Origin of the sequence: Gillisia sp. Hel_I_29 (assembly GCF_000744275.1) — a bacterium.
Taxonomy (GTDB): Bacteria; Bacteroidota; Bacteroidia; order Flavobacteriales; family Flavobacteriaceae; genus Gillisia.
Window position 1 is genome coordinate 2,479,878 of the sequence record NZ_JQLP01000005.1, and the last position, 57,671, is coordinate 2,537,548.

The window sequence follows — 57,671 nt, forward strand, 5'->3', positions numbered from 1 at the left end:
TATAATTATCATAATTTTCTGAATATGCTTTCTCGGCTGATTCGAGAGATTTAAATGACTTATATTCTGCGCCTTTAAATCCGTCTACGCTTTCTTTACATTCCGTCCAACTTTCTAAAATTCCTGTTTTTCTGCCTTCCCAGACAACATAATATTTCGCTTTAGCCATAAGTTTAATTCAATCTCAATGTTTTTTCTTTGCTTTTGCACATCGGTCTTGTTTCGTAAGTTAGCTTGTTTGATTCTTGGTCTGTAAATAACTTTTCACTCAATTGCCCACATTTTGTACTTAATCGGTTTTGCTCATAGTGGTTTTTACGTTCTGCGTATTTATTCGAGGTTTGTTATTTAGTACGGATTGAGCGTTGGCAAGACGTACTCCTTTTGCAATTTTTGGCTTTTTCGTTGTCTTGTCGAATTGTAAATGTTTATGACTGTAAGCATTGGCTTATCCTATTATCATTTTTTCTATTTTACTTTTTGCTTCTTTCCATACGGATCTGGCTTCCGATTTTAATTCCATTGCTTTCTCTCTCAATTCAATGATATGTTCAATTATTTTATTCTGAACCTTTAAAGGTGGTAGAGGAATATTCAACTTAACTAAATCACTTGGGTAAACGTGCGGTTGCCCAGCTCCTTGTTGTAAACCGTATATTTCGGTTTGTTTTAATTTTAAAATTTCGGATAAATAATCCAAAGAAACCATGCTCTCGTCTTTAGTTTTTATTACTACACAATCAGAGGCAAAAATTTTTTCATTGTGAAACCAGACATAACCTGAATAAGCACCAGAAGCGCTTACTGTAATAGTCTTCCCTTCATTATTATATTCATTATGAGAGTATGGACTAGTTTTACCTCCTGCAATAACGGGATAATCTCCTTCAATTACATTGGCAGAAGTAATACTTCGCCCTTTGTTTACAGTTGCTAATTCACGTAATTTTTTATTTGGAAAATTTCCACCTTCAATTTTTAATGCATTGTTGAAAAAAGAAAATGCATCAAATCTATCTCCAGAAACTTCACTCCAATTTACTTCAAAAACTCTATTTGAATATGAATTATCTCTTGTTGGTAAGATAATTCCTAATTCTGCAAGTAAATATTTATCAATATTTTCCAAAAGCATATTAGCTTCTTTTTCCTTTTCTTTTTTTAGTTTAAAAGCATTCGAATAAATAAAAGCAATTTCCTCTTGAACATTTATTGGTGGTATTACTATAGGTGTAGGTCCGAGTTGTTGATAGTTTATGTTTTTTTGAGCAGCCTGGGGTGCTAAGTCATTAAGGTAATTTTTTAAAAACTTAAAATATACATTTAAATAGTAAAGATTTAAAGCATTGCTGTCTTTTGGGGTTATGCCAATCAAACTATCAGGGAAACAAGCTGGAAAATCTAGTATTGCAGTATCGCCAATATTTGCCGCAATTGTAATAACCATTACTGGTTTGTCAAATAACCTACTTGTTTGTATACCTAACTCATTTAAGGTTTGTGTATATTTAATTGTGCCACCTTCATTACTCGCTCTTACAATATCGCCTGTTTGTATAAAAGGGTATTCTCCACCATAAAACTTGGGGTCATTTCTTGGTCTGTGACCAAAACGACCTCTTTGCATTTCTGCAACTTCTGAAAGTTTTTTTAGCTTAAAAGTGGTTTTATTAGCAATTATTAGTTCATTAACAGATTTAAAATAAATTGGGTCAATTCTATCCTTGATTTCTGATTTGTTAATCAAAAAAGCCTTTTTGTTGTCAATATTTGGGGAAAGACTATACATTTTCAGGTACTATTTTAAATTTATAAGTATCTACTAATACTGCTTTAATATGTTTATTAATTTCATCTTTTAGCGTTATATGAGCATCCTTTTCATATGAGAAATAAAAATCAAGTTTATAGTCAGATTTTGGCTCATCTGCTTTTGCTTCTTTTGCAATTATGACAGGGATTTTCAGAGCTCTAGCCCAACCCATTTCATATGTTACATTTGGGTTGTTATCGGTTATATTAGCAATAAAAATGTGGCAACCTTCTATTTTATCGAAAACATCATTTACAATATTTACTGTTTGTCCTTCATAAGTCATAATAGGATGTAACAATATATTAATACCATATTTCTTTCTGATATCGTTTATAACACCTTTATAAATATCATTGTGAGATTTTACAATTGCTTCAGAAAAATAGGGCATTGCTACAAAGACTTTTATTTCTTGTTCTTTTATCTTGTTGAAGATTCTAATTATACTTTCTGCTTTAGTTTCATTAGCTTCAAAAAGATGGTTATTAATAATCCAATGATAAAAAAGGGTAAATGTCGTTTTGTCCCCAAATGATTTATAATAAAGGAATGCAAGTAGTATTTCTTCATTTTTATTTTTAGCTAAATTTTCGTCTTCACGATAAATAGCATTTACTGATTGTAAAGATTCAAATACATTTTCAATTAAATCTATATTGCTTTGGGCTTTACCTTTTTTAAATAAGGTGTATAGTCTAAAAATACTTATGGAAATTGACCATTTATGATTTATAATTAAGGGCTTAATTGATTGAAAATCATTTGTATTAATTCTAAGCCCTAAATTTCTTGCATTTATACCAACACTTTTGTTTTCATTGGAAAATATTTTTTCTATTTCTTTACTATCGAAATATTTTTCTTCTCCTAATATGCTTTTTAGATTTTGTTCTAAGGTTAAAGGAATAGATTTTGAATTAATATTGTAAAATACAACACGTTCAAATTTTTTGTAGTCAGTATCCGAAACTTTTTCCATTTGTTTTGATACTGGATTGAATTTCTCCTCAAATGTTTCTTCGAAAAGAACTATGCAAAAAGGAATATTGGTTGTTGCAATCCGGTCAGAAATAATTTCTTCAGCTGCGGTTAGTCTATGATTACCATCTATTCTATGAAGTGGCTGTTCATTGTCTTTTATTAATTGTTCAAGTTCAGCATCATCAAAATCAATTTCAATTACTGTGATTTGATTGGTTTCATTAATATCAAAATTGTCCTGTTTGACAATACTGGAACGAACTTTTAGTTTATCAACATTTGAATTGAAATTTTTCCCTTTCTCAATAAGTTGAATAGGTGTTACATCTGTTTTTGAGCCTTTTGCAGTAAGGTCTTGTCGTAATTTAAGACTTAAAATTACTTCTGGAAAAAACAAATAGGTTTCTTCGGTCAAAAAGTTAGATACAACTCCTTTTTGCTTTTTTATTATTTCCCTTTGATACTCTGGGTTTGCTTTAGAAATTTTAGCTAATTCTTTAATACGAGCAAATCCTCTTATGCAAATCTGATTACTTAATGATCTATCTAAAATACCTCTTATAATCATATTGGATTGCTTTCTATGTGGTTAATAAAATTGGTTAGTTCTTCGCCAATCCATTCTAATTCGTTGGTTTGAGTTGATTTACCTGTAGCATCATAGCCAATATCTTCTGCAATAGCCATAAATATAGAATAGTCAGGTAGCTCAGTTCTTGATTTTTCTAAAAAGGCTTCTTGTAGTTCTTCTTTGAACAAATTTATTTTGTCTGAATATTTTGCGTTAATTCCAGTTAGCCATTCCTTATACTCGTCCGTCCGTTTAAATTCTGCTAAAGACATTGTAAATTGTAAACCATTCATTTCTTTTAATTCCTTCTTCTTTTCCGTTGCCCATTTAGCAATCGTCTCATAGAATTTGTGTTCAGATTTTATTTTTGACTGAATTTTTATTTTTATAGATTGGATTTTCTCAGTTGTAGAAATTGTATGTTTTTTCAAAAACAAAATCGAACTTTTCACACCAGCACCAGTTGCACTAAATGCAGTTTGTGGCATACTAACAACTGCAACTATTCTATACCATTCTTCAACAGCATCTCTAACATATTGCATACTACTGTTTGTTAGAATTCCATCAGGAACAACCATTGCCATATATCCATTAGGGGCTAAAAAATTATAACATTGTTCTATAAATAAGACTTCTGTACTTTGATTGTTTCTTGAAGTTACATGGTTACTTCCTTTATTATCTAGCCAATCTGGTTGTTTTTTACCTAAAAAATAATTTTTCAAATAACTTTTCTCGGATTTTTTTATGCTACTTCCAAAAGGTGGATTTGTAATTATAAAATCGAAATGATTGTATTTAAATCCTTTATTTTCTGTCAGTTTACTTATTTCAATTTCGTTTAATAATCCATCAGAAGTAATCACGTTAGTATGACCATCATCATGAATAATCATATTCATTTTTGCAGCTCTACTTATTTGTTCGTTTATTTCAATACCGTACAAATTATTTTCTGCAAAGTCGTGCCAATATTTAAAATGTCTTTTATTGTGATTAACATCTGACTTAAATCTTGGATATAATTCATCAGCTTGTTTTCTTACTTTGTTTAAAGCATAAAGTAAGAAGCCACCACTCCCACAGGAAGTGTCTAGAACATAAGAATCGTTTTTAATTGGTAAAACTTTTACTGAAAAATCTACGATTGGTCTTGGTGTAAAATATTGACCAAAATTTCCTCTAAAAAAGGAATCCATAAAGGTTTCAAAAGCTCGTCCTTTACTATCCAAATCTGTTTCTCCAAGATTAATATCTTGTAAGTAACCAACAATAGTTCTAATTTTTTCTGATGATAAGCGAATATTGTCTCTAAAAACTTCTTTATCTTTTTGTCTACCTTCTTCATATAGAGCAGATACTCTTTTAAATAGGGCTTCGTTTGTTTTTCTAGTAGAATCTCTCTCGTCTTTTCCTTCAACTTGAATAATTTGAAAATCATAAGGTTCTCCGGTTAGCCTGTCTTTCCTTTCGTCCCAAATTTTACAAAATATTAATTTATCTAACTCATCAAACGCCTCTGATGGATTTAAATGACCACCAGCCCAGAGTGCATCGTGGGCTTGTTTAAACCTTTTTGTTAATTCATCTTGTCCGATTGTAGAAAGGTCAAAAAACTTTTGCTTCCCTTTTACCTCTGGTACTAAATTAGCCTCAAAAACATATTTATAATTAGCTAATTTTTTTACACCAAACTGAGGTATATCTGATTCTGGTTCTCTTGTATGATTTTTTTTATTTACTTTAAAATATTCATTTCTATTACCTTTTGTTACCCATACATATTTTACATCATTGGGTAATGCATAGGCATAACTATAAGCCTGTTCGATTGCTTGACTAAATTCTTGTTCACTTATATCCTCTTTTTTACATTCAACAAGTATATGAGGTTCAGTTAATTTGTCATCGTTGTAAATAACAATATCAGCTTCCTTTGTTTCAACACCCATTTTTACTGAAACAAAATTCACTATTCTTTCAACAGGATAATTGTAATCTAGAATAAGCTGGCAGAAAGTTTCTGCTTGAACTTTTTCTTCTGTGTTATTAAAAAACCTTTTTTTCTTTTGGTGAACGTAGGTAATGAATTTGTTTTCTTCATCAAACTTGATGATGCCTTTTTCTATGCCTTTTTCTATCAAGTTCATATATTCTCTTTATTCGATATTATTAATTCTTTTATGTCAATCTTTAAGATTTCTGCAATCTTATATAGGTCTTCCAAACTAGGTTGTCGCTTGTTTCTAGAATATTCATTTATGGTTGTGTAGCTTTTTTCCATTTGTTCAGCCAACCAAGTTTGAGATATTCCTTTGTTTTTTAGAACTTCTTTAATTCGGTTCATTTTAAATCTTTTTTTTTATTCATTTGCAATTTATCAAAATATCGCTGAATTATAGTGATAATGTTCATTGTATTATCGTGAGTATGCGTTGGGAAGAAATAGCTCTTTTATTTTTTTAGCGTTGACAAAAGAACAAATATGCTGTTATAACTTTGGAATTTTTGATTTCAAATTTTGCTGATTTACACGGTTTAAAATATTATTCATAACAGTCTTGGAAATTGCTGGAAGCGTGGTGTAGGGACACGTTCTAGTCTGTTTTGTTATTTGTTTCTTGGTCTCTAAAATAGTGCTTTTCATAAGAATGCCCGCTATTTGGGCTTAACCGATGTTGGCATTAGTAATTTTTAATAAACTTTCATTCTAAACTTCCTGGTAAATCCAAAATGTATTATCATTTTTTGATTATGATTGAAAGGAAGATTATGGTCTTTATATTTAAAAAACCACCTGTTTGAATCACTTAATGTTCCAATTAGGCCAAATTCAAAGAGAATTTCTAATATATCTTCATGATTTTTGTTATTGTTTTTTAAATAATTTACAATTCTGGAATCATTTTCCAATTCCTTTTTTATTTCATCAAATGTTATTACACCTTTATTTAGTTTAATAAATGCTTGGGTTGATTCTTGCCAGATAGGTAAATGACTCTGAATTTCATCTCTAAATTCTCTATAAAACCATTCTGAATATTCTATTTCTGCTTTTCTTACAGTTTTAAAGTCTAATTTTCCACTTGGATTTTGTTTTGCGCAATACTTCATATACTTTATGATATCACGTGGTCTTTCGAATGTTCTATTATATATAAATTCCCACAGATTATTGATCCTATTGGGTATATTTTTATCATTATTAATAGTTATTTGTTCCCAAGCTCTTTTTGGATCTTCAACATTTATTGATGCATTTATTCGAGCATTTATTAAATCATAAATCGAATAACTAGCATGATATTCCTTAGTCCATTTTAGATTTATAATAAAGTCGTCCAATTTATTTAGATCGTTATCTTCAAGATTATTAAATATATCTGACCTTAAAGCTAATACGGGTCTTATATTTATAATATCTTTTAAGTCTAAAAATGTATTTTCAACCGCTCTAAATAGAGATAATAATAATAAATTCAAATTTTTATCATTCGCAGAATATCCTTCATCAAGTTCATCAAAAAGTAGATAAAAATTGCAACTTGAATTAACACCTTTAATAAGATTTAATAATATCTCAGATGCTTTCTGAAAATGAACTGTCGTTATGGCTTCCTTTGATTCAGCTGATTTGTTTTCAAAACCTAACCACTTCACTATAACTGAAACTTTATTTTCATTTGATTTCAAATTTCTTAGTGTTTCTGCAAAACCTAGATTGGATGGAAAGTTTATTTTTATAAAATTCTTAAGATCAATTACACTTTCAGTTTTTTCTATACTGCTGTCGCTAACTATCAACTTAGACAATTCCGTTAGAATTAAAAATGTCCAAATAGGAACAAATTGAGACTTGTTGCCTAAAGATCGATCTTTCAATTCTCTAATGGTTTGAATAGGAAAATTTCTTAGTGATAAATATTTTACAAACGAATTGTATTCTGAAGAAGCCTCGTTTGCTATTTGTTCAATAATAGCTGTTTTTCCAGTTCCTTTTCTACCAATAATATATCTATAATCTCCACTTTTTATACCCTCATATTCTGGTATTTTCACAAAATATTTTCTTAGTTGACTATCTCCTTTGGCCTCATCTGGGCCCCAATTTACTTTACTAAAACTTTCTTCAAATATTATCATAGTTATATTATTAATGCCAACGGTCTTGTTTCGTATGTTAGATTAGAGATTGTAATTTAGTTAAAAATAGGAATTAATAATCAAACTCAATAGAAGGGATAGCGAGGTCTTGGTAGATATGTTTTATACAATGATATCGTGTGTTAGAAATTCCACCCTTCTATTAATTTCTCTAAGAACTTGAACAGTACCTAGATCCTATAATAGAGATCGTATCAAAATCGAGCAAAAGTGATGGAGAATAGAGTTTAAAAAATCAACATTATTATGAAGGATGAAATTTCGAAACTCTCCTTAGGAGTAGATGTCTCAAAAGAGACTTTGGCTGTTTGTTTGTGACGTCTAACGGCTAGACTTACAAAGGAGTTTGAAGATCCATTTGAGGTTAGTAATGATTTATCAGGTTTTAAAAAGATGGTAAAGTGGTTACTTAAAAATGGCAGTTCTCCAGAGGATATAGTTGTCGTTATGGAATCGACAGGTATTTACATGAAGCTTTGGTATACCATCCCTATGGGGAAGGATTTCCTGTAAGTGTTATGCAATCAGGACGTGTAAAGCGCTATGCTCAAAGTTTGGATCAACGTTCCAAGACCGATGCCTTAGATAGCCGTATGCTTGCCATGCTTGGTTGTGAAAGAGAGTTGGCATCATGGAGCCCACCAGATCCAATATTACGTCAGTTAAAAGGGCTGAGTCGGGAACGATCTTTTTTACTAAAGGAAAAGCAGATGGAGCGAAATAGACTTCATGCCTTGGAACACTCCGTTTATAAAAGCAAGCGAGAGCTAAAGCGCTATGGACAGCGATTAAAATTGATTGAAAAGCAGTTGATAGAAATAGAAAAGGAGATGGAAATTCTAGTTAAGAATGATCCACAGATGCATCAAAGGATTAAGCATTTGGAAAGTATCCCCGGGATCTCTTTTAAATCTGCAGCGACCGTAGTAGGTGAAACTTTAGGTTTCACCGGTTTTACGAATGCTAAAAAATTGATTAGTTATACAGGATTTGATTTGGTCTTGAAAGAATCTGGTGCTTATAAGGGAAAGACGAGAATCAGTAAGAAAGGGAATAAACATATTCGCAGTGCACTATATATGCCAGCGATGAGCGCCATACAATGGAATCCTACCTTGAGAAAATTTTACGAACGAGTCCAACCCACTAAAGTCAAACCAATGATAGCCTTAGTAGCAGTAGAGCGAAAGCTATTGGTATTAATGTATAGTTTATAGAAAAATGAAATAGATTACGATCCAGAACATGAGCAAAAAAAGACAGCAAGAACTGAAGTCCTTGCTGCACAGGATAGAAGCAATTTAACATTGACTTCTTCCTAAAAATTTTCTCAAAATTACTTGTTTTATACCACAGTACCTAAGGCAAGTAGTTGGAGTAGGGTCGCAAACTTGTCGGCTTAGTTGTTTTTTATTTGGTTTCTAAAATAACACTTTTCACCAGAATGCCCGCTATTTGCGCTTAACCGATGTTAGCAAACGTTCTTTTCCATATCGATGATTATATTTTTTATTAAATCATTATTTGGATACTTAACTTTATTTATAATTCTTTTCTCATAAATCTGGATAATTTTTTCGTTTGTTTTTTTTACAAAATCATCATCGAAATGAGGTGGATAATTTTCATTTCCTTCGGTTATACTAATTTTTGTCCTATCATATTCAGATGCAAATTCAATTTGAGGAGATAATAATTCAAATAAAGTTTTGTCATTTGTAATAAAAATAGAATTAATATCTTCATTAACAATTTTTGAAAGTTGTTTAGAATTCCTACTAACTCTTGCATGCAATAAATCCCAAGCACTTCCCCATAACGCTTTTAGTGCTTTTTCTTTATTTGAGTTTTCTTTAATCATTGAGTTAAAACTACTATTTCCTCCAAAAATTTGAAAAGCTAATTGATATTCTAAACCTAAAATTATACCTAATTTAGAATTCATCCAATCAATAAACTCAAAAAGATTTTTATTTGCGTTTTGCTTACCTAAACCTTTACAAGCAATTTCTCTAATTTTTAGTAGCGCACTATAATGAACCAGTAATTGTTCCACATATACAGAAGCATTATCATCTATAGTTGGTTTTTCTGGTTGATAAAAGTTAGTTGAAAAATTGAAATCATTTTTTTTAAGTCTTTCTAAAGGGAATTGAAATGCAAATTTTAATTTATTACCTAAGTCAAAGAATTTTTCTATATTTATTTTATATGTCAATTTATCTAATGATAATTCTAATAAGGCGAAAATTTCAAATGGTGGCATTGATTTTTTTTGAGAATATTTTATTAGCTCAAAAGCTTTTCTTTTAGAATCTTTATTAATATTTCTTTTATTTACAATACTAACGATATCTAAACATACAGAACTATCCAATACAAGAAATGTTTTCTTTTCAATAATAGGATTGGTTTTCATAAAACCTGTCATAGCTCCAAATTCAGTTAAATAATGATATTGACTTTTCAATTTTTTTTAATGTTTGCTAACGGTTAATATATGAAAAGTAGGTGATTTTGAAGCACTAAACTCTCGGTTAAGCGCATAGTTTGATACGAGACAAAAGCCATGAATTTACTACTGTTTCGCCTATTTTTTATATACATTATTATGCTTTGTTATTTTATCTCCGTCTTCTGATTGTGTTAATGTAATCCTCTAATACAGTTAGGTCCGCAAGAAATTCAGCAGAGTCTGGTATTTCTTCTATTAAAGTTCCTGCTGTATCGTGTCCCGTGAAATAAGTAGAACACTTGCTCATATTAGCATCAACAAGATTATAATCATCATCAGTTAAGTCCACAACTTTTGATAAACGTTGAGTTTGTATTGCTCTACCAAATCTTTGAATTGCTCCGTTTAGAAATACCTCTTCAATAAAACGCTCCCAAGTTTCTCTCAGCTTACCATACAATATTTTTGCCCTTTCTTTGTAAACTTCTTCGGTTTCTGTTCTTTCAGTTTTCTCTAATTTTTGATATGCGTTTTTTAACAAGCCAATACGTTTGCTGACTGGTAAAGCATCCCAAGGTGGATTGCTTGCAATAAGTCCTGTTTCTTTTTTCTTTCTTGTCAAGCTCTTTATATCTAAATCACAATTTAAACTTTGAGAATGTTCTTGAATCATTAGTAGAAAAGTAATGTCGTGAGTAAAAACAATAACCTGTCGCTCTAAAGCTTCTTCTGCAATTCTTTTTGATATTTTATTTCTCCATTTATGATCGAGAGATGAAACTGGGTCATCAAAAATTATAGCACTTTTATGTTCTGAAATGGATAATTCAGATAAAAATGTTGCCAAGGAAATACACCTATGTTCTCCTTCACTTAAAACGTCTTTTAACGCAACGCCATTTGCGTTTTGTTCATCAAGTCTTAAATAGTGGTATTGTTTTCCTCTCTGTCCTTTTGTTTCGGTTTCTATCTTGATGTTTTTAAAACCTAGTTTGGTAAGTTCTGCTTTGAAATTCTGTTTAAGGTGTTGACTTATGTAATTTGTTGCTAAAGCGTTACTAAGCATAGTAATCGTTCGAGTATTGCATTTACTAATACATTTATTTAGCAGTTTTATCTTTTTTTGTCTATAAATTTCACGACCTAATTTGGGTTTAAAATCAAAAATCTTTTTTTCTCCATTTAATTGATTTAGTTCCTTATTTAACGGTTTTAAATCTTCTTCAATTGATTGGACTTCTAATTTCTCATTTGCTTCTTTTAAGTTTTTAATGAGGTTTTGAATTTGGGTTATAGGTGTATTATCAATTTCAATTGAATTAATCGTTTCGACTGAATTTTTAGAATTAAAAAGCTCAATTAAATAGTCTTTTTGCTTAGAAAGTGAATCTAAATATTGTGATTGATTTTTCGAATATTCATCAATCAGTTCATCCAGCTCAATTGTTGTTGGTTTTTGTTCTTCAAAAGAAAAATCCTGATAATTTAAATTTTCAAATTCTAAATCAAATTTATTAGAAGCTTCATCATAGGTTTTTTGAATATCATTTTTTACAAAATCTTCGAAAGCAGTAAATCTGCTTTTTGCATCTTCTCCTAAATCTTGAAAACAAAGAGGGCAATTACTCTCTCCGTTAACTTTTGGGAAATCTTCTGTCTCGGTACTTTCGTTATAGAACTTTCGAGCACTTTCCCAAAGTAATTTCCAAGAACTATTACCAACGCCCTCAATAGGTAATTCAGAGAATGCTTTTTCAGAAGATTCTTTAAGTGCTTTACTTGTTGTTGAAAGATTATTTAATATTTGTTTTAAGTCTTCTAATTTTTCTCCTGTCAAGTTATTTTCGAGTTTTTGAAAATTGTTTTGTAAAACCTCAAAACGCTTTATCTTATCGTTGTTTTCTTTTAAAATTTTCTTTGGGTCGGTTGCTTTTAATTTATCTATTTGTTTGATTAGCTCCTCAATTCTAGAATTTTTAGTTGCGTTCCAAATTGATTATGCTCTTAATTCGTTAAGTGTAGATTCCGAATTTAAATTGTCGAGAAATGTTTTAGCAGTCGAACAATCTGAAACTTCTAAAAGAGTATGGTCAAATTTCTCTAATGCAGGGTTTGAAAATTCCGCATTTAGTTCATTCTCAACTTTATTTATACAGACTGCTAATTTTTCTACAATTGATAGCCCTTGAGGAATAAAGGCGATTTCATCTTCTCCTTCAATGTAATGATTTGCACTAAACGTATCGAAAACATCAATACTTTTTAAAACAGAGTCATTTACTACTTCGTTTATAAGATTTACTGTGTTAAAATTTGTTCCATCAAATGTATATTCTATATCTGCTTTTTTATCGTTTCCAAAACAAGTTGGGTCGTATAAATTATCATTTATTTTTGGCTTATTTCCTCTAGTATTACAAGCGTGTTTTAAGATGCTCACATAGCTTGATTTTCCTGAGCCATTATCTCCATAGACAAGCGTAAGTCCATTTGAGGCAAATTCTAATTCACTAGTTTTTGAGAGTGCGTTTATATTGTTTACATTGGAAATTTTAGAGAGTATTATATCATCACTACTTGTTGCGCTATTTGCGAAGTCTCTTAAATCATCAAAATCCACTTCGTCAAAATCAAAGTCTGATAACCCAAAATCTACTTTACAGATCTCCTTTAGGTCCGAAATATCATTATCAGTTAGTTCATTGTTTCTGATTAAACGGTCAATGGCAATTTGCCAAAAAACAGGCTTGTTTTCGATCCAATCAATTATATCATTTAGTATTGGCAATATTTATATTTATCGGGTTGGTTTTTAATAAAGCAGAACGGTCTAGTAAAAGAATAGTAGCGGATTAAAACACAAAGAATTTTCGGTTAAACACAGACCTTTTTTATATTTACTTACTTTCGTTTTAGCGATTAAACCGCTATTATTTTTCTAGATTATTGTACACAGTGCTTTTTCCGTTCAATGGTGTCCAATCATTTGGAATTAATTTCAAGCCATCTCTCCATATTTCCCTTACAGATTTTTCAAATCTATCATTTTTCAGATAGGCGTGGTCTGTTATGATAACTTGTAATTTTGGTGTTAAGGATTCTACTACGTTAAACATAAAATCAAACATTTTATTAACCGCTATCTCATCCGCACTTACTTCTACCACATTATCATTTTTTTCAGGTGGATAATAGACTTGTGTAGGTTGGTCAATGATTATAAAATTTGGTACAGGTCTATTATTTTGAATAAAGTGTTTATGAAGTGCAAAGACAATCAGTAAATGATAAGCTACCCAATTTGCTCCACTACCAATTTGTGGTAATGCAATAGGTTTAGTGTCAGAATCAATATACATAGTCAATTTATTAATGTCGAATCTAATTGGGTTGTTTTCATACTCAACATCTAATCCTTCAACCCATTTGCTCATTTGCAGATTGATTTTATTAAGTATAGATAATAAAAGTTCACGTTCGTTATCGCTATCAACAGTTTTTTCTAATTCAATAATCTTAGATTTTAGATTTTCAATTTTAGAATCTATACTTTCAGTTTCTTGTTCAATAAATATACTCTCTAAAAACAAGCTAACTCGACCAATTATTTTTCCCCTACGCAAGTTTAAATCTCTTACTGTTCTTGCTTTTTCGTTTTCTACGTATAATGCTGAGATACTTTTTTCCACCCTTTTTAATTCTGTTTCTACAGAATGATATTGTGTTTCTACAGAATCGATATAAGATTGAATACGAGGGCTTTCAGCTTTAGTAAATTTTAAATCCTCTCTAATGTCAACTAGAGATTGATTTATGCTATCAATTGATGGGATTGAATTAACTAATTGATTGTCACACAAAGGACATAATGATTTGTCTTTACTTGAATCTTTATACAAATTGATTGATTCAAGACGAATTTCCTGTTGTTTAGCTTCTGTAGAATAACCAAAAGAATTTTTTAAGTAATCTGTTGCTGCTTTTCTATTGTCTGATATTTTGCTCAAATCAATTTTTAATTCTCCTCTTTTATCAATCAAATCTTTTAGGGCTGAATTTTCTGCCTTTACTGTCAATGGTTGATATTCCCAATTGGAAACATACTCTAAAAAAGTGTAGGCCTCTTTTTGACTTTGAGGATTTGCGGATTTCTCTAAAATCCCAATCTCTTTTGCTTCATCTATAAGCGAAAAAGCTTGACTTATTCCTTCTGATTTTATCTTTTCCGATTCTCTTTTTTCTCTTACTAATCTATTTAGAAGTTTTTTGAGTTGAGTTATTTCACTTTCAATCGCTAATGAATTTTCATTTACGGCTCCTAAAAAATAAGGAAGAGTATCTTTTATTGATTGAGGAACAAACTCTTTATTTTGGTTGTAAAAAAGTTGGTATGGGTCAGCAACTAAATATTGAGGTTGATAGCAATAAAATCGTGAATGTTTAAAGTTGGCGTTTAAAGGTTCTCTAGTTAAAGAATCCGGAACGTGAACATTTTCTGAAATGCCAATTTTCCGTGTTAAGTAATCCTTTAAAGCATCTACATTTAAGTTTGAATTAATCTCCTCTAAATCAGGTAAATTTTCTCCAATATTTCGAATTAGACACACAGTAGTAGAAGCTTGAATACCTTTTATATTTGGATTTTCTCGAGCAATAAAAGCTGTTTCTGAGTCATTAAAAGCTAATAAAATTGCAAAATAAGAAACTGTATCTCTAATTATCCCTTCTGGAATATCACAACCTTTCGAAGCTAGGCAATAATTTATTATTTCAATCAAAGCAGATTTACCTGATTTTGATTCACCAGTTATGATATTAACTTTACCCAATTCAAATGGTAAAATTCGCTTTTCTCCACTATGACTGTATAATATAATTTTTTGTATTTGCATATCTATGGTGTAATTCTTAGAAATGAGTATATTGACTTAATATCAGTCGTGGAAGACAACCATTTACCAAGCATTTCTGCTTTTTTTAATATATCGTTGTATTCTTGATAATCATCTTTGTTTATTTTTTTTACTTTTTCTTCTCTTGCTAATATTTCAGCATTTTCGTTGAGTTCAATTTTACTATGAAGTAATAGAAAGGACAAAGCCTCTTTTGTATATTTTACCATACTCCGAGTACGTTTTGGAAAATCAAAAAATAAGTCATCATTTTGCTCCACCCAAACAAAAAAATATGTTCGAACTGTTCTTGGCATTCTTTCTCTAGTTGCCTGATGTAGCACGATTGGTAGAACTAAAAAGGCAAATGCATAAGGGAATTTCTTATTAGTATGTTTATTATATTCTTTGGCGGTTGCTCTGATTACTTCACCACAAAAAGCGGGATTAAATAAATTTGCAACAATCTTATTCCGTTCTGTCCAGCCTACATTCATAAATCTTCTTTATAATTTGGATGCCAACCGATTTTTTTTGAATCTGCAAGCATTTGATAACTTCCTCTAGTTAAATAATCTTCATTGAATTTCTCTCTAATTTTTATTTGTGGACAAGATTTTGCAAATTGTTCTACGTAAAAACCTTTTCCTAAATCTATTAATTCTTCGATACTTTTTTCTTCTGCTTCATCGCACATTATGTCGAAAATATTCTTCCAATAATTAAATAGTTTCACGTCATACTGTTCTTCCTCATCTGGATTCAATAGATGAAGTCTTAACCATTTAGAACGTTGTTCAAAAGCTCTTCTAAAATCGCTTATAGCTCTTTTAAGGGTTCTCGAATTTGCTTTTATTTTTATTAATTCTAATTGTTTTAAAAAATTTCGCTCTTTTAAACTTTCCACATCTTCATCTGTTATTTCTAATTGTACAGGAAAATGATTTGGTAAATTATCTGCTTGAAAAGAGTCACTGATATTGGCGATTTTCAACTGTAATTCACTAGAACTAATACTGTCTATTTGTGAAGTCAAATTTTCTATTGATTTTGCAAACCACCATCCTTCTAAAATTTCTAGAAATGCATCTATTGTACTTGGGTAAGTAGAAAAAATCAGTTCTTTTTTTATTTTGTCATTAATTTCAGTAATGGCAATTGAGTTATCTAAAATTCTAATTCGTTTTATTAGATTTTTTTTGTTCTCTAAAGATAAACTTTGATATGCCAGATAAGCTTTTTCATTGGTCTTGTTGGTAGATTCTATTGCTATTCTATCCAAAACTTTAATTACTTCTAAAACCTCACTATCTAATGTTATCTTTTTTTTGAATTTATGAAGCACACTAGATTCTGGAATCTCCTCTGTTGTTATTAGATTAAAAATTGTTGAATCTAAATCTATCGTTCCAGTATTTATATACTCAGACCATATTCGAACAGTTTTCCAGAAATCTACACTTGAATCTGTAAGATTTGCTTTATTCTTAATGTGTAATTTGGTTTGTAAAAGTTGTAAAGTATTAATATCCTCAATTTCAATATCATCTAAGTTTTCAATTCTGACTTTCGGATTGTCGAGTTCTTTTGAGTGACTTAATAGAACTAGTAAAGCGTATTTTATTTGATAGAAGTAACCTAAAGAGGGTTCTTTTGCAGAAAAGTCAGTAATTGTTGTTGTCATAAATCTAAACTTCGTTCAATTATGTGAGGTTTTTCTGCATTGTGTACAACTAGTTATATCAATAGATAATTATTTATACGAGAATGCTCCGGGATAAGCAAAGCTTAAGTAAAGCTACCAATTCAATTTAACTAATTGTTACGGGAACCCGTATCATTTAAAAGTTAATCTATAATTATTTTGGTTTCTTTTGTGCTGGCACCATCTTTTGAAGGTTCAAAAATGCTAATTTGATTTGGATTTTTTTCTTTAGGTACAATTATAAGTTTATCTGTTCCGGGAATATTTTTTGAATTACAGTAATACCAATAGCACATACCCAAATTTCCAAACTTTTTCTCTTCTGTATGTATAATATTAAGTGTTTGAATATCTATAATTTCATTTCCCTGAGATATTATTTTTATCTTATCCTGATCTATTTCAATAGTTCTATTCATAAATTCAAGCAAATAAGATTCCCTGGAAAGTACGGTTGTAGAACTCTCAAAAGTTTGCCCATTAAGGAATGCGGGTAATAGAAAAACTAGTAGTTTAATCACATTTATTATTTTAACAGAAAAATAATTTAACGGTGCTTTGTAAACAAGGTGGTTTTTCCCCTATTATATGTCTTTAATGGAAATATATAGTCTATATGAATTTAAACTATTGGCAGACCATGACCAATTTGACTTAATTTTTAAAGAGGGAATATTTCTTACTTACAGATTAAAATTGAATAGCAGGTTTACGCTATATGCTTTATATAGATTTTTTGTAGAGATAGAATATGATGTAAAAAGTAATAAAATTGTAAATAAAGTAAGTTTAATATCAGGTGAGAAATTAGATTTATATAGTAATCTTCAACGATGAAATAATACTGGCAATTTAACTAATTACCATTCAAGAATATTATTAAAAAATTAAATATCCTTGAATAATTTATCATCAAAGAAATCCTTTAAACTTATACTAATCATGTTACAAAATCTATTTATTGTGTGAATACTAAGTCCTCTTTTATCTGTTGTACTCTCCCATCTATTCACAATTTGCCTGTCAATCATGTTATCATCAGCAAATTTTGATTGAATAGGCTCAATATTTTCTCTTAGATATTTAATTCTAATTGCAATTTTGTCGTTTAATTGTTTTTTTTGTTTGGCGCCTACAGTCATACTGCAAGGTTGAAATAAAAACATAAAAAAATGTAAGCCAATTGGATTACAAATCAAAAAAAATTTATATCTTCACTCAGATTATAATATATTGCGATTCTTTTAATAAAATATTAGAAGCAAGATCGCTTAGAGTCTCGAACAGAAAACTGGTAATTTTTAGCAACGAGATAATAAGTGTGAATGCTCACGACCCGGGCGTGAGCTCACTTATTTGTTGCACGGTATACCAGTACCTCTGTTCAATAAGTTGAGTTTCATGCCCTTTTTGTATTCTGGCAATTCCTCTTCTTATACATTCTAAAGCAGGTGTTTCTTCCGTATTATTTAGAACTCGCATTTAAAGAATTACTACCTAATGTCCAAATTTTAAAGCCAACGAGGCTGCCACTTCTTTTGGAAGTGATTTTAGAACATCTTGTTTAGCGGGAACAAGAAAAAGCGAATAATCCCGTGGGTTACTCTTGCCAAACCCTAATCTTGGCAATAGTAGTTGGGTGGGAAAAGCCTGTATCTTATTATTAGATATTATGGCTTGGGTATACCATTAGACGTAGTAAAAGCAGTAAAATTTTGTATTAGCCAAATCCAAAAAAAAAGTACATGAAAAAAAGAGAAATGAAAATTCCGTTTTAGCGGGTAAAAGCTAAAAGCCTTCCCTTAAGATTGGCGTCGAACAGGGAAGGCCTAAGCTTAAACAAAACAAATGTTTCATTTAACACATTACAATATTATGAAAAATAATTACAGGCGTACCATATGGGTACTGCTATTACTTGTTGCATGCCTATTTTTTGTTTTTACTCAAAATATGCTGGCTGCAAACAATATGGAAAGAAGCTCTCTTAGCTTTCAGCAAGAGGTTTCTGGAAAGGTTACAGATACAGATGGCCTTCCTGTCTCTGGAGTTTTAGTGTCCTTAAAAAACACCACCAGTGGCACACTCACTTCTTTAAACGGAACCTATCACCTTATAGCTCCTGAAGATGGTGTTCTGGTTTTCTCTTTTTTGGGATTTAAAACCGTAGAAATACCTATAAATTATAAAACGGAGATTAACGTTCAATTGGAAGCAATGGTTTCTTCGCTCGAAGAGGTACAAATAAATGCCGGGTACTATAATACCACGAGACGTGAGCGTACAGGAAATATCTCCAGAGTAACAGCTGCAGAGATAGAGTTACAGCCTGTTGTGAGTCCTTTACAAGCACTACAAGGGAGAATGGCCGGAGTAGAAGTTAATGTCGGAGGTGTAAATCCTGGTACTGCATCCATTATTAGAATAAGAGGTGTTAACAGCTTGCGGGAAGAAGGTAATTATCCGCTTTATATTATAGATGGTGTTCCTATAAATTCAACACCTATAGAAACAAATTCTATTATAGGCTTTGCAGGAATGGATCCTCTGAATAATCTAAATATCTCCAATATAGAGAGTATAGAGGTTTTAAAAGATGCAGATGCTACTGCTATATATGGTTCTAGAGGAGCGAATGGGGTAATACTTATTACTACTAAAACAGGAAAAACTCTTGGAACTGGGTTAGAGGCACGAATTTATACCGGGGTAAGCACCATGTCAAACCGCTTAAATTTGATGAATACCAAAGATTACCTCAATGTTAGAAGAAAAGCTTTTGAAAATGATGGTGAAGAACCAGATGAGTACAATGCATATGATTTAGTCTTATGGGATCAAGATAGGTACACAGATTGGCAGGATTTACTCTTTGGTGGTACTGCTAAAACTACCAGTGCAAATCTCGTATTTTCCGGAGGTAGTGAAAATACTTCCTTTAGAGTGGGCGGATCTTATTTTACACAGGGAACAGTGTATCCAGGAGATTATAATTATCACAAGATCACCGGAGACATGAATATTAATCATGGTTCCAAGGATAACAAATTCAATATAAATCTTTCATTGAATTATGGGATAGATTTTAATAGACTAGTTGGAAACGTTAGTTTAAATGAGGCTGCTTTAATCTTACCTCCAAATGCACCAGCTATTTTTAATACAGATGGCAGCTTGAATTGGGAAGAATGGGGAGCAGCAAATCTTGATAATCCTTATAAAGGTTTTTTTAATACAACTAATACAGAATCAACCAACCTCATTTCCAATTTAGGAGTGTCTTATCAAATATTTTCTGGTTTAAAATTTAAGACCACACTAGGCTATACAAATTATAACAGTGAAGAATTATTCAAGCTCCCAGGCAGATCTTATAATCCGGGCGATAATGTTACGAATCAATCCACCCATTTAAGTTCAAATAGAAACTCCTGGATTATAGAGCCACAATTTATCTATGAGACTAAATTAAATAAACTACATATAGATGCTCTAATTGGAGCAACATTACAGGAAAATAAGCAATTCCAACAACAGTTTCAAGCAGTAGGATACGCTTCAGAATCTTTAATAGGCAACATTGCCGCTGCTAAAAATATTATTAATGCCAATAGAACTGAAGCAGAATATCGTTATAGTGCGCTTTTCTCCCGCCTGGGTGTTAATTGGGACCGGAAATATTATATCAATCTCACCGGTAGGAGGGATGGGTCCTCTAGATTTGGTCCCAATAACAGATTTGCAAACTTTGGCGCTGTTGGCGCTGCATGGATCTTTTCTGAAGAACCTTGGATAGAAAAATTAGAACCATTTTTGTCTTTTGGTAAATTTAGAGGAAGTTATGGTACAACAGGGAATGATCAAATAGGCGATTATGGTTTCTTAGATGCCTATGAAGCAACGGTAGGACCCGGTGGATTATATCCCACAGCTTTAGCAAACCCAGATTATTCTTGGGAAATTAATAAAAAGTTGGAAGTCGGAATTGAATTGGGCTTTATTGATGATAAAATTAGGCTCAGCCTAAGCAGATACAGAAATCGCTCCTCCAATCAACTTGTGGGATATTCTCTTCCGTATACTACTGGATTTAATTCGGTACAGGCAAATTTGAATGCTACCGTTCAAAATTCTGGTTGGGAGCTGGAAGCTACTAGCTTTAATATTAATACGGATGATTTTAAATGGCAAACTTCATTCAATATAAGTTTTCCTAAGAACGAATTATTAAGCTATCCCAATATTGAACAATCTTCGTATGCGAATACCTATAGAGTTGGCCATCCTCTCAATATCTCTTTACTATACGAATATACTGGTCTGGACCCGGAAAAAGGGTTTTATACTGTTCGTGATGTTAATGAAGATGGAAGTTTTGATTATCAAGATAGAATTATCATCCAAGATCAAAACAAGGAATTTTATGGAGGAATCAATAATACCTTTTCCTATAATAACATTTCCCTACAGTATTTGTTTGAGTTTGTAAAGCAAGAGGGAAGAATAGACCTATTTGATGCTGGCTCCCCATATAATCTCTTTGAGAGAGATTTAACCATTCCAGAAGAGGAAGATGGTTTTCAAACTATATCACAATCATATGATGCTTATGAGGGCTTTAGCTATGTGTTGGATACTAATTTCCCAAAAAGAGATGCCTCTTTTGTGAGGTTAAAAACTTTGTCTATCAGCTATAGTCTTCCACAAAAGCTTACAAAAGAGGTAAAACTTAAGGAGGGTAAGATCTTCTTGCAAGGTCAAAACCTTCTAACCTTGACACCATACCAAGGATTAGATCCAGACTTACCAAATTCTACTTCAGGATTTAGAAACTTAAGAACCATTAGTGCCGGACTTCAGATTAATCTATAACTAAAAGATATGAAACTTAATATAATACAGAGAATAGGAATGATCATATTCCTAGCTGCCAGCTTAATTTCTTGTGAAGATTTTGTAGAGGTGGAAACTCCTAATGATAAACTAATAAGAACTCAAGTCTTTGAGGATGATGCCACTGCTAAAAGTGCCATGGTTGGGATTTACAATCAATTACGTTCAGCAGCTTTTTCTAATGGATCGAGAAGTAGTGTTACCCTATTATCTGGCTTATCTGCAGATAATATTAGGAATATCAATACTACCAATTTTACCAGAATGGAATTTGAGCAGAATGAATTGCTGCCAAATAATCCTAATAACTTAGATATATGGTCTAGCGCATATAATATGATTTATATGACTAATTCTTTATTAGAAGGTTTAGTTGATGCAGATAAAATTAGTGATGAACTAAGGACACATATGGAAGGGGAAGCACGATTTATAAGAGCCTTTACCTATTTCTATTTAGTGAATTTGTATGGGGATGTTCCCTTAGTCTTAACTACAGATTATAGTGAGAATGAATTAGTATCCCGCAATACTGAGACTGAGGTTTATGAGCAGGTTCTATATGACCTTAATGAATCTACTAATTTATTAAGTACTGATTATTACAATGGCGAACGTACCATTGTAAATAAGTATGCAGCAACAGCCTTACTAGCTAGGGTTTATTTGTATTTGGAAGATTATGAGAAAGCGGAAGAACTTAGTAGCACAGTAATTCTTGCAAATTCTACCTATGAAATCTTGGATAATCTTGATGATGTCTTTTTAGCCAACAGCAAAGAGGCAATATGGCAAATATCACCAATTGGTTCTGGTGGTCAAGTAAGTCATACCAACGAAGGGAATCTTTTTATAATTGACCCAATATTTTCCTTTTTGGCAAGTATTCAATTACAAGATGAGTTTGTGAAAAGTTTCAACGATCAAGATAGGCGATTCACTGATTGGATTGGATATCACCCTGGAAAGGATGCTTTTTTTGCTTATAAATATAAAATAAGAAATAGCAACGAGTTTCCAATTAAAGAATATTCCATGGTGCTTCGCTTGGCAGAGCAATATTTAATTCGAGCAGAAGCACGAGCAAAACAGGGAATGATATCAGAAGCTATTGAAGATATTGATATTATAAGAGGTAGGGCTGGATTAGATCTTCTCGCGGACATAAATCCAACAATTACCCATGAGCAATTATTGAATGAAATTTTAGAAGAGCGAAGAAAGGAATTATTTGCAGAGTGGGGACATCGTTGGCTGGACTTGAAAAGAACAGGTAAGGCAGGTGAAGTTCTAGGTGAGAATAATCCATTGTGGGAAAATACAGATGTGCTATATCCAATTCCTAGTGAGGAGCGAATGAAGAATCCAAATTTAAGTCAAAATAATGGTTATTAAATTATCGAAAATGTCTTGGGATAAAAAAAGAATGCTTTTAATTATCTCACTTTTATTTACCGTGAGTGTGGTTGAAAGTCAGGAGAAGCAACATAAAGATAAATCCAATTTATTAGACAGTTCCGTTAGGTATGGGCAATTAAATAATGGATTAACATATTACCTTCAAAAAAATGATTCACTTGAAAAAAATATTGAATTTCGGTTTGTTGTGAAAGTTGGTATCAATCAAAAAGATATCGCTCAAGTAGAATATGCTCACCTATTAGAACATTTGGGATATTTGGCTACTAAGCATTTTCCTGATAAGATGAGTTATTATAACAAGCCGGGAATGTATAGCCATGCTTATACAGGATTTGACAATACAATTTATATCACCAGTATATCTTCTAAAAAAAAAGAGTCTATAAATGAGGTTCTGAAATCATTTCAGGACATAACAAATAATATAATTTTAGACAAGAAATCTATTGATGTTCAAAGAGAAGCTATATTAGGGGAGATTAGAACAATTAATCCATATCGAGATTGGTTAAATGCCACTATCCAGAAAAATTTATTAAGTAATACAGGATATAAATATATAGATAAGAAAGAGTCTAAAAAAAGTGTGGAAGATTTTGATTACAATGGTTTTTTAAACTTCTACAAAAATTGGTATACACCAGACCTCGAAGCTATCATAGTAGTTGGTGATATCAATTTAGATAGTATAGAGAAGCAAATTCATGAATATTATTCCATTCTGGAGCGTCGAACCAAAAATAAGAATTTTGAGATAGGAAATTATTCTTCTAAAGTCAATTTAACAGGTCATAATCGGGTATTAACTATCATAGACATTATAACCCCCACATTGCAATTTAAGATCTTTTCTAAAAAGATGAATGAGGCTTTAAATCCAAAAAACAGAGATGACTTTAAACATATGATATTGCAGAAATTATATCAACATTTAGTTAGTTTGAACGCCGACATGTTTGAAGATAGTTTCCATCCATCATTTTCGGACTTCTCGAGCCATTATGATAATGATGAATTGGCAGGGAGCCAATTACAGGTTACCACAATGGGTGTTGATATCGATACAGATAATGAAAAGCAGCTACTGGGAGTAATCCGAAAAGCTTTAGTTGCATGGAAACAAATCCATTCTGGAATTACAGATTTAGAATTTCAAAAAGCAAAAAAAGAATTGTTGAAGAATTTAACCAATGATAACTCCTCTAGTTCTGTTTCTCTAGCTAACAGATATCATAATCATTTTGTGAAGGGGAGTTATGCTATGGATCCAGATGAAGAACTATTGATGCTCACAGAAATTTTAAAGAAAATAGATCTGCAAGAAATCCAGGCTTATGTTCATAAAGCAGGCGATCTTAGTGAGAATACTGATTTTGTTTTTCTAAAAAATGAAGTTCAAAAAGTGCCCGAATATGCTCAAATTAAAAATTGTATTGATGAAGTTCAAAGTAAAAATTTTCCCCCTATTAAATCACAAAAGGATCCGATAAAATCATTGCCTAAGGTAGCTTGCAATTCAAATTCGAATGTATTCAATTTAGAACGGTTAGCCCCTAATATCATTGGGGTCTCAACTATCACTCTTAAAAATGGGATCAAATTAATATTAAAGCCACTTAAGCCTAGTTCTAATAATTATAATAGAAAATTACAATTGATGGGGTATAGGGAAAATAATAATGCTCTTAGAGTAAAAAATGAATATTTAAAGGCAAGCCTGATTCCAGATTTAATTAACTTTATGGGCGCAGGCGACTATTCAAAATTTGAGATTGAAGAATTTAAGAGAGCTCATGATATTAAATTGAATTTTGAATTCAATAAAGATATGCAATCCATCTATGGAGAATCTAAAGTAAGTGAAATAGAAGAATTATTGAATCTTATTAATTTATATGCTTCCCAACCGAGAAAGGACAATGATGGATTTGTAGCTTGGAAAAAATATAAAAAACAGGAGCTGCAAGGTAAATTAACGCGAGGGTCATCAGACTTTTATTTAGATGAAATATATGCTTTACGCTATCCGGAAATTCCTCAACTTGGAAGCGAAGAAGTTGAAGATCTCACACTTAATAAGATATTTCGTGCTTATGATAAATGGTTCACAGGTTTTGAGGGTTATACCTTTATAGTAACTGGAGATTTTGAGATTAAAGAAATTGTTAGCCGATTGACAAATTCTTTATCATGTTTTCCCATAGAAAACAGTTCAAAAACAGATATCCAAGATATTACGAAATTTCCTCTTGAAAGAATGGAAGAAACCATTTTTCTTAAGAATATTGATCAGGCTATGGTAACCCTTTCGTTCCCTTTTAAGGTAGAGAACACTACTAAAAATATGATTTTGCTCAAGCATATAGAAAAAGCTTTAAATGAGAAGATATGGACACGACTTAGAGATGGGTGTTTCTCTCCTAGAGCTTATGGCAAATGGGAAGAAATAAGGAATGGTATCTATACTTTTAACGTAAGTTTTGATAGTGCCATTGGAAATCAACAGAATATGATAGAAATGGCATTAGAGACATTCAATGACTTAAAAAAAGAAGGTGTCACCTCAGATTGGTTAAAAAACAATATTAATATTGAAGCAGATTCTTATGATAGAAAATTAGAATATTTTGGACTTTTTAATAAGTGGCCAAACTACTTACAGACAAAACTTAGCAGTGGAGAAAATATTGCTCCTGAAATACTGCAATACAAAACGTTATTGGAGCATTTTGTAAGTATTGATGAATTGAATGTTGCGCTTCAAAAATATCTAAATGATGATTTTTTACAAAAATTTATAATACTTCCTGAACAACATAAAATTTAAAGAGGAAATAAGATATTTCGGTTAGAATTTAAAAAGCCCATCGCAGTTTGCGATGGGCTTTAATAATTAAACTTACAGATTTATAACGGTAGGTTTGGGTGTATTACTTTTTTTAAGCGTATTTACATCCATCTCATCGTATACATCGTAAATTGGTCCACCTTCACCAAATTGTACTCGACAAGTACTTTTCCCTGGCGTACAATTCTGCTCTTGAATCCCTTGCCAAGAGCCGTTAATTAATACGTAATCCTGCGCTTGAGTTGTAGGCTCAGTTTTCAAATCTACATTGGCAAAGCCCATACTAATGGCAAAAATAATTGCCAACATCGGTAATATTAATTTTTTAATTTTCATGATAATAAAGTTTTAAAAGTTAAAAATTTGCCTATTAGTTCGGTTAGGCTGTACCCTCATTATCGCGCAATAATGTTTCATTTAATATTATAAAGTTCCGTATTTAAGAGCTTGATCATTTGTCTTAAATGTTTTAATATTAGCCTAAGAAGCTATTTTATTTAGGATTTTCTAATTTGAGAGGGAGTGACACCATATTCTTTTTTAAAAGATCTGGAGAAATGAGAAAAGCTTTTGAAACCACAATCTTCTGCAATTTCATTGATAGGAATTTTATCCTGTATAAGTAAATAATAAGCCTTTTCAAGGCGTTTGCGTAAATGGAAAGCATATATGGTTTCGCCATAAACACGTTTAAAAATGGTTTTTATTTTGCTTACACTTCCCCCAACTTCTATTGAGATAATTGGTAATTTTTTTAATTTTCTATCCAGCCTTATCATGATATATTTATGAAGTTTTCTTATTAATACCCTTTGATCATGCAGAAGTAAACTTCTGTATTCACTGGGGTAATTAATTGCGCCTAACTTATTTGCTCTAATAGAGTTCTTTAATTTTTCGTTATAATAAACTGCTTTAAAAACGGAAAGAGTATAGCTTTTTTCTCCATTAGAAATTATAGGATGCATATAGCCATGGCCTAACCAGAAAAAACCGTTGAGATGTGTAAACTCTATCTTAAAAGGAAGATTTCTTTCAAAAGAACTTTTTAATAATTCATCTAACTGATCTGGTAATATTGTATTCTCACTTGCAAATAACTTTATAGGTTTATTTAGCAATTCATCTTTAGAGTATTTAAGAATTTCACCTACGTTGTGGGAATACGAAGTTATATGGAAATTTCTATCAAGATTAAATATTATATTTTCAACTACCTCCTTACTTTGTTCATTATTAATTTGGTGAACGGAGGCATCTATCTCCTCTAACATAGTATTAAGAGATAAAACTATTTGTTCAAGTTCATCTTTAGTATTTCTTAAAGGGAGGGTATAAGTATAATTACCTAAAGTTATTTCTGTTATAAAATCAAGGATTTCCTTGACCCTTTGCTGAGAATTTGCGGTATACATAATAATACTATTTCGATGATTATTTATAATCAAAAAGGAATGAAAGTGCTTTGGGAACTGATGTGAACTCTCTGGTGGGAACAGATGGATTACTGATGTTTATAAAAGCCTTAGTAAGGGTACCTAGATATTCCCTTTCAATAACAAGAGCAATTGCTAGGGCGCTATAACAACCCTTTTCGGCAAGAAATTCCCTAGATGCTTTATTAGCTGTTTTTAAATGTCTTACATCACATAGAATAGGATAAGAAATCCCATTTTGGAATCGAAGCCTATCTTTTACGATTGCTTTAGCAACAGTTAAATCAATAATTGTATTCGGTTTATAAACAAAATGAAGAATACCTTCATCGATCCAAAAGTGCGCATAATCTTCACCTTTAATCATTTGGAGCCCTATTTATATCCTAATTTAAAGAAAATATTATTATTAATATTATGTAAGAATATAGAGACATATCATTAATACCTATCAAAACATAGATATTAATGGCATTTGCCTTTAAAGAACAATATTTGCCTCATAAGTCATTTTATTTTATAAAACGTTGAATACTAAATTCTTTGATTAGTTTCATAGTTGTAAAAATTTAAGGCGATGGCAAAAATTAAGCACAATAATCTTCTGGATACTGTAATTTCGGTGATGACAAATGCAAAAGAATCTGGAGTATTGCATTTATATGCTGAAGGTGAAAAATTTGATGGTAGACAGATTCAGATAAATGGGAAAAAACTTTTTCATTTTGGTACTACAGGCTATCTAGGTTTAGAACAGGATTATCGACTAAAGCAAGGAGCCATAAATGCCATTAAGGCATATGGATCTCAATTTCCACTTTCCAAATCTTATGTTTCTCAACCCTTATATGCAGAATTGGAATCTCTTTTATATGATATTTATAAGAGTCCAGTTATAATTACCAAGAACAGTACACTTGGTCATTTAGGAGTAATCCCTTCGGTTGTGGATGATAGCGATGGAGTGATTTTAGATCATCAGGTACATTGGAGTGTTCAAAGTGCGGTAAATCCGTTAAAGTTACGTTCGGTTCCAGTAGAAATGATTCGGCACAATAATCTGGAAATGTTAGAGGACAAAATAAGAAAACTTCAATCTAAATGTGATAAGATTTGGTATATGGCTGATGGTATGTATTCGATGTATGGTGATTATGCGCCTATTCAAGAATTGATGCAACTATCTAAAAAATATTCACAACTTTATATTTATTTTGATGATGTGCATGGCATGAGTTGGAAAGGTAACAACGGTAGCGGATATGTGATGAGTATTTTAAAAAAGCTACCCGATCGGATGATACTTTTTGGAACGCTTGGCAAAACATTTGGTGCTGGCGGTGCCGTCATGGTGTGCAACGATAAAAAAATACATCAAAGAATCAAAATTTTTGGAGGACCCCTAACATTTTCTGTGCAATTAGAACCCGCCACCGTTGGGGCAGCTATTGCATCTGCAAAGATCCATTTAAGTGAAGAAATATATAAAATGCAGGACGAGCTTTGCGATCGAATTTCCTATTTCAATCAATGTTTACAGAAAACCAATCTACCTTTAATAATAGAAAATGATTCGCCAATATTTTATATTGGAGCGGGTATGCCAGAGACAGGATTTAATTTGGTGAACAGACTTATTGAAGTTGGATTTTATGCGAATTTAGGTATGTTTCCTGCTGTTCCCGTAAAAAATACAGGTCTAAGAATTACAATATCCAGACATAATCAAAAACAAGAAATTAAAGAACTAGTAGAAGCACTTGAATATCATTTTCCAAAAGCACTTGAAGAAACACATACAAATCTTGACCGTGTGAATTTCGCATTTGGTAGAGGAAATAACAAAATGACCTCACTCTCACAGTCCAGATCAAACTTAACCTTAGAAACCTTTAATACAATAAAACAAATTGATCCTAAACTATGGAATAAAACTGTGGGAGGTAATAGTTTTTATGACTGGAATGGTCTTAAGGCTTTGGAAGAAATTTTTAGAGATAATAGCGCTCCCGAAAACAATTATCAATTCTATTATTATGTAGTAAAAAATGATAAACAAGAGTGCGTTTTAGCTACTTTTTTTTCTTATGGATTATGGAAAGAGGACATGCTTGCGCCAGAGTCTGTTTCAGTTAGTTTAGAAAAGGCGAGGGAAAGTGAGCCTTATTATCATACAAGTTATTGCCTTAGTATGGGTTCTATTATCACCGAGGGTGAACATTTATATTTATGCCAAAACAAATCTAATTGGAAAGAAGCCTTCAACCTATTACTAGAGCAAATAGAAATTTTAGAAAAAGAATTGAAACCTCAGTATGTGATCCTACGGGATTTTAATCCAAGGGATAAAGCCATAAAAACTTTTCTACATAACAAAGGGTTCGTTCAGGTTGCTATGCCCGAAGCAGCTGTTTATGATCAATTCAAATGGAATGACGAGCCTTCCTACATTGAAACACTAAGTAAAAGCTCCAGAAAACATTTCAGGAAAGATATTGAAGCTTTTAAAGATAAGTTTAAAATCCAGATCTTGGATAAATTAACAGATAATGAATTAGAAAATAGTTTTGAACTTTATCAACAGGTAAAGAAGAATAATCTAGGACTCAACACATTTAGTTACCCTCTTTCGCTATTTAACCACATTAATTTATCTCCACAATGGGAATACATACTTTTATATTTAAAGGAAGAAAAAATGCTTCAAGTCGGAGTAATGTTTTGTTATAAAAATTCCAGTAATATTTACACTCCTGCAATTATAGGAATGGATTATGAATTCTCCAGAGAATATAATGTTTATAGACAGCTGTTGTTCCAGACCATATTACGAGCAAATGAGTTACGCCATAAGAGAATAGATTTTGGTCTAACCGCTGGTTTTGAAAAACACAAAGTAGGCGCCAAGGTTTTGGAAAAATGTGCCTACATACAAACGAAGGATAACTTTGCTTTGGAAGCCTTAGACTGGTTAAGAAAAGATTAATACTCCCCCTATGAAGTATAGTTTTTAATGTATACCCTTAAGAAAACCAATTGAAAATAGCGCAACAACGGTATTATTTATTTTCCTTAAATACTAATCTCATGTTCGAGAAAGCAATGTTTATGTTTACGGATCAAATAAACCAGATCATCAACTCGGAAAGCTCATCACTTGAAAAGGCCGAATTGGGAATCCGGCTTTGTAATAGTACCCTATCTGAACTTCAACATATGGTAGAAAAGGAGGATTTTGAAGATTCGGCTTCTGAAATTAACTTCTTTAGAAACATCAAATCATTACCTATGAGCTATTTAATTTACTTTAGCGAAGTAAGGAACTGTGAACATAGTATACCCAAGGCAGGAAGTTGCCCAAAAGTTAGGTTTCTGGAAAAGGAAGTAAAAAAAATTAATAAATTTTTTTCTCAAAATAAAGATTTCGTGAATTATATGGAGCAATCCCATAATTATATGGATCCACAATTCTTCACTAGAAACAACCTCGATAATTTCCCATTTGCACCGACCATAAATTATTATCAATATCCTGAATTCTCCACCTCACACGATATGCTTTGGGCAATGGTTCAGGCTATGTATAAATTTATCCATTATATCCGTGATAAACTTCACAAATTACAACCCGATAATAAAGTTCTTTATGCAGAAAAGCAGCCTAAATTACTGTTATGGTCAGGATCTAAAACAGCGCTAGTAGAACTTATTTATTCCTTGTACGCCGATGGAGCTTTAAATCATGGGAATGTAGAAATAAGTACTATTATTTCATCTTTTGAAGACTTTTTCAATACTAAATTAGACCAAGGATATAAGACCTATTCTGAAATTAAGGCTAGGAAAGGTGACAGAACAAAATATTTGAACCAATTAATTTTAAAGTTGGAAAATAAGATGAGACGTGATGATGCAAAATAGTTTTCGAATCAAATTGTAATTACGTTTTTAAGTCTTCCGGTGATTTTTTGTGCTTAATAGCTCCCAAAAAGCTTTAATTCTATTTTTGAAACCCTCAAAGTAATCCAAATAGCTTCAATTACTATAACTGTTAAATTTTGTCGTAACTCCGATACTCATTGGGATAAAACAACATCAAACTGATTCAAATTTGTAAAACGAAAGTCATATTAACCTAATCCCGTTGTTTTAAAATTTATAATCCGCAGCGGGGTTTTTAAAACCGTTTTACAATGCCAACATCAATTATTACTACCGACGATCTACGAGACTTCAAACTTGAACTACTCGAAGACATTAAAAAACTTATTACTAAACGAGCTTCAGTAAATTTAAAGCGCTATCTGAAATCCACCGAAGTTATGGAGGTACTTCAATTGAGCCCCGGCACTTTACAAAATCTAAGAATCAATGGTACACTTCCTTATTCGAAAATAGGTGGTATTATTTATTATGATTCTGAAGAGATTGATAAGCTAATGGCTGAAAATCGTATTGATAACAAGTTTGATTAATTAGCGATGAATTATATTAAGCTACTGAATGCGGCTTTTGAAAAATTCTATTTTGATGATCGTTTAAATCCTACGCATATCAGTCTGTATATGGCGCTGTTCCAGGAATGGAACAGTAGCCGTTTTGCAGATGAATTTTACGTGAACCGCAGGGATTTAATGATCGCCTCAAAAATAGGTTCAAAATCCACTTACCACAGATGTATAACTGAATTGCATTCCTGGGATTATCTATTCTATTTCCCTTCAAATAATCCCTACAAAGGAAGTAAAATCAAGATGGTCATTATTGGGATAAGTGAAGAACCGGATATGGGACAGTACGATCCCATTTTAGAACAGCTTGCGGAACAGTACCATCCCAGAAATGAACACGTAATGGGACAGCACCGTCCCATAACTAGACAAGCTGTGGACTCTTACCGTCCCACTGGTGGACAAGCATTGGTATCTACTATAAACAATATCAAACAAGTAAATAATATAAAACAGCCAAAGGGCAGGCAGGCCGTTATTAATTTTTTTATTGAAAAAAGTTTTAATGCTGATGAAGGAAAAAAATTCTTTGAGCATTATGAAATTCGGAATTGGAAAACCAGCGATGGAAAAGAAATCCGAGATTGGCGTGCTTTGGCAATAAACTGGATGGATAGAACCGAATTATTAGCCGATGAAATATTACCAAATAAAAAACAAGCGTCCCACATCAAGGACAACTTGCGAACTACTAAAAACAAAGACTATGGACAACCCCTCTAAAATTACCGAAGGTAGCGTGGAATATTCGCTGGGGAAGTTTGACGGTAAATCTGTGCTGTACGACTTTCCTAAAATCTTAGTTTATTTGAATGCCAAAGGGAAACTACTTTTTGGAGAAAAATTTAAAATTCATAGAAAGGATAAGGCTATCTTAATACAACTCATCTCGTACTTCATCAAGGATAAGGAGAATTGTAAAAAATTTGGTATCGATATAGAGAAAGGGATTTTACTTTCAGGGCCCGTAGGATGTGGTAAAACCAGTTTAATGAAATTACTGCGATACATTGTACCTTTGCAACGGCCTTATGAAATGATCCCCTGCCGAAATGTGACCTTCAGTTTTAATCATCTTGGTTTTAAAACTATTGAGGAATACGGAAATAGCAAAATTTTCTGTTTTGACGATCTGGGCGTAGAACCTTTTGGTAGATTTTATGGAAAAGACTTGAACGTTATGGGAGAAGTTCTTCTGTCACGATATGAGCTTTATCTTGAAACGAAGCATAATATAAAAACCCATGCGACCACTAATCTTGGTGCTGATGAGTTGGAAGAGCGGTATGGTCATCGAGTTCGTAGCAGAATGCGGGAGTTGTTTAATTTGATTGCTTTTGATAAGGAGGCTAGGGATAAAAGGAAATAATCTTAAAATAATTTAAACAACTACGGAAATCCGTAAGAAACAATGTTAAAATTTTAATATATTTATAGGCATAAAGGCCAAACATAAATTTTGATAAAGCCAATGAAAATTCATTGGCTTTTTTGTTGACTTAATAAAAACTCGAAACGGTTCTTCATACTACAATAGTAAAGAGATAAAGAAATGTATTTAGAAAATATAAAACTTTGGAATTTTAGAAAATATGGAAGTCTAGACCCTATAGATTTTGTTAAACCACATCTTGATTTAAATTTCACTGAAGGTGTAAATGTACTTGTTGGAAAAAATGATTCTGGGAAAAGTGCAATAATAGATGCTATAAAAATTGTTCTTAAAACACATAGTTACGAGTGGTTTAAGATACAAGATGACGACTTTCATAATTCAACTGAACATTTAAGAATTGAGCTTCGGTTTGAAGATTTGGACGCGAACGAAGCAAAAAACTTTACAGAATGGCTAGGTTGGGTAAAAGATGAAGCCGGAAAAGTAAGTTGCTATTTAAGATTAATCTTGGATGTTAGAAGAAGTATTGCAAATAATAAGATTATACCTTCTGATGTTAAGGCTGGCGTTGACCCACTTGGCTATCAGCTTACGGCAGAAGCTAGGGATTTTCTTAAAACAACGTATTTAAGACCTTTAAGAGATGCACAGTCCGAATTAGTACCACGTAAAAATTCAAGATTATCACAGATTTTACAAGGTCACGAAGCCTTTAAAGGAAAAGATTTAGACCACATCTTAGTCGGTTTTTTTAAGGACTTCAATAATTCTGTAGAAAAGTATTTTCTTGGAAAGAATAATAAAGGTGAAGATCTTCCACACGAAGAATTAAAAGGAAAAGAACTTAAATGTGAAATAGATAATTATATAAAATCCTTTTATGATGAATCTAAAGAATCTGCATTTGGTGTTAGGGGTGATAGATTAAAAAATATTTTAGAAAAACTTGAACTATCCATTAAAGATGAAGTAAATCCCGGACTTGGAACCTTAAATCGTTTATTTATGGCTTCTGAACTTTTGCATCTTCAGAAGAAAGATTGGACAGGAATACGATTAGGCTTAATTGAAGAGTTAGAGGCACATTTGCATCCTCAAGCACAAATGCAAATCATTGAAGCTTTACAAAAGCAAAAAGATATTCAGCTTATTCTCTCTACACATAGTCCTAATTTAGGCTCTAAAATTAAATTGGAAAATTTGATTTTATGTTCAGATAACTATGCCTTTCCAATGGGTTCACAATACACAAAACTAGAGGCTAATGAGTATAAATTTTTGGAACGATTTTTAGATGCTACTAAGGCTAATTTGTTTTTCGCTAATGGAATTATATTTGTTGAAGGATGGTCTGAAGAAATCTTATTACCAGCCATTGTACAACGCTTAAAAGAACAAGGCATCATAAAAAAGAACTTAACCGAGGCAGGCGTTTCAATAGTTAACGTTGGAAATACAGCATTTCAACAATATTCAAGAATATACTTAAGAAAAAATGAATCTCACTTAATTAAGTCACCAGTCTCGATAATTACTGACGTGGATGTAAGAGCTCATAGAGAACAAATAATCCTTGATGAGGAAGGTATACCTGATAAGCAATATCTAAAAGAAGATGAAAAAACTGTAAAAACGGCATCATTAGAAAAGAAAGCTGAAATCATTAAAAAATTCACCTTCCAAAACGTAAAGACATTTGTTGCCGAAAATTGGACATTAGAATATTCTTTGTTCAAATCCCCTGCGCTTACAAAACTGTTTCAGCAAGTTTTAGTGAAAATACATCCACAAATTGATACAGATAATATCGAAACTGAATTAGGTAAAAAGCTGATAAATAAAGGATTAAACAAAACGGCCATAGCTTATGAATTAGCTGATGCCATTGAAAAGCACACAGTACTTGTTATACCCGAAGATGACGAAGGAATCCAATATTTAATTGAAGCCATAAAATACGTTTGTAATGATTAAGATTACAGATGAAGATATAAATTATGCGGAAGGAATTCTTTTAAAACCTGGTCAAAATTTTGATCTAGAAAGAAGACTTTTCATTCGCAACTTATGTACAATTGATTTGCAAGCTGTACCTGGTAGTGGTAAAACAACTGCGTTATTAGCAAAACTTCTTATAATCGAAAAAAGACTACCCTTATCCGAGAACAGAGGTATTCTTGTTTTATCGCATACTAATGCAGCGATTGATGAAATTAAAGGACGTATTGGGCATCATTGTCCTAAACTCTTTTCTTATCCAAATTTTGTAGGCACTATACAAAGTTTCGTAGATACTTTTTTAGCAATTCCAGCTTATGTCAATAAGTTCAAACGAAAACCAGTTTGTATAGACAACGAAATATATTCAGAGACTATTGAAAAATTATTTAAGTACGGAAAAAAAGGATTTAAGCAACAAGAGAAAAATAATGCTCTTTATTATAATTCTAACTTTAACGTATTACACACATTCCGCTTTTCTTTTGGTGAGGGCGTTTTTACTCTAAAAAAATCAATAAATGGAAATCCCCTTGAAATAAAGACACCTAGTAAAAAACTAAAACCATTTACTTCTCAAGAATTAAAACGAATTTCTGAATGGTTATGGATCACTAAAATGAATGTAATGGAAGCTGGGATTCTTCATTTCGATGACGCCTATGCTTTAGCCGATGTTATTCTTTACAACATAAAAGGATACAAAGAACTTATCCAGAAAAGGTTTCAATATGTTTTTGTTGACGAAATGCAGGATATGGAACAGCATCAATTTCAGCTCTTGGAAACATTGTTCGCCAATGATAATTCTAAATCTATATATCAACGTTTAGGTGATGTCAATCAAAGCATATTTCCTAGCAGTATTAGTACAATAGATATATGGAGACAACGAAAAGACAAACTATTCCTTAAAGGAAGCCATAGGTTAAGTAAACCTATTGCTAATTTAGTATCAAAACTATCTATTGCACCTTCAGAACTTGAAGGACGAGGATTAAATAATGATGGTACCGAAATTACTATAAAACCACTTTTAATAATTTATGATAGTAAAAAGGTAACTGAAGTTATTCCTACATTTTCAACAAAGTTAAATGAATATATAAAAAGTGGCTTAGTACCAGATGATAAATCCAATGCATTTCACGCTATAGGTTGGCGTAAAAATCACGACCACGACAATAAAATTTGCCTTTCTGATTATCACCCTGACTTAAAAGGATTAGCTGATAAAAGTGAAATTGATTTTGAGACCCTAGAAGACTATTTTCATACACATTCAAATGACGATTACACCTTAGCTAATAGGCGCAAGTCTTTATTAAATGCATTTGTTAAAATATTACGTATTGAAGGTGTTAAAGACGAGGTTGCTAGAAGTTTCACAATTACTCGAATGGTTAGATTTATTAGATTATCTAGATCTAATGAGTACCCTATTTTTAATCTTAACATATACAATTGGTCTGTAAAGCTAATTGATAAAGACATAAAATCAATAAAGAGTGAAATTCAAAAATATATACCTGATTTTTTAAACCTTTTCAATTGTGAATTAAGACACTCTGCAGACTTCGTATCCAATCCAGCAATATATATACCTATTAATAATGAGGAAGAAGAAGCTGTTAACTATTATGATAAAGATGGGTTCAAAATCAATGTAGGTACCGTTCATTCGGTAAAAGGTCAAACTCATATTGCCACTCTGTATTTAGAAACATTCTTTAGCACAGGGTATGGAAGTTATGAATCACAAAGATTGAGAAATCAGTTTATTGGAACTCATATCTCGGAAACGATTGAAAATCATAAAGGAGCTGGTTTAGAAAAGATAAAGCAATCTGCTAAAATGGCTTATGTAGGATTTTCAAGGCCAACACATTTATTAGCGTTTGCTGTTGAGGAAAGTCGTTTTGAATCATTTCTTAAACATTTGAATAAAAAAGAGTGGGACATCATCGAATTAAAAAAAACAGCGGTGATAGATAGTTAGTATTATATAAATAGCGTGGTGTGACAAAATTAGAGAAATATATAAAGAATAATGGTGGTGTCTTGTCAGGAGATTTAGCTCGGTATATAGAGAAAAATCAGGGTGTTTCAAATGATGCGGCTCGTAAACGTATTCAAAGATTAAGCAGTCCTATTCATAAAATAACGGGCCTATTTTCAGATAAGAAATCTTTTATTTATCACGCTGATAATTATCAAAATTCAGACTATTTTGATGATTTAGTAAATGCATTTAAATCTGATGCGAAGAGATGCTACACTATAATTAATGCAATAAAATATCATCACGGATTGATTTCTATTAATGAGTTACCCAACTATTCAATGAGCCCTGTTAAGCCCATATTGGGTCATATGAAATTCTCTTCATTAATTGAGAAATTAAAAAAACATAATTTAATAAGAGAAACTAGAGAAGGAGAATATGGTTTAAACATTTTTATTGCTGAACAATCTGCACCAAACTTTCGTCACATTAAAGGTATTGAGATATCAAAGAAAATTATACTTCAACACTTTGAAACTTGGAGTAAAAACATAGGACTTGTTTCTTTCAAAAAAGGGAAAAACAACCATATAGTTGGAGGATTTCAATTTGCTTTTACTGCACCTACCTATATTGATGGCTTAATAGGATATAATAATAGACAAAAGAAACCCGGATTTTTAGTTGCAGATATTTTAATCGGTAATGTTACTGATGAAGATGCAATAAGTTTTTTTCTTCGAAAATTGGCAACGATAAAAGCATCCAACCCAGCACTTAAGTTATTTCCAGTTCTTTTAGTAGACGGCATAGGTATAAAGGCTCTAAATCAATTAAAAAGTAATGGTGTTCTCGTAGCATCAGTAAAAGAGTTATTCGGAAAAGACTATAGTGATTTAATAAAAAATCTTATAAATACAGTAACAAATGCTGGTGCTATATTGAAAACTGAACCTGAGAAATATATATCTTTATTGAGTAAGCTCATAAAGCTTATTGATGGTAAAACTAATAATTTACGAGGTGACTTATTTGAACTTGCTGTTGGTTTTTACTTTGGCAAATATTCTCAATCTATCAATATAGGAAAACGAGTGCCTGTTTTAGACAGCATTAGAAGTAGAGAAATCGATGTTCTTGCAATTACTGAAAATGAGGTTTGTGTGGTTGAATGCAAAGGATATAACTATACAGTAGACATTGACTACATAGAAGAGTATTTATCTGAAAAAGTTAAAGAAATTCGAGGTTGGCTATCCAGTAGATATCCAGAGAAGAGGCAACGCTTTGAAATATGGAGTACTGGAGGTTTTACAAAAGAAGCGGTAAAATTACTTAAAGAAACAAAATCGAAAGTAAAAAAGTATGACTTTGATTATTTGAGTCAAACAGAAATTAAGGAAAGAGCTAACCGCTTAAACTCTGACAAATTCAAAGAAATTTTGAGAGATTACTTTTTAAAGGAGATTGTATAGCATGGACAGTTTTAACCTATATAGGGAAGCAAAAGACCAATATGAGAAATTAATTCCTGAAAAAGATGATGGATTAATTCTTCTTTCACTTTATTCAAAATACAAGGATAATGACTTTACAGAAGAAAATATTATATCAACTATCACAAAGGTTTTTAAAGACCAAGGAAATGAAAGTTCACGAACAGAATACAATAGAAACAATACCATAATTCTAAGGTTTCAAGAATCATTTCTTTGGCGAAATGCAACAAAAAGGACATATCAGTTTAAAAAGTATGGCTTGGAACTTTGCCAGAACATCGAGAAGCGATTAATTGAGAAGTACAATCCTGCGAAGATAAAACGGTTTTTTGCTGAATTACATAAAAGTCTTACAGAAAACATAGAAGATAATAAAGATCTAAACGAGTGGATTGAAGACCATTTTGAGGTAAGGCTTCCCGAACTAACTTCTCAAATAGAAATATTAGATCAGCAAGTAAACGAATCTGTAAAAGACTTTAAAACAGAAATAAGTTCAGATGATCAGGACGTACATAATGCTTTAAAAGGAATTGAAATTCGGCTAGAAATTATTAAAGAACAAGCTTCAGAATTAAGAAATGCTTTTCAGATTTCTTATGATATCGATGATATTTTAATTGGTCTTCTTGAAAATAATAAAGGCCAAGATAACCTCTCTAATATTCAAAGAGTACAAAATTTTCACGATAATTCCCGTAGTCAATTAGAGCAAGTCAGTAAAAGAATCGAAAAAATAAAACCGAGAATTAGAGAGTTTATATATGACTTCAACAAAAAGAATTTTGATAGAAAAACCAATAAGTTTATTGACTTTCTATTAGAAAATTCAGTCGTTGTAAAAGAAGCTGGCTCAAAACGAATTCAACTGCCAGATATGCTTTCGGGAATAATCATAAAATCAACCATTCACAATCGAAAATTTAATGTTATTCCTAACAGGGAAATAAGCCCTAAACTTCCCATTTTAGCAACTAAAAGAGAAGTGGATATTGTTAAACAAAAAGAACTGTTAGAAAAGACCTTGAAATGGAAACGAGACAAAGAGAGAATACTATACTGGACAAAACTGGCATTTCAAGAATTAGAAGCAAAAGGCACTTTAAATTTCACCCCATTTTTCTTTAGAGTACTAAAAGAAGACCAGCTTACAATCGCTGTTAAAACAGCCCATGATATTATTAGAAAGAACACTACTTATCAGAATAAATATAAGGTAGAAATAAAAAGAGAATCGGTACGCGACACCACAAAAAAAGGAATATCCTTATGGCAGATGACACTTCAGAAAAAATAGAAATGTATAGTTTTCTACAAAATAAGAGGGCAAAAAGTATTTTTGCAAAACTTGACTATACACTTAGAAATGGTAAACATATTCAAAGGGAATATCCGAAGAACGCTAATCTATATCGATTTTTGAACGATTCAGATAATTACGAATCACTTAAAGCTTATTATTCAGATTTTTTCAATCTGAATCTCATAAAGGAAGGTAGTGATTTTAATAATTATTATTATCTCAACTTGAACGAAGATGGTAGAAGCAATGTACCTTCGGACAATCGCGATTATCTAAGAAGTGAGTATATAATTATAGGAATGTTATTCTTAAAAATGTTTAAGCTTGATGGGAACATCGAGCTTGATAGCGTTTCTGAATTTACTACTCTACTCTATGAAGAATATGAGGAACAGAAAAATGCATTAAGAAAACTAATTAACGATAATTCTTCTGACAAGAGTACAGATTTTGGCGACCAAAGATTCGAGAATATAATTGCAAAATCATTCGAGAAATTTGGGGATTTAGGCTGGTTAATGTGGGATAAAGAAGATGAAAAGAATAAGTTCAAGATTATGCCTTCTTTTGAGCGTTTGCGCATTATTTACCAACCACAAATTGAAACCATTGATGATTTAATAAATGAAGTAAAAGATGCCGAATAATTACCCTTGCATATATAGCCTATCTACTATAGGTATTAAACAGCATTTTAATGCTGACTATCTTTTTCATCCGTGTAGAACAGATTTTAGTGGTGAAAGTGGTAGTGGAAAGAGTATGGTAGCAGATATGATTCAATTGATTCTAGTAGGCTCAAATGAATTCAAGTCCGCAACTCAAGGCAACAAACAAAGAGATGTCAAAGGGATGTTGATTTCCAAAAAAGGGAACTCATCATCTAAAGGTTATATTTTTCTAAATATTGAAGTTAAACCAAAAAACTATTTTGTTATTGGTGTTTATATTGAAGACACAAGTAATGCGGCAGAAATGTTTATTATTCAAAATGGCTATGATTGGGATAATTTGATAGCTTTAAACAAACCCGTTCTTAACAAGGATTTAATTATAGATAATAAGGTAGATACCTTAAAGAATCTTAGTGAAAAAGTTGTATTTGCTAGAATAAAATCTTTTAGGCGAAAAAACTATCATCAAATCCTTTATGATAATGATATTCTGTCTTTAGACTTAACAATAGAAGAAACCCTTAAAACATATGCGAATATTTTAAGGTCCTTTTCAAGAGGAAAAGGATTTAAGACGGAATCAGAAAACCTAAAGAAGTTCCTTTTTGGCGATGACGAGCAGAACGCAATAATGGATAAGTACAAAGAGGAAGTCAATAATATAAGTAACGACTTTCACGAACATAAAAGATATTCTCAAGAAATTAAACTTATAAACGATAAGCAGGTTCTATTAAAAACAGTCTTAGAAAAACAAAAGAAATATAAATCCATCTATTCAGAATATCTAACAAAAAAGTTTAATTACTGGAACAGTTTTAAAAAAAGTACAACTAAACAAAAGCATAAAGTATTCAAACAACTAAATCAGAAAAAAAATGAATTTTATTTTATTGAAAAAGAGATTTGTAGACTACAAATAGGCGACCTCAAGGAACTTTTGACTATTAAGAAAAAAGTCCTGAAACTAAGTGATAAGAATATTAACAAGAATGATATAGAGAAAAATTTTCTAGATATTAATCAATCCAAACTAAGAATTGAAGTTGCAGAAAAATGGTTTTCTACTCAAGATAACGATGCAGAAAAAGTAAATAAGTGGTCTACTGCTCAGCGTTTAGGCAATGAAAACAAATCGGCATTAAAAGAATTCACAAAATACCTTTCCAATAACAATATTTTAGATGTTTTCGAGAGGTCCAATTGGTTAAGCGACTATGAAGAAGAAATTGACGAATATCCTAAAAGGATTAAAAAACTTGAAGAAGAAAAAGTAGAACTAGAGTCATTATCTAAATTTTCAGATTTAAACAGCCCTGAATCTCTGGTAAACTGGGCACTTGATAGTTTAGAATTTCCACTACCACATTCTCTGGAAAGCATTTTAATCTATTTTCAAAAATATGGTAAGATAAAACCGTCTGAAGACAAACCCAATAGATACGTTCCATTTCCAGAACAACTTTTTCAAAATATAGATTCGAACATTCAAGATGAAAACCAACAAGGGTTTTGGCTCAATCTAAACGGGGTTTATGAATTTATAACATATTCAGAACATCAAGTTCTCAATGTTGAAAATCCAACTGAGATTGTAAAATCCCTATCCAAGCTAAATGAAGGTATTAAAGAAAAATTATCTCAATGCATTGCTGAAAAACTAAATAAAGAGCAATTAAGGAATACACTTTTTGAATATGGTAATCTTAAAAAGTACGTGAGCCTTTTTAAAAGAAAGGACGAGATACTAAAATTTGAGATTGATGAAACTTTAAAAAACCTTACTGAAGAATCATTTAATCTTCACTTAGAGGCGTATAAGAATAAAGTCGATATTCTTAAGCAATACAAGAGACTACAAAAAGAGTTTGAGGAATTTACCAGTAGAAAAAGTCTTTTAGATGGATATCAGAAAACAATAAAATTACTGCAATCCAATCTTTTAGATAACAACATCTCTATAGATATTAAACTCATAGAAGAAAAAATTGCTACTAAAGTGGAACACCTTGCTGAGCAAGAAGAGATTTTAAAAGAGAAAGAGTTTAATGAAAAGTTATTTTTTGAAAATTGCACTAAAAAACTCTCTAACCAGAATAATCTAACTGAACTAAAATTTGAGATTTCAGAGAATTTAAAAGAACTCGAAATAGACATTGAAAAGAAAAAACAGCAAATCACTTTAGCAGAAGATGAATTAGAGGAAACCAAGCTATTAAACGAACAACTCTTTAAATCGGCTATTAAGTTTGATGACATTGCGGAAGAAACCACAAACCCCGACGATGGAGGAAATAGTTCTTTCCAAAAGACAGCAAATTCAGCCCAACAGGCCTATATAGAATATTTAAAGCTAATCACAGAAGACCTTCCGTATGATGAAACTGCTTCAATAGGTCAACTAGCTAATTACCTCTTGCCAACTGTATTCCCATCAGCTCAAGTAGATGAGGATTTAATTTCAAATGATATTGTTGACAGATTAAATAAACTAACCCAGGATATTCAAGAAATCGGTTCTAGAAAAGTAGAGATAATCGGAAGTGTTTTTAATGATGTCTATAATGTTTACAGAGGGTATTTGACTAAAATTAATGAGATTAATGACTATCTAAAAAAAGGAAACAAAGGAATTACTGGCGGTAATAAAGCGTCACTAACATTTAAAAAATCCATTCACTACCCAGAGAATTGGCTTAGTACTTTTAGGAAACAGCTACAAAACCAAATGAGCTACACAGGACTTTTTAGTGAACTTCGTGAGGAACTTGATATCAATAAGATGATGATTAAAGCATTTCAAAAACTTGGTGGTAGCACTAAAGTAGAACCTGAAGATTTAATGAATCCAAAATCTTATTTTGACCTAGTTTTTGAATTAAAACTTGAAAATGAAGATGTCAATTCCGGGAGCAATGGCCAAACATACGCGGCAAATGCTCTATTGTGCCTAGCTAGGCTGTCATTAATTGAAGAAAAAGGTAAAGGTGGATTAAAAATTATGCCAATCGACGAAGCAGAAGGTCTAGGAAGTAATTATGATATGCTTCACAAATTAGCAAAGAAAGAAAAATATCAAATTATTACAATGGCTATTGAAACTGCGGGAGAAATCACCGAAAATGGACAATATATTTATATTATGAATGAGAATAATTTAGCCAATGCAGACACATTTGTACCACCTCTTGGGATATTTTCAGATGATGTGACCGAAGACATAGAACAATACATACAATCACTAACAGATAATGAATAAGAATATTACTTGGAAAGTATTAAAGGCTCTCGATGATATTTATCGTTTTAAGAAATCAAGAGCTGTCATTCAAAACCATCCTTATATAAAGTTTCTTATTTATGAAGAGGGTATTCTAGATTTAAAGTCAGATAACATAAAAGTCATAGTTCCTACTGATAGGTTTGAATCATTCTATGAAAAAGAGTTCAAAAAACCCTATGAAGAATCTAAAAAGTTTCTTTTAGAAAATGACATTAAGCCCACCGCTAATAAAGGCTTTAAAATTGAAGATATCAAAACCTTGATGTTAATCTCTGAAAACAAAGTAGAATTGAGAAACAACCCAACTACGATAGAGGATTTTTCAAATGAATTTTTTGATATTTCAAAATATCTAAAAAACAGAAAAAGCGTAAGAGATGCTGTTTTTAAAATATTAGATATTCAAAGATTTTCTCTGGATGAGAAACAGAATCAATGGCGGTTAGTCATAGATAATAAAAACCCTAGAGCGGTCGTAATGTGCGAAAATAAGTCCTATCTAAAACAACCCTGGATTGCTGAGGAAACGCAAACTAAATTATGGTATGTTGGGGGAAACAATATTGCTATTATTGATGATATAGACGAATCTGATTTGTCAAAGCCAATTTACTATTCTTGTGATTGGGATTTGGCAGGCTTACAAATTTTTTCGAGAATTAAGGCTAAACTTAAAGAACGAAAAACAGATATTCAACTCTTATTTCCAAATGATCCGCATAAAAGAGTAAGTACCTATATTCCTTATCACGACAGCCATTGGGATTTAACGAAACATTTATCCGGAATTATATTAGAAGATTTTTCTAAAAAGGAATTAACGTTTATTCAAAGTCTTATTGACAAAGAAGAATGGATTGAGGAAGAATCATTTGACGTAATTAAGATGATTAAAGATGTTCTAAAAATCTCTTTTACCAAAAAATGATTTATATATCTCAATGATCAAAAGTTTAATAATCTTTATAATTTCAATCCCTAACTCCTTCATAATTCTTTAAATTTTCCATTAACACTAACGCCACAGCTCTCACTCCAAAAGATCTGCCGTAATAATGACTCTCATCACAACTGCTCAAAAACCCCAATTCTAAAAGCACAGAAGGACAATAACTGCCCATTTCCCTTAGCATCTGAAAATTCCCAAACTTTACACCCCTACTTTCAAATCCCAAATCTTTATTAAACGCCTCTTGCAATTTAAAAGCCATCCAAGGGGCTTCTTTTGAATATTGTGAAATAGCTTTTGCTATATAAACTTCAATTCCTATAGCGTTCGGATTATCGGAATGGTTGCAGTGCAAGGAAATAAATAGATCCGCATCTAGAGATTTAGCCAGTTTACTTCTATCAGACAATGAAATAAGAGTATCGCTATATCTTGTCAAATAAATATCCAACGGATTCTCTAATTCATCATTCATCTTCAGAATCTCATTTGTAATAGATTGAACCACATCCTTTTCCTTCGTGCCATTTATCCCGATTGCACCAGAATCCTTTCCACCGTGCCCCACGTCAATTACAATTCGTTTTTGGATACTCGTTTCCTGCCCAAAAATGATGCACATTTTTAAGAGCAAAATCGCAAAGCTGACGTTTTTAAGCACTTTTTTCATTTTCATTTTTTGGGTTATCAACAACTTCCTTTTCAAAATCCATAAAATTTGACACCAAATATTAACAATGTAATTCAAATAAAATCAAATAATTTTTTATCCACAAATAACTGATAATCAGTTATTTATAATCAAATATATGTAAATTTCTAATAACGAAAATGAATCAAAAATCTAAACTTTTCCGTTATGAAAAAATCAAATTATTTAGCAGTAATAATTACACTTATCTCCACATCTCTATTTGCACAAATAGGTGGTATTGAGAATTCGGTTAATGATGTATCAAACACGATTCGAACAATTTTTCCCATCATTCTAGGGGTCATCTTTCTGGTGGGTTTTTTATTTAACGCAGGTCACTTCTTTGGCGAGAATGCAGATTTAAAAAAAGGAATTACCCGTGTACTCGTATTTGTGCTAATAGCGGGAGCTGTGGTTGGCATATTTACATATTTAATTGGTATCGTAGTATAATCCTCTAAAAGGCATTTTAAAACAAACAGTACATATGAAAAAGTTCGAGATCTATAGAAATATTAGAAAAAAGGCAGTCATTTTTGGGTTACCCATTTCCCTATTTGCCCTAATGATGATGTCCATACTAGGATCGCTTATGATTATCATTTTTTCATTCAGTTTCGGGATAATTATAGGCATCTTAATTTTTAATACTGCGCTTTACATTGCACTAACCCGAATCACGAACAATCCACAACTGTTTGAGATAGCGAACGCCTTCCCTAAAATCATCAGTAACAAAAGAAATTCAGGCTTTGATTATGAACAAGATTAACATTTCAGCATACAGACCCATTGCAGATATTCAAGACAATATCATTTTTGCTAATAATGGCAATGTGGTTTTGTGCTATGAAGGTAACTTACCAGAAATCTATTCTTTATCTGAAAAGGATTTGGAAGATATACACGGTGCCTGGTTTCAAGCTTTGAAGTCGTTGCCTGTGGGAACCGTGGTTCATAAACAGGATATCTACCTCAAAAAATTATATTCCTCAGAAAAACTTCCGAACAACACCTTTTTGGAAAAAGCCACACATGAGCATTTTAAAGGCCGGGAGTATATTGAGCACAAATGTTATTTGTTCTTCATCTTAACCAAAAATAAAGCACTCAATAATTCTAAATACGTCAATCCTTTTCGAAAAATTTCAAAGGGAATTGTACAGAAACTGGATGATAACATTAAAATTTTCGCTAACTCGATACACGATTCTGTTTCTTTTATAAATAACAGCCGGAAACTGTCTCTCACCCCATTAAACGAGAAAGAAATCGTCGGTCTCACAGATACCTACTTCAATGGATTTAATGAAGGCTGTGATACTGATATTTTACTGGATAATAAAAGCGTCAATATTGGCGAAAACCATTTTGATGCCCTTGCCATCAATAGCGAACTGTGCTTTGGCGAAAGTGTACAGAGTAGCAAGACCAATGAGAAATTCACTTCAGACGATTTTGTGTTTCATCAAGGGTTTATTGATGGCTTAGGGCTTACGCTCAAAGAAAATCATATTGTCAACCAAATTCTATATCTCGATGACAAGCATAAGTGGCGTAAGCTGCTCGATAAGAAAATTGAAGAACTCAGCAAGAGTTCCAATTTCGGTTCACAAAACAAGGTGGTGCTTGGAAAGATTCAACATATCCTTGACCAAATCAATGCCGATGACAATTCCAGAATTGTCCGTGGACATCTTAACATTGTGTACTGGGCAAAGGAAACTAAAGAGTTAGATAAAATTACCTCAAAGATAAAGACTGAATTCAAGGAACTGGATATCATTCCATATTATCCAAAAGGAGAAGAACGCAAAAATTACATACTAAACAGTTACTGCTGTTTCTCATCCAATTTCTCGAATAACGACTTGTACGTAACCGATTTAAAACACGCACTTTGTCTATTTGTCAACAACACCAATTATAAATCAGATACAACCGGCATCATTTTTAACGACCGTGAACATAACATTCCCGTATTAAAGGATGTTTGGGATGAACGTAAAAAACGTATCAAGGTTAGAAACTTTGCCATTTTCGCTCCCACTGGAGAAGGCAAATCCTTTTTAGCAAATAACATTCTACGTCAATATTTTGAAAGTGGCGTTCGATTGGTTATTATCGATTTGGGTGGTTCCTATACAAAATTCGCTAAGCTCTATCCGGAACAATACACCATACTGCGTTACGAGAACGGAAAGAATCTCGGTATCAATCCATTTTACATCAACGATCAAAATGACCTAACACCAGAACGACTCGAAGATTTATCGGTCTTTCTATTTGAACTCTTTGCTTCAGATTTGAAAATAACAAAAGCTCATTCGGTTTCCGTTAAAAAAATACTGCGCTATTATTATGATAGTACTTCTGTAAATCATTCTTTGGAAGGTTTCTACAACTTCATCGAGACCAATCAGGATGATCTACTAAATAGTCTCAAAATCCATCCCGACTACTTCAATTTAACAAGCTTCTTGCACGTTATGTCAGAATACGTTGGCGATGGTCTATATAGTTTTTTGTTTGAAGTAAGCGAAGACCATACCTATAAAATCGAAGACAAACGATTGATTGTTTTTGAACTGGATGAAGTGAAAGACAACAAGGAGATATTATCTGTAATGTTGAAGCTGATTAAGTCAGCTATCCAAAGAACAATTTGGAAAAATCGAGACGAAAAGGGCATCATCCTATTCGATGAGTTTGCCAAGCAGTTGAAGTTTGAAAATGTATTGGAAAGCGTAGAATTTTATTATCAAGCTATTCGTAAGCAAAATGGTGCCATTGGTATCATCTTACAATCTATCAATCAGTTACCTAACAATACCACTTCGGCAAGCATTCTGGAAAACACACAGGTAATCTATAGCCTCAACAATGAAAAAGGCTATGCAGAATTGGCCAATCGGCTCAACCTTTCCAGTCACGACCTGAACCAATTAAAATCCATCAAGAACAATCTTTCTGGTCCAAGGAAATACACCGAAATGTTTATCAAGATTGGAAAGGAAAGCAACATTTTTAGGCTTGAAGTTCCGAAAGAAGTTTATGCCGCCTACCTGACGGACGGAGAGGAAAACGAAGCCATAATGGCCATTTATAAAAGAACCCAAAATATGGAACAATCAATAATAGAATTCACCTCTAAAACATAATACTATGAAGACTAAAATCAAAACAATCTCATTAGGACTAATTCTTATGATTTCCCAATTATTGCCTGCACGCGCAGCGTGCCAGGGAATGCCCACTTATGACAATACCAATTTTATCAGCTTGGTAAAACAACTGATAGAATCAGGGAAGCAAACCGCAAACATTATAAAGACCGTTCAGTTCTTAAAAACCCAACAAGAAAACATAGAAAAGGTCAACGATGTGGTAAGGCAATTAAATGCTGTTCGCGAAATAGGACGAAATAACCAACGTCTTATCCAAGTGATGCAAAATGATTTGAGAGATATTCTTGATAGCCCTTATATCCAACCCGATGAAGTGGCCAGAGTTTCCGAATCGTTTACTGCCATCGTAGAAAATTCTTTAGAAACAATGGACTTCATCGATGAAATATTATCCAGTGATTATCTAAAAATGAGCGATTCCGAACGTGCCGAAATCCTTAAACAAAAGGAATTAGAATCAAAGGAAATGGTTTCCAATATCCAAGTTAAAACCAAACGATACAAGGATATTATTTCTTTCCGAAAAATGCAGGATAAAATTAATAATCGTGAAACTGAATATTAGAAAATGACCGCAACTATTTTGTTAGGGATAGGACTGGAATATATAGACACGGTGTTCCAGACCATACAGGACAGCAGCTTCTCTCAATATACTATTGCTGGAATGAAAACGCTTGCCGTGCTATTCTTTCTGGTTAATATTCTTAAAAAATATAATGAAGGTATTTCAGATAAGGACGGATATACCTGGGGATTGAGTCCAGGGGAACTTGCCAAGAATTTTGCGGTAGTACTATTGGTTATTTTTTCAACACAAATATTAGGATTCTTCGATAGTATTCTTGTTGCCATAGAAGGGCAATATCGCGGCACAGCCCCAGCCTTAATGCCTTTGCAGATGCAGAACATTCCTATTGAAGAGGATGTTAACCTTATAGATGTTGCAAAAAATGCTATGACATTGCTTTATGAAGCTTTGGTAACCCCTCTCTATGGATTTAAAATTATAGCATTCATATTCAGTGTAATACTTTGGATCTTGGATCTTTTCATATATCCGCTTTTCTTGGCAGAACGCTTCTTTCTTTTAGGGATTATGCAAGCTTTTTTTCCTTTGGTATTAAGCTTAGCGGTATTTGAAAAATTCCGTTCGCTAGCCTACACCTTTTTTAAATTGTATGCCGCGGTTTATATGCTTGTACCGGCGTTCTTTCTAGTCAATGTATTTATCAATGCTCTTTATACAGAAATCAATACAAATTTCTGGACCAACTTATTCGGAACCGATACTGGCCAAGGCTTCTTTGCACCTGTAGTACAACTCGGTTCAGTAGGCTTTATCGTCTTCTTAAAATTCAAATTGTACAGACGTGCAACGTCTTTTACGCTCAGATTATTCACAAACTAATTCCAATCAGAATGAAAGCACCTTATAACAACATTTATAACATCTTAAAATTAAACCGGTTCATCGTGTTCTCGGTTGTGATTTTTGCTTTTTTATTTAGCATATTTTCATTATGGATGGTATTTAGCACGAATAAAAAGGCGCTGAACAGTGCATTTGCAATCAACACAGATGGCAGTATTATTCCACTAAAACTTATTACCCAAAAGGAGAATTTCAGGGTGGAAGCTTTGGCGCATTTAGAGTTGTTTCATACCTATTTCTATAATATCGATGCGAGTAACTACGAACGCAATTTGGAAAAAGCGCTTTGGTTGGGCAATAGTTCGGTAGACAATCTATACCGACAGAAAAAAGCGGATGGTGTTTATAATCGTCTATTGCAATATTCATTGGTTCAAAAGGTACAGAGTATCGATTCGAGGTTAAGCGAAAATAACGGTTCATATAGTTTCACAACCACGACCATTTTTGAAATCAATAGAGGCACTATAATAGACACCTACCAACTGGTTTCCACAGGAAACCTGATTATGGTTGACCGAAACTTCCCAAACAATCCACACGGATTATTGATTACCGATTACTTCGAGAACATCTTAAAAAAATTAAACAATGAAAATAGAGCCGATAATCGGCATTTAAAAACCAACGATTATGAAAATTGAGAAGAACAAAATAGTCTTTGCAGCAATATTGGCTGTGATTTTCCTATTCCTGATTTCCTATACAATTATGGTAATCGGCAAGGACGAAAGTGAAAATAAAAACCTTGAACAGACCCAAATACCAGATTTGGAAGAAAACCAAAAAGAGTACGATTCTAAATTAGATGCCATCAATGATTTAAAGGAAGTCCGTGAGAATAATGCTCCGAGTATTTACGATGAAAAACTGATTGATTCCCTTGGTTATTATAATCCAGATCTGCCAGGGCGTGAAAAAGAGCGCATCGTGGATAGCATCTATTCCGCAGGGAAAATCAAATATTCTGAAACGACCTATCAGTATCTTGGGGAAAAGAAAACAGCTCCCAAAAAAGTTCAAGCAATAGATTCCGAAGAAATAAAAAGGGAACAAAACATTGAAGCCAAGGAAATGGGTTTGGAACATCAACTTTTCTTTGCCGCCTCGCCCAAATCCAATGACATTTCAATTATCGGGAATACAGATGAAACAATCTATGTAGTTGTCGATGGCGATCAAGTTGTTAAAGTAAATAGCCGATTGAGAATGAGACTTTCAAAAGCAGCAATGATCAACAACAAGCAAATGCCAAAAAACACGCTTGTTTATGGATTTATAAGTTTTCAGCCCAATCGTGCTTTAATAGAAATCGAGAATATCAAACATCATCCAACGAAGCTCAAAGCCTTCGATTTGCAGGACGGTAGAGAGGGCATCTATGTTGAAAACAATTTTCGGACGGAGATCACTAGTGAAGTTCTTGACGATGTCATCAGTGATATCAACATCCCGAGTGTTCCTCAAGTTGGAGGAATCACGAAAGTATTAAAACGCAATAACCGAAGCGTGAAAGTGACCGTATTGAACAATTACAAACTTATTCTAAAACCAAAACTATAAACCCATAATGGGTTTTTAAAATTTACTCTTATGAAAAGATATATAATAACTTCAATTTTTTTAGCTATTTGTAGTTTCGCAACTAATTTTTGCTCGGCACAAGATAATGTTCAAAAAACAAAAGTTCTAGATACTATTTATGCCAACGACACCAAAAATGTGGCGCTCTTTTTTCCTGAGCCTATACGACAAGGGATTACTGGTTCGGATAATTTTGTTTTTACCTACAATCGTGAGAAAGAACAATACTTTGGATTACTTCAGGCAAAGCCTGGGAAAGAAAGCAATCTACTGGTAGTCAACAGAAATGGATCAATTTTTTCGTATATTGTAAGGTATAAAGAACAACTGTCAAAGCTCAATTATTTCATCCCATTATCAAATAGTATTGGGAATAAAAAGCCAATAGTAACCGATTCGATTCAGGCTGAAACTTCTGAAATAAGCATAGACAACAGAACTTATTATTATCACAAATTCTGCTCTTATCTTCTTAACAGAAACCAGCGTATAGGTCGAATTAAGAAGCGAAACGAAGGCATAGTTTTGAGTGTTGAGAATATTGTCTTTGATAAAGATGAACTCTATTTCATGATCCAGATTGAGAATAATTCTACCTTAGATTACGATTTGAATTTCTTGAATTTATCCATTAAAACAAGACAAAAGGGAAAAAAGAAATCGCTGCAAAGTCTGTATCAGGAACCAATTTACATACAGAATCTGCCTACTAAGATCGCCGAAAATGAAATGGTACGATTTGTTTACGTGTTGTCTAAGTTTTCATTGTCTAGTGATCGTAGGTTAATTTTAGAACTGAATGAAAAGGATGGCGAACGTAATATTGAATTAAAAATATCACATAAATATATTAATAATCCAAACTGAAATTTTAATGAAAAGGATTGTTATTTGATCATCAGTACTTTTATATATTCTTTAATAAAAACAGAGATATGTAGTTTTCTGAACCTGCAGAAATTATTGTTAAAAGCATTTGATAAAAGGGGATTACCACCTAAATGCTGAAGCCATCAATTCTATTTCCGAATTTTTAATCCCCATTTCTTCAGCGATACTTTTCCAATTCTTGACCACTGAGAGCACTTCATCCAGAATGATCTGCATTTCATTTTGGCTTAGGCGAAAATATTTACCTACGCTTTTGGCCAGATCAAAATCCAATGCATTATCATCCATATCAATATTTAGGGATAGACCGTCTTTTTCTATTGATGGATTTAAGTCGTAAACTGGCGACAATACCCATCCTTTATTGGTCAATATAAATCCGTGATTTCGTAAGTGGTCATCCGTATTAGATATAGCGATATTAAAGACCATTCTCCGCCATAGCTGATGTAAATTAGCTTCTACATTTACACCATAATTTTCTATGAATTCTACTATTTCAAGGTAACTTGGTGCAGACTCTTTTATAATATCCTCTGTATTTCCAGTCATCGTCATAGCTGAGGCAAAATGAATGCGTTTTCCATTGTCTCTATCAAATCTCCTAGTAAGAAAGGTATAATACTGACCGCTAATCTTTTCAATCTTGGAATCTGCCATATAAATTCCTGCTTCAGTAGCTAGTTGATAGGCTAGAAACTCCCAAGCGGCTTTATCTATTGTATCGGTCTTTGATGGGAACTTTGCTATCCAAAGATTCTTGGTTGAGTCAAAAACATTTGCTTTTGGTCTCGCGCCACCCAATGAAGAACCAGGTGCTATTAAAACGGCAAGCCATTTTCGAATGTCGTCGTTTTGCTCATCACTTTCCAATTGTCTAACTGCTTCCTGCAAATCCCCTAGAGAGGACCAAGGAGGTGTTGGGGATTGGGTATCATTATCTAAAAAAGGACCTTCCAAATCAGTTTTAAAGCGTAAGGCGCCCATTCTGCTTTCATCAAAGACACCTAGAAGATAATCAATTTCGTAAAGCGGTTTCGGCTTTTCGTTCTTTGCCCTAGCTTCATGAGCAGCCCTGCGTTTCATTAAAGTTTTACCCCAAGTGTCTGGCATGCTATCTAAGAAGATTCCGAAATTCTCTTTGTTAGTTGGATATTGTGGCCCCGAAAAGAATTCTACATCAGGGTCTAATAATCGTTGTGCATCAGTTTTTAACCAATCTTTATCATACTCAAAACTAAAGGCCTTTTTGCCTTTGGCAAAATGAGCAGAGAGTGTACCAACCAAAGTTGGTTCTTCAAGGCCTATCCAATCTGCAAACACGTAAATGTCAAACTTTCCTTTAGCCATACTTTTTATAATAAATCAAGATCTTGCAGTTTTCTTCCAAATTCATCATCTACGGCCAACTTTAAAAAGTCGTCTTGAAGATTGAGTACCCTAAACACATTAAAATACAAACCAATAGCCACAGTCGGGTCGCCTTTTTCTATACGATAAAGCGTTGCTCTATGAATACCCGCGCGTTCGGAAACTTGCTCGGTAGTAAGTTTTCTTCGCTTTCGAGCAAGTTTTAAATTTTCTCCAATTTGCTCAAAAATATTAAGATATTTAGGAAGCACTATAGCTTTCTTGGAATTCATTTTGTCGTTTATTTGCGACAAATATACAACAATTGTTGTAAATAAACGACAACAATGCTTAGTTGAGCTTCTGCGCTATTTAAATATTGATTTGACTTCTTCATATACCCGCTCAAAATTAGCTTCTAAATCAGCAATAGAAAATTCTTTAGCAGCCTTTGGAAATTCCCTTTTAATTTGCTGTAATCTAAACTGAACTTTTTTATCATTCCCATCCGCATAAGTGATAAATTCTCCCTGTTTCAATCGAAAGAAAACATCGGCTCGAATTTTTGGAATTTCCTTCTCTCCAGTTGTGACGCGCGTATCAAAGTCAAGGTTATAACCTCGGCTTACACTTTTGGTTGGATCTTTGACTATCTCAAAAAATCGTTCGTAATATTTAGCGGTGTCTGGATCGTTGACCTTTCCGAAAAACTGATAAGAAAGATTACTTAGTATCGCCTTACTAGCTTTATCTCCATACATCATATCGTTTTGGATCTTATCCTGCATCACGTAAATCGTTGCGATATTATAACTCCGTAATGTTGCGGGAATACGATGCATATTCAACAAACGAATGGTGGGTGCCTCTTCCATAAGCAGGAAAGAAGGTTTGGAATCCCTTACGCTCATTTGTTTGGTAATTGTATGGATGATTGTAGCGATCACGGGTGAATACGAAGTCTCAAATTTGGGATTGTTCACGATTGAAATTACGCATGGATTTTCATGATTATTTATATTGAGTGGTACTTCATCAGCTGAAAGTGCCATAAAAATGCGTTGAGTACTGATTCGTTTGAGCGCATTGGCTAAGGTGCTTTTTACTCCAGCTGTTTGCCTTTCAGAATCCTTCCCACTAATAAAAGCATCTGCCATTGCCCTTGATGTTGTAGTGGTTTCTAAAAATTTTATAAGGCTATTTGTGTCGAGGTATTGATAGATAGCGATTAAATGAGGAAGGGTACAGAATTGGGGATAGGTTGTTTTCAGTTTCCAAATTAGTCCCCCTATCAAACCTTCCGCAGCATCATTAAAAAATTTTGTCGTTCCAGTTGTTCCAGATTCTCGCTGTTCCAATAAGTTTTCAATTAAGACCCTTGACACCTCATTTACACTTTCCTCGTTCTCTAAATAGTGTGGCGCAATAGGATTTACCCTATGGATGATTTTATCAAAGGAAATGATCTTAAATGGGATATCGCCATCCTTGAATAGGGGATATGCCATTTCTGTGAGTTCAAAATCTTTATAATCGTGAATGATTCCGCAAAAACCTTCTTTTCGAAAGTGTTTCAGAAAACTATAAACCACGCTTTCAGTCTTTCCACTTCCTGCAGAGCCAATTACCGATGCGCCACGTTTTATATTATCCACTTTAAAATTTCCTTTGGAAGTGGCAAAGTTGACCTGATATTTTATATCTCCATTTTTAGGGGTATCAGTTTTATGAAAAAATACATACATGGATATGTTAATTAAAACAAGCGGGCAGACCAAATAAAGTGCTCTCAATACCAATGATAATTCTTCATTCATATATAACACAAGTGCAATAAGCATTAGAAAATTGACAAGGAAGGCATATCTACTTATTCTATACATTCCATAGAAAACAGTACTGGCAAAACCAATAATTAGAAATATCGTTAAGAGATTGTCCAATTGCATAATTTTATATTAGATTCCTATGGAACTTGATTTGATGGCTACTTCTGCGCCACGTCTAAGCTGCTTAAATATTCTCATCGCTAACTGTGCTTTTGTAATAGGAATACTGGGGATCATCAGAATTCCCGCTTTCCCCATTATTTTAAAGGCAAGTGCTTTTTCATTTGCGGGCAATTTCATTAGGGCAGAAAAATAGATTTTCGGATTCTTTATGAAATCTTTCCGAGCCTGGTAGGTTTCCGCAAAATTTCTATGATAGCTAAAAGTTTTATCAAAGGTTTTCTCGGCACTCTCAAAAAACTTATCACGATCAAAACCGCGTTTTACTTGCTTGCCATGCATCTCCACTTCCGAAGCTTTGTGCTTGCTTCCAGGTGAAAGGCTGAAGGTATTTGATGCATCCTTGCGGCTAACAATGATATGGATATGACTTTGGTTTCCGGCTTTTGGCATTCCCTGCACAATTCGCTTTCCCTCTTGTTGAAATGGTGCCTCACGTTCCAACTTGTTAATTTCCCTCTCTTTGCTTTTAATATTCCCTCCAACCGTACCATTTTGAATCCCTCTGATCTCATTTTTTAGCTGAAGTATTTTTGTAGCATAGGGTTGATTTTCTTTGATCTGTATATCAGTTCCTTTAAAGGTTCGCTGGTGTTCGATCTTCGCATAGTATTTTATATTATCGATTCTTATAGGTCGTCCGTTGATTTCTCGATTGAAAGAAGCAACATAATCTTTCATAAGCTCACGAGTATACTTTTTTAGCTCTTCGCTGTGGTTCTGTAATCTATTCAATTCATATTGTGAAGGACTCACTGTAATCGAATAAAATTTAGGTTCGGTTTGTTTTAGTTTTGCACCATTCCCATCAATATCTTTTATCACATCTTCCGCTGAAATCTTATCACCATATTGATTGAAAAAATACTCTAGTTCTTCTTGTTCCAGACCTTGATTTTCTTTCTCCAGATAGCCCACAAAATCAGCCGAACTTTGTGAATAAGTGTCTCCTAATTTTTGAGGTGTGATTGTGATATACATTTCTCAAAAATTTAGAGTTCGTTGTTTGGGTTTAGTTTTTCTTGGAAACGGATTTCCTTCTTCTCCTCGATAAATTTCTTCTCCAAAATCAATGGTTTCTTTTTTGGTTCATCGGTTTGAAAAAGTGATTCGATCATCGCTACGGTGGGTTTGGTTTGCGTTTTTTCCATATCCCTCATAATGGCAATTACCGCATTGATCCGCTTTTTAATTGAAGCTTCTATTGTTCTGCCGGTTGGGCCCAGTTTTTCCTTTGGTGAGATTTCGTTGTAGAAGAAAAAATCAAGCATCGTGGCTATTGCCTCGGTGTGTGATTTAAAGTGAGTTCTTGAAAATTCCTGAAAACGTTTCGCTGTTTCCTTTTTGAATCTAATTCCAATAAATGAGTCCATAATTCGCCGATTTGTCGCAAATTCTTTCCTAAAAATGGGCTCTCACAAGGCATTTGTCGCAAATTGTTGAGAGTCAAGAAATTATAATATTTTCAAGTAGCTGATTATCAGCGTTTTGAAAACGAAAAGGAGAGTTTAACATCGCGTAGCGTGTTACCCTCTTGCTACTCCTTTTCGTCCCGCCAAGCGGGACAAAAATTTCGTACAATGTGGCTAAAAAACCAATTGCCATTTCAGGGAAATAAATTTCCGATATGTTATTTTTTGATGTGTATGGTTATCGGCGAAAGTCGAAAAATGGATAACCCTACTTAAAATTGAATGCTGAATTTCAGCTTTTTAA

The 57,671-nt window shown here is 32.6% G+C and carries 48 protein-coding genes (1 of these 48 only partly in view); 25 read left to right on the forward strand and 23 right to left on the reverse strand.

Annotated elements, in window-relative coordinates:
- The 6 genes from P163_RS16470 to P163_RS16495 all read right to left on the reverse strand — a co-directional run.
- A protein-coding gene (locus P163_RS16470) for a viroplasmin family protein (RefSeq protein WP_034893780.1) crosses the window boundary here: on the reverse strand, positions 1-169 show its 5' end (the start). The gene continues 464 nt to the left of window position 1, outside the view; 169 of the gene's 633 nt are visible here — the first part of the coding sequence; it begins with the start codon at positions 167-169; its stop codon lies beyond the left edge, outside the window.
- A 279-nt stretch (positions 170-448) separates the two neighbouring features.
- Positions 449-1,789: a restriction endonuclease subunit S gene (locus P163_RS16475; protein ID WP_034893783.1), complete on the reverse strand. Its 1,341-nt coding sequence runs from the start codon at positions 1,787-1,789 to the stop codon at positions 449-451.
- Positions 1,782-3,365: a hypothetical protein gene (locus tag P163_RS16480; RefSeq protein ID WP_034893786.1), complete on the reverse strand. Its 1,584-nt coding sequence runs from the start codon at positions 3,363-3,365 to the stop codon at positions 1,782-1,784. The genes P163_RS16475 and P163_RS16480 overlap by 8 nt, the downstream gene beginning before the upstream one ends.
- Positions 3,362-5,521 (reverse strand): restriction endonuclease subunit M, encoded by a 2,160-nt coding sequence (locus P163_RS16485; protein ID WP_034893789.1) that lies wholly within the window; start codon positions 5,519-5,521, stop codon positions 3,362-3,364. Before P163_RS16485 ends, P163_RS16480 begins: the two co-directional genes overlap by 4 nt.
- Positions 5,518-5,718, reverse strand: a complete 201-nt coding sequence (locus P163_RS16490) for a helix-turn-helix domain-containing protein (RefSeq protein ID WP_034893792.1) — start codon at positions 5,716-5,718, stop codon at positions 5,518-5,520. The genes P163_RS16485 and P163_RS16490 overlap by 4 nt, the downstream gene beginning before the upstream one ends.
- A 347-nt stretch (positions 5,719-6,065) precedes the next feature.
- A complete protein-coding gene (locus P163_RS16495) occupies positions 6,066-7,514 on the reverse strand; it encodes a P-loop ATPase, Sll1717 family (protein ID WP_034893795.1) in 1,449 nt (482 codons plus the stop codon).
- 497 nt (positions 7,515-8,011) lie between these two features.
- On the opposite strand from P163_RS16495, the gene P163_RS16500 reads away from it, so the two are divergent.
- Positions 8,012-8,752, forward strand: a complete 741-nt coding sequence (locus tag P163_RS16500; protein ID WP_156100731.1) for an IS110 family transposase — start codon at positions 8,012-8,014, stop codon at positions 8,750-8,752.
- A gap of 254 nt (positions 8,753-9,006) precedes the next feature.
- Here the strand turns inward: P163_RS16500 and P163_RS16505 are convergent, their stop codons facing one another.
- The 7 genes from P163_RS16505 to P163_RS16530 form a co-directional block, all read right to left on the reverse strand.
- Positions 9,007-10,005 carry a hypothetical protein gene (locus P163_RS16505; protein WP_034893801.1) on the reverse strand — a complete coding sequence of 333 codons (999 nt, stop codon included), beginning with the start codon at positions 10,003-10,005 and terminating at the stop codon, positions 9,007-9,009.
- A gap of 154 nt (positions 10,006-10,159) precedes the next feature.
- The gene (locus P163_RS18655) at positions 10,160-11,827 is read right to left on the reverse strand and encodes an AAA family ATPase (protein ID WP_231556217.1); all 1,668 of its coding nucleotides are present in this window, start codon (positions 11,825-11,827) and stop codon (positions 10,160-10,162) included.
- A gap of 159 nt (positions 11,828-11,986) precedes the next feature.
- Positions 11,987-12,778: an AAA family ATPase gene (locus P163_RS18660; protein ID WP_231556218.1), complete on the reverse strand. Its 792-nt coding sequence runs from the start codon at positions 12,776-12,778 to the stop codon at positions 11,987-11,989.
- A gap of 142 nt (positions 12,779-12,920) precedes the next feature.
- Positions 12,921-14,882, reverse strand: coding sequence for a DUF3732 domain-containing protein (locus tag P163_RS16515; RefSeq protein WP_034893804.1), 1,962 nt, complete (start codon positions 14,880-14,882; stop codon positions 12,921-12,923).
- A gap of 2 nt (positions 14,883-14,884) precedes the next feature.
- On the reverse strand, positions 14,885-15,379 hold the full coding sequence (locus P163_RS16520) for a three component ABC system middle component (protein ID WP_034893807.1): 495 nt from the start codon (positions 15,377-15,379) through the stop codon (positions 14,885-14,887).
- Positions 15,376-16,566 (reverse strand): ABC-three component system protein, encoded by a 1,191-nt coding sequence (locus tag P163_RS16525; RefSeq protein WP_034893811.1) that lies wholly within the window; start codon positions 16,564-16,566, stop codon positions 15,376-15,378. The genes P163_RS16520 and P163_RS16525 overlap by 4 nt, the downstream gene beginning before the upstream one ends.
- Positions 16,567-16,730: 164 nt before the next feature.
- A complete protein-coding gene (locus P163_RS16530; RefSeq protein ID WP_034893814.1) occupies positions 16,731-17,108 on the reverse strand; it encodes a hypothetical protein in 378 nt (125 codons plus the stop codon).
- Between the two features lie 76 nt (positions 17,109-17,184).
- Between P163_RS16530 and P163_RS16535 the strand changes: the two genes are divergently transcribed.
- Complete coding sequence (locus P163_RS16535) at positions 17,185-17,424, forward strand: hypothetical protein (protein WP_034894550.1); 240 nt, start codon at positions 17,185-17,187, stop codon at positions 17,422-17,424.
- Between the two features lie 50 nt (positions 17,425-17,474).
- On the opposite strand, the gene P163_RS16540 is transcribed toward P163_RS16535, so the two are convergent.
- Positions 17,475-17,729 (reverse strand): transcriptional regulator, encoded by a 255-nt coding sequence (locus tag P163_RS16540; RefSeq protein ID WP_034894552.1) that lies wholly within the window; start codon positions 17,727-17,729, stop codon positions 17,475-17,477.
- A 733-nt stretch (positions 17,730-18,462) separates the two neighbouring features.
- Between P163_RS16540 and P163_RS16545 the strand changes: the two genes are divergently transcribed.
- Genes P163_RS16545 through P163_RS16555 form a run of 3 tightly spaced genes read left to right on the forward strand, consistent with a single transcriptional unit; the run spans position 18,463 to position 25,729 of the window.
- Positions 18,463-21,459 carry a SusC/RagA family TonB-linked outer membrane protein gene (locus tag P163_RS16545; protein ID WP_034893817.1) on the forward strand — a complete coding sequence of 999 codons (2,997 nt, stop codon included), beginning with the start codon at positions 18,463-18,465 and terminating at the stop codon, positions 21,457-21,459.
- Positions 21,460-21,468: 9 nt separating this feature from the next.
- Positions 21,469-22,875, forward strand: coding sequence for a RagB/SusD family nutrient uptake outer membrane protein (locus P163_RS16550; protein WP_034893820.1), 1,407 nt, complete (start codon positions 21,469-21,471; stop codon positions 22,873-22,875).
- 10 nt (positions 22,876-22,885) lie between these two features.
- A complete protein-coding gene (locus tag P163_RS16555; RefSeq protein ID WP_197055447.1) occupies positions 22,886-25,729 on the forward strand; it encodes a M16 family metallopeptidase in 2,844 nt (947 codons plus the stop codon).
- Between the two features lie 72 nt (positions 25,730-25,801).
- Here P163_RS16555 and P163_RS16560 read toward each other — a convergent pair whose 3' ends face one another.
- The 3 genes from P163_RS16560 to P163_RS16570 form a co-directional block, all read right to left on the reverse strand.
- Positions 25,802-26,086: a DUF6520 family protein gene (locus P163_RS16560; RefSeq protein WP_034893826.1), complete on the reverse strand. Its 285-nt coding sequence runs from the start codon at positions 26,084-26,086 to the stop codon at positions 25,802-25,804.
- A gap of 161 nt (positions 26,087-26,247) precedes the next feature.
- Entirely contained in the window at positions 26,248-27,165 is a 918-nt protein-coding gene (locus tag P163_RS16565) for an AraC family transcriptional regulator (protein ID WP_034893829.1), read from the reverse strand.
- Between the two features lie 19 nt (positions 27,166-27,184).
- Complete coding sequence (locus P163_RS16570; RefSeq protein WP_034893831.1) at positions 27,185-27,553, reverse strand: hypothetical protein; 369 nt, start codon at positions 27,551-27,553, stop codon at positions 27,185-27,187.
- A 210-nt stretch (positions 27,554-27,763) separates the two neighbouring features.
- Here P163_RS16570 and P163_RS16575 point away from each other — a divergent pair, with 210 nt between their 5' ends.
- The 12 genes from P163_RS16575 (at position 27,764) to P163_RS16630 (ending at position 44,783) form a co-directional block, all read left to right on the forward strand.
- Positions 27,764-30,172, forward strand: coding sequence for an aminotransferase class I/II-fold pyridoxal phosphate-dependent enzyme (locus P163_RS16575; protein WP_034893834.1), 2,409 nt, complete (start codon positions 27,764-27,766; stop codon positions 30,170-30,172).
- Positions 30,173-30,273: 101 nt separating this feature from the next.
- The gene (locus P163_RS16580; protein WP_034893838.1) at positions 30,274-31,107 is read left to right on the forward strand and encodes an RteC domain-containing protein; all 834 of its coding nucleotides are present in this window, start codon (positions 30,274-30,276) and stop codon (positions 31,105-31,107) included.
- A 272-nt stretch (positions 31,108-31,379) separates the two neighbouring features.
- A complete protein-coding gene (locus P163_RS16585; protein ID WP_034893841.1) occupies positions 31,380-31,661 on the forward strand; it encodes a helix-turn-helix domain-containing protein in 282 nt (93 codons plus the stop codon).
- 6 nt (positions 31,662-31,667) lie between these two features.
- Positions 31,668-32,420 carry a hypothetical protein gene (locus tag P163_RS16590; RefSeq protein ID WP_034893844.1) on the forward strand — a complete coding sequence of 251 codons (753 nt, stop codon included), beginning with the start codon at positions 31,668-31,670 and terminating at the stop codon, positions 32,418-32,420.
- Entirely contained in the window at positions 32,404-33,066 is a 663-nt protein-coding gene (locus P163_RS16595; protein ID WP_034893847.1) for an ATPase, read from the forward strand. The genes P163_RS16590 and P163_RS16595 overlap by 17 nt, the downstream gene beginning before the upstream one ends.
- A gap of 183 nt (positions 33,067-33,249) precedes the next feature.
- Positions 33,250-35,067 (forward strand): ATP-dependent nuclease, encoded by a 1,818-nt coding sequence (locus tag P163_RS16600; protein ID WP_034893850.1) that lies wholly within the window; start codon positions 33,250-33,252, stop codon positions 35,065-35,067.
- On the forward strand, positions 35,060-37,090 hold the full coding sequence (locus tag P163_RS16605) for a UvrD-helicase domain-containing protein (RefSeq protein ID WP_034893853.1): 2,031 nt from the start codon (positions 35,060-35,062) through the stop codon (positions 37,088-37,090). The genes P163_RS16600 and P163_RS16605 overlap by 8 nt, the downstream gene beginning before the upstream one ends.
- Before the next feature lie 20 nt (positions 37,091-37,110).
- Positions 37,111-38,571, forward strand: a complete 1,461-nt coding sequence (locus tag P163_RS16610; RefSeq protein ID WP_034893856.1) for an NERD domain-containing protein — start codon at positions 37,111-37,113, stop codon at positions 38,569-38,571.
- Position 38,572: 1 nt separating this feature from the next.
- On the forward strand, positions 38,573-39,892 hold the full coding sequence (locus P163_RS16615; protein ID WP_034893859.1) for a hypothetical protein: 1,320 nt from the start codon (positions 38,573-38,575) through the stop codon (positions 39,890-39,892).
- Positions 39,865-40,545 carry a condensin complex protein MksE gene (locus tag P163_RS16620; RefSeq protein WP_034893862.1) on the forward strand — a complete coding sequence of 227 codons (681 nt, stop codon included), beginning with the start codon at positions 39,865-39,867 and terminating at the stop codon, positions 40,543-40,545. The genes P163_RS16615 and P163_RS16620 overlap by 28 nt, the downstream gene beginning before the upstream one ends.
- Entirely contained in the window at positions 40,535-43,831 is a 3,297-nt protein-coding gene (locus tag P163_RS17990) for a hypothetical protein (protein ID WP_051931279.1), read from the forward strand. The genes P163_RS16620 and P163_RS17990 overlap by 11 nt, the downstream gene beginning before the upstream one ends.
- Positions 43,824-44,783: a hypothetical protein gene (locus P163_RS16630; RefSeq protein WP_034893865.1), complete on the forward strand. Its 960-nt coding sequence runs from the start codon at positions 43,824-43,826 to the stop codon at positions 44,781-44,783. The genes P163_RS17990 and P163_RS16630 overlap by 8 nt, the downstream gene beginning before the upstream one ends.
- 43 nt (positions 44,784-44,826) lie before the next feature.
- Here the strand turns inward: P163_RS16630 and P163_RS16635 are convergent, their stop codons facing one another.
- Positions 44,827-45,480 (reverse strand): N-acetylmuramoyl-L-alanine amidase, encoded by a 654-nt coding sequence (locus P163_RS16635; protein WP_316930087.1) that lies wholly within the window; start codon positions 45,478-45,480, stop codon positions 44,827-44,829.
- Positions 45,481-45,663: 183 nt separating this feature from the next.
- Between P163_RS16635 and P163_RS16640 the strand changes: the two genes are divergently transcribed.
- Genes P163_RS16640 through P163_RS16675 form a run of 8 tightly spaced genes read left to right on the forward strand, consistent with a single transcriptional unit; the run spans position 45,664 to position 52,572 of the window.
- Positions 45,664-45,951, forward strand: coding sequence for a hypothetical protein (locus tag P163_RS16640; protein ID WP_034893868.1), 288 nt, complete (start codon positions 45,664-45,666; stop codon positions 45,949-45,951).
- 34 nt (positions 45,952-45,985) lie between these two features.
- Positions 45,986-46,270, forward strand: coding sequence for a hypothetical protein (locus tag P163_RS16645; RefSeq protein WP_034893871.1), 285 nt, complete (start codon positions 45,986-45,988; stop codon positions 46,268-46,270).
- Complete coding sequence (locus P163_RS16650) at positions 46,257-48,659, forward strand: TraG family conjugative transposon ATPase (RefSeq protein WP_034893874.1); 2,403 nt, start codon at positions 46,257-46,259, stop codon at positions 48,657-48,659. Before P163_RS16645 ends, P163_RS16650 begins: the two co-directional genes overlap by 14 nt.
- 4 nt (positions 48,660-48,663) lie before the next feature.
- Positions 48,664-49,251, forward strand: a complete 588-nt coding sequence (locus P163_RS16655) for a conjugal transfer protein (protein WP_034893876.1) — start codon at positions 48,664-48,666, stop codon at positions 49,249-49,251.
- Between the two features lie 3 nt (positions 49,252-49,254).
- Positions 49,255-50,097, forward strand: coding sequence for a hypothetical protein (locus tag P163_RS16660; protein ID WP_034893879.1), 843 nt, complete (start codon positions 49,255-49,257; stop codon positions 50,095-50,097).
- 11 nt (positions 50,098-50,108) lie between these two features.
- Positions 50,109-50,765, forward strand: a complete 657-nt coding sequence (locus tag P163_RS16665) for a conjugal transfer protein TraK (RefSeq protein ID WP_051931280.1) — start codon at positions 50,109-50,111, stop codon at positions 50,763-50,765.
- Positions 50,755-51,684 (forward strand): conjugative transposon protein TraM, encoded by a 930-nt coding sequence (gene traM, locus P163_RS16670; RefSeq protein WP_034893881.1) that lies wholly within the window; start codon positions 50,755-50,757, stop codon positions 51,682-51,684. Before P163_RS16665 ends, traM begins: the two co-directional genes overlap by 11 nt.
- Positions 51,685-51,714: 30 nt before the next feature.
- Positions 51,715-52,572 (forward strand): DUF4138 domain-containing protein, encoded by an 858-nt coding sequence (locus P163_RS16675; RefSeq protein WP_034893885.1) that lies wholly within the window; start codon positions 51,715-51,717, stop codon positions 52,570-52,572.
- Positions 52,573-52,695: 123 nt separating this feature from the next.
- On the opposite strand, the gene P163_RS16680 is transcribed toward P163_RS16675, so the two are convergent.
- The 5 genes from P163_RS16680 to P163_RS16700 form a co-directional block, all read right to left on the reverse strand.
- The gene (locus P163_RS16680; RefSeq protein ID WP_034893888.1) at positions 52,696-53,946 is read right to left on the reverse strand and encodes a type II toxin-antitoxin system HipA family toxin; all 1,251 of its coding nucleotides are present in this window, start codon (positions 53,944-53,946) and stop codon (positions 52,696-52,698) included.
- A gap of 5 nt (positions 53,947-53,951) precedes the next feature.
- The gene (locus tag P163_RS16685) at positions 53,952-54,239 is read right to left on the reverse strand and encodes a helix-turn-helix domain-containing protein (protein ID WP_034893891.1); all 288 of its coding nucleotides are present in this window, start codon (positions 54,237-54,239) and stop codon (positions 53,952-53,954) included.
- Between the two features lie 75 nt (positions 54,240-54,314).
- Positions 54,315-55,895, reverse strand: a complete 1,581-nt coding sequence (locus tag P163_RS16690; RefSeq protein ID WP_034893894.1) for a type IV secretory system conjugative DNA transfer family protein — start codon at positions 55,893-55,895, stop codon at positions 54,315-54,317.
- 9 nt (positions 55,896-55,904) lie between these two features.
- A complete protein-coding gene (gene mobB, locus P163_RS16695; protein WP_034893897.1) occupies positions 55,905-56,936 on the reverse strand; it encodes a MobB family relaxase in 1,032 nt (343 codons plus the stop codon).
- Positions 56,937-56,947: 11 nt separating this feature from the next.
- A complete protein-coding gene (locus P163_RS16700; RefSeq protein ID WP_034893900.1) occupies positions 56,948-57,328 on the reverse strand; it encodes a BfmA/BtgA family mobilization protein in 381 nt (126 codons plus the stop codon).
- Positions 57,329-57,671: the final 343 nt, after the last annotated feature.

What these genes read in the sequence shown, in the direction of transcription:
- mobB (WP_034893897.1), bottom strand. Translation starts at nt 56,936, where the DNA reads ATGTATATCACAATCACACCTCAAAAATTAGGAGACACTTATTCACAA.
- P163_RS16545 (WP_034893817.1), top strand. Translation starts at nt 18,463, where the DNA reads ATGAAAAATAATTACAGGCGTACCATATGGGTACTGCTATTACTTGTT.
- P163_RS16590 (WP_034893844.1), top strand. Translation starts at nt 31,668, where the DNA reads ATGAATTATATTAAGCTACTGAATGCGGCTTTTGAAAAATTCTATTTT.
- P163_RS16560 (WP_034893826.1), bottom strand. Translation starts at nt 26,086, where the DNA reads ATGAAAATTAAAAAATTAATATTACCGATGTTGGCAATTATTTTTGCC.
- P163_RS16645 (WP_034893871.1), top strand. Translation starts at nt 45,986, where the DNA reads ATGAAAAAGTTCGAGATCTATAGAAATATTAGAAAAAAGGCAGTCATT.
- P163_RS16655 (WP_034893876.1), top strand. Translation starts at nt 48,664, where the DNA reads ATGAAGACTAAAATCAAAACAATCTCATTAGGACTAATTCTTATGATT.
- P163_RS16555 (WP_197055447.1), top strand. Translation starts at nt 22,886, where the DNA reads ATGTCTTGGGATAAAAAAAGAATGCTTTTAATTATCTCACTTTTATTT.
- P163_RS16475 (WP_034893783.1), bottom strand. Translation starts at nt 1,789, where the DNA reads ATGTATAGTCTTTCCCCAAATATTGACAACAAAAAGGCTTTTTTGATT.
- P163_RS16565 (WP_034893829.1), bottom strand. Translation starts at nt 27,165, where the DNA reads ATGTATACCGCAAATTCTCAGCAAAGGGTCAAGGAAATCCTTGATTTT.
- P163_RS16700 (WP_034893900.1), bottom strand. Translation starts at nt 57,328, where the DNA reads ATGGACTCATTTATTGGAATTAGATTCAAAAAGGAAACAGCGAAACGT.
- P163_RS16635 (WP_316930087.1), bottom strand. Translation starts at nt 45,480, where the DNA reads ATGAAAATGAAAAAAGTGCTTAAAAACGTCAGCTTTGCGATTTTGCTC.
- P163_RS16525 (WP_034893811.1), bottom strand. Translation starts at nt 16,566, where the DNA reads ATGACAACAACAATTACTGACTTTTCTGCAAAAGAACCCTCTTTAGGT.
- P163_RS16520 (WP_034893807.1), bottom strand. Translation starts at nt 15,379, where the DNA reads ATGAATGTAGGCTGGACAGAACGGAATAAGATTGTTGCAAATTTATTT.
- P163_RS16495 (WP_034893795.1), bottom strand. Translation starts at nt 7,514, where the DNA reads ATGATAATATTTGAAGAAAGTTTTAGTAAAGTAAATTGGGGCCCAGAT.
- P163_RS16665 (WP_051931280.1), top strand. Translation starts at nt 50,109, where the DNA reads ATGAAAGCACCTTATAACAACATTTATAACATCTTAAAATTAAACCGG.
- P163_RS16685 (WP_034893891.1), bottom strand. Translation starts at nt 54,239, where the DNA reads ATGAATTCCAAGAAAGCTATAGTGCTTCCTAAATATCTTAATATTTTT.
- P163_RS16485 (WP_034893789.1), bottom strand. Translation starts at nt 5,521, where the DNA reads ATGAACTTGATAGAAAAAGGCATAGAAAAAGGCATCATCAAGTTTGAT.
- P163_RS16600 (WP_034893850.1), top strand. Translation starts at nt 33,250, where the DNA reads ATGTATTTAGAAAATATAAAACTTTGGAATTTTAGAAAATATGGAAGT.
- P163_RS16580 (WP_034893838.1), top strand. Translation starts at nt 30,274, where the DNA reads ATGTTCGAGAAAGCAATGTTTATGTTTACGGATCAAATAAACCAGATC.
- P163_RS16570 (WP_034893831.1), bottom strand. Translation starts at nt 27,553, where the DNA reads ATGATTAAAGGTGAAGATTATGCGCACTTTTGGATCGATGAAGGTATT.
- P163_RS16575 (WP_034893834.1), top strand. Translation starts at nt 27,764, where the DNA reads ATGGCAAAAATTAAGCACAATAATCTTCTGGATACTGTAATTTCGGTG.
- P163_RS16650 (WP_034893874.1), top strand. Translation starts at nt 46,257, where the DNA reads ATGAACAAGATTAACATTTCAGCATACAGACCCATTGCAGATATTCAA.
- P163_RS16480 (WP_034893786.1), bottom strand. Translation starts at nt 3,365, where the DNA reads ATGATTATAAGAGGTATTTTAGATAGATCATTAAGTAATCAGATTTGC.
- P163_RS16605 (WP_034893853.1), top strand. Translation starts at nt 35,060, where the DNA reads ATGATTAAGATTACAGATGAAGATATAAATTATGCGGAAGGAATTCTT.
- P163_RS16690 (WP_034893894.1), bottom strand. Translation starts at nt 55,895, where the DNA reads ATGCAATTGGACAATCTCTTAACGATATTTCTAATTATTGGTTTTGCC.
- P163_RS16515 (WP_034893804.1), bottom strand. Translation starts at nt 14,882, where the DNA reads ATGCAAATACAAAAAATTATATTATACAGTCATAGTGGAGAAAAGCGA.
- traM (WP_034893881.1), top strand. Translation starts at nt 50,755, where the DNA reads ATGAAAATTGAGAAGAACAAAATAGTCTTTGCAGCAATATTGGCTGTG.
- P163_RS16550 (WP_034893820.1), top strand. Translation starts at nt 21,469, where the DNA reads ATGAAACTTAATATAATACAGAGAATAGGAATGATCATATTCCTAGCT.
- P163_RS16540 (WP_034894552.1), bottom strand. Translation starts at nt 17,729, where the DNA reads ATGACTGTAGGCGCCAAACAAAAAAAACAATTAAACGACAAAATTGCA.
- P163_RS16585 (WP_034893841.1), top strand. Translation starts at nt 31,380, where the DNA reads ATGCCAACATCAATTATTACTACCGACGATCTACGAGACTTCAAACTT.
- P163_RS16675 (WP_034893885.1), top strand. Translation starts at nt 51,715, where the DNA reads ATGAAAAGATATATAATAACTTCAATTTTTTTAGCTATTTGTAGTTTC.
- P163_RS16615 (WP_034893859.1), top strand. Translation starts at nt 38,573, where the DNA reads ATGGACAGTTTTAACCTATATAGGGAAGCAAAAGACCAATATGAGAAA.
- P163_RS16595 (WP_034893847.1), top strand. Translation starts at nt 32,404, where the DNA reads ATGGACAACCCCTCTAAAATTACCGAAGGTAGCGTGGAATATTCGCTG.
- P163_RS16660 (WP_034893879.1), top strand. Translation starts at nt 49,255, where the DNA reads ATGACCGCAACTATTTTGTTAGGGATAGGACTGGAATATATAGACACG.
- P163_RS16490 (WP_034893792.1), bottom strand. Translation starts at nt 5,718, where the DNA reads ATGAACCGAATTAAAGAAGTTCTAAAAAACAAAGGAATATCTCAAACT.
- P163_RS16535 (WP_034894550.1), top strand. Translation starts at nt 17,185, where the DNA reads ATGGAAATATATAGTCTATATGAATTTAAACTATTGGCAGACCATGAC.
- P163_RS16620 (WP_034893862.1), top strand. Translation starts at nt 39,865, where the DNA reads ATGGCAGATGACACTTCAGAAAAAATAGAAATGTATAGTTTTCTACAA.
- P163_RS17990 (WP_051931279.1), top strand. Translation starts at nt 40,535, where the DNA reads ATGCCGAATAATTACCCTTGCATATATAGCCTATCTACTATAGGTATT.
- P163_RS16640 (WP_034893868.1), top strand. Translation starts at nt 45,664, where the DNA reads ATGAAAAAATCAAATTATTTAGCAGTAATAATTACACTTATCTCCACA.
- P163_RS16680 (WP_034893888.1), bottom strand. Translation starts at nt 53,946, where the DNA reads ATGGCTAAAGGAAAGTTTGACATTTACGTGTTTGCAGATTGGATAGGC.
- P163_RS16630 (WP_034893865.1), top strand. Translation starts at nt 43,824, where the DNA reads ATGAATAAGAATATTACTTGGAAAGTATTAAAGGCTCTCGATGATATT.